Origin of the sequence: Streptomyces sp. NPDC048338, assembly GCF_043201055.1 — a bacterium.
In the GTDB taxonomy this organism is placed as follows: Bacteria; Actinomycetota; Actinomycetes; order Streptomycetales; family Streptomycetaceae; genus Streptomyces.
This window is the reverse complement of sequence record NZ_JBICYQ010000010.1, coordinates 168,701-224,859: the sequence shown is the minus strand read 5'-3', so window position 1 is coordinate 224,859 and position 56,159 is coordinate 168,701. Positions and strand designations below refer to the sequence as shown.

The window sequence follows — 56,159 nt, the reverse complement described above, 5'->3', positions numbered from 1 at the left end:
TCCCGGGCGCCGGCCCACAGATCCACGACCTTGACGCCGTCGCGGTAGACGGCGAGGGCCGCGCCCCGCTCGCCGCGCTGTTCGAAGTTGCGCCGGAACGCGTCCCCCACCGGTTCGAATCCGGCCGCCACCGTGCCCCGGACGTCCACGTGCCACGCTCCTCGTCGTTCGTCGTCACCCCATGGTGCAACGTCCGCCTCGAAGCGCGGATTCCGGGTCGCTCGGGGCTGTCCCGTCCCTCAGCTCAGCACGACGGAGACGTCGATGTTGTCGCGGGTGGCGTTGGAGTACGGGCAGACCTCGTGCGCCGCGTCCACGAGCGAGGCGGCCAGCTCCTGGTCGACCAGCGGCAGCGAGACGTTGAGGGCGACGGCCAGTCCGTAGCCGCGGGCCTTGTTGGGGCCGATGCCCACCTTGGCGGCGACGGTGGATCCGGAGAGGTCGTAGCCGGCCCGGCGGCCGACGAGCACGAGCGCGTTGTGGAAGCAGGCGCTGTATCCGGCGGCGAAGAGCTGCTCGGGGTTGGTGCCCCGGCCGTCCCCGCCGAGCGCGGGCGGCATCGCGAGGCGGAGGTCGATCAGACCGTCCTGGCTCGTCACGAAGCCGTCGCGACCGCCGTGCGCGGTGGCCTCGGCCACGTACATGATCTTCGTCGGACGGCTGTCCGCGCGTTCGCTCATGGTCCGCCCCCGTAAGTAAGGAGTGCACAAATGGATTGTGCACAAGATATCGGACGGAGCGACTCCACGTTACCCAGGGGTAGCGAGAGCCCACGGGCCTCGGGCGGCGACCCGGCGGGGGTCCCCCGCCGTCCGGACCCCGGAGGGGCCGAAGGCTCAGACCGACTGCGGGGAGAAGCCGAAGGGCAGCTCCAGCCGGTGGCGCCGCATCAGCTCGGCGTCGCTCAGCACGTCCCTGGTCGGCCCGTCGCCCGCGATCACCCCGTCGCTGAGGATCACCGAGCGCGGGCAGAGCTCCAGGGCGTAGGGCAGGTCGTGCGTGACCATCAGGACGGTGACGTCCAGCGAACGCAGGATGTCGGCGAGCTCGCGGCGCGAGGCCGGGTCGAGGTTGGAGGACGGCTCGTCCAGGACGAGGATCTCCGGCTCCATCGCGAGCACGGTCGCCACCGCCACCCTCCGCCGCTGCCCGAAGGACAGGTGGTGCGGCGGCCGGTCGGCGAACTCCGCCATGCCGACCCGTTCGAGCGCCGTGCGGACGACGGAGTCCAGCTCCGCGCCGCGGATCCCCGCCGCGGCGGGACCGAAGGCGACGTCCTCGCGCACGGTCGGCATGAAGAGCTGGTCGTCCGGGTCCTGGAAGACGATGCCGACCCGGCGACGGATCTCCGCGAGGTTCCGCTTCTCGACCGGCAGCCCGGCGACGGCGACCGTGCCGGCGCCGCCGGTGAGGATGCCGTTGAGATGGAGCACGAGGGTGGTCTTGCCGGCGCCGTTCGGGCCGAGCAGGGCGACCCGCTCGCCCCGTCCGACGGTCAGGTCCACGCCGAAGAGCGCCTGGTGGCCGTCCGGGTAGGCGTACGCGAGGCCGCGCACCTCCAGCGAGGGGGAGCCGGGGGCGGGGGGTGTCGACGGGAAGGTCATAGGGTCCATCCGAGAAGGCAGATCACGAGAGCGGCGAGCGGGAGGGCGGCGGCCCGCGCCCACTGCGCCCGGGAGGCGGTCACCTCGTCGATGACCGGCATGGACCCCGCGTATCCGCGGCTGACCATGGCGAGGTGGACGCGTTCGCCCCGCTCGTAGGAACGGATGAAGAGCGCGCCGGCGGACTTGGCGAGGACGCCCCAGTGGCGGACGCCTTTCGCCTCGAAGCCGCGCGAGCGCCGGGCGATCGACATCCGGCGCATCTCGTCCGAGATCACGTCGCCGTAGCGGAGCATGAAGGACGCGATCTGGACCAGCAGCGGCGGGAGCCTGAGCCGCTGGAGGCCGAGCAGCAGGGAGCGCAGCTCGGTCGTGGCGGCGAGCAGGACGGAGGCGGCGACGCCCAGGGTCCCCTTGGCCAGGACGTTCCAGGCGCCCCAGAGGCCCTGGACGGACAGGGAGAGACCGAGGAACTCGACCCGCTCACCGGGGACCACGAAGGGCATCAGGAACGCGAACGCCACGAACGGGATCTCGATCACCAACCGGCGCAGCACGAAACCGGCCGGCACCCGGGCCCACGCCGCCACCCCGGCGAGGAGCAGGGCGTAGAGGCCGAAGGCCCAGACCGCCTCGCGGGACGTGCAGACCACGACCACCACGAAGGCGAAGACCGCCGCCAGCTTGACGTGCGGCGGCAGGGCGTGGACCGGCGAGTCTCCCCGCCGGTACAGCTTGTGCGCGTGCCCTGCCCCCATCTCAGACCTGCGCCCCGGTCGGCGCGTGGGAGGCGCGACGGCGCTTGACGGCCCAGAACGCGCCGGAGCCGACGGCGAGGGTGCCGCCCACGCCGATCACGCCCGCGAGGCCGCCGGAGAGCCGGGGGGCCTCGATGCCCTTGATCCCGTAGTCGGCGAGCGGGGAGTCGGCGGCGGCGTGCTCCTCGACCTTCTTGTCGATGCCCTTGTCGGCGGCGACCTTCTCCAGGCCGTCCGGGCTGGCGGAGGCGTAGAAGGAGACGAAACCGGCCAGCAGGAGGGCGGTGACCAGGCCGCCGAGCCACAGCTTGCGCGGCGCGGGGCCGCCGGCGGGCGCGGTCTCGCGGACCGGTGCGGCGTCGACGAGCTCACCGCCGACGCGCAGCTTGAGCGGGGCGCTCAGGCCGCGGGCGCCGTGGACCAGGTCGGGGCGGACGGCGATGACCGCGCCGACGGTCAGCATGGTGATCACGGCCTCGCCGATGCCGATGAGGACGTGCACGCCGATCATGGCGGTCAGTACCTGCGGGATCGGGACGTCGGTGGTGCCGCCGATCGCGTAGACGAGGGTGAAGGCGGCGGCCGCGGCCGGCACGGAGACGAGCGCGGCGACGAAGGAGGCGACCGCCGCCGAGCGGCGGGTGCGCGGCAGGACGAGGACGAGACCGCGGAAGAGCGCGTACGCGACCACGACCGTGACGACGCCCATGACGGTGATGTTCACGCCGAGCGCGGTCAGGCCGCCGTCCGCGAAGAGGATGCCCTGCATCAGCAGCACGACGGCTATGCAGAGCACGCCTGTGTACGGGCCGACGAGGATCGCGGCGAGCGCGCCGCCGAGCAGGTGTCCGCTGGTCCCGGCGGCGACCGGGAAGTTCAGCATCTGGACCGCGAAGATGAAGGCCGCGACCAGGCCGGCGAGCGGAGCCGTGCGCTCGTCCAGCTCGCGGCGGGCTCCGCGCAGGCTGACGGCGACGGCGCCCGCGGCGACGACTCCGGCGGCGACCGAGACAGGGGCGTTGATGAATCCGTCAGGTACATGCACGGCACTGATGATAGGCGCTACCTGCAAAGAGCTTGCAAGAGCGCACGCTCGACAGAAGTGCGCCGCGCGAAAGCTGGAGAATATGGGACATTAGGTAATGAAAGCGCCAAGCGCGAGGAGTCGGCCGATGCACCCTGCGGATGACCACGCCGTCGAAGATCACGCCAAAGGCCGGATCATCACCGACGCCCCCCTCTCGCGGCCCGTCCCGGTCGCCCTGCGCTACGACCCCGACGCCGAGCCCGCCACCGTGCGCTTCGCCTTTCCCGGCAACATCGAGTGGTCCTTCCCCCGCGCCCTCCTCGAATCGGGGATGCGCGCGCCCGCCCGCCGCGGGGACATCGGCGTCTGGCCCTGCGGCCGGGTGCAGACGGTCGTCGAGTTCCACACGGCGCACGGCGTCGCCGTCGTCCAGTTCGACACGACCGCCCTGCTGCGCTTCCTGCGGCACACCTACGCCGTCACCGCGTCGACCACGACACGATGACGGCGTAAGGCCGCGTCGGTACCCCGTCCCCACGGGTCCCGGCGCGATCCGGGGCGCGACCGCTCGTTCGCGGCCCCGGAGCCGGGGCGGGATCAGACCTTCACGAGCCTGCGTCCCGCGTCGGGGTCCGCGTCCTGCGGGGAGTCGGCGGGGGCGGCCAGGGCCTCACCCTCCACGTCCACGTTCGGCAGGATCCGGTCGAGCCACTTCGGCAGCCACCACGCCTTGTGGGACAGCAGGGCGAGCACCGCGGGCACGATCGCCATACGGACCACGAACGCGTCGAAGAGGACGGCGACGGCGAGACCGAAGCCGATCATCTTGATCATCTGGTCGGTCATGCCGATGAAGCCGGAGAAGACCGCGATCATGATCACGGCGGCGGCCGTGACCACCCGGGCGCTGTGCCGGAAGCCGGTCACGATCGTCTCGCCGGGGCGCTCCCCGTGGACGTACGCCTCTCGCATCCGGGTGACGAGGAAGACCTCGTAGTCCATGGCGAGACCGAAGACCACGCCGACCATGAAGATCGGCATCATCGACATGATCGGGCCGGTCTGCTCGACCCCGAACAGCGAGCCGAGCCAGCCCCACTGGAAGACCGCGACGACCGCGCCGAGGGCCGCGACCACCGAGAGCAGGAAGCCGAGGGCCGCCTTCAGCGGGACCAGGATCGAGCGGAACACCAGCATCAGGAGCAGGAAGGCGAGGCCGACGACCAGTGCCAGGTAGGGCACGAGCGCGTCGTTCATCTTCTGCGAGAAGTCGATGTTCATCGCGGTCGCGCCGGTGACCAGGACGTCGTCGCCGGTCGAGGCCCGGATCTCGTGGACCAGGTTCTCGGTCTCCACCGAGGAGGGGCGGTCCTTCGGGATCACGGTGATCATCGCGGTGTCGCCGGACTTGTTCGGCGTCGGCGGGGTGACGGCGACGACGCCGTCCAGGCCCTTGATCGTCGAGACGGTGGAGTCGGCCGCGGCCTTGTCACCGTCGACGACGACCATCAGCGGGCCGTTGAACCCGGGACCGAACCCGTCCGACAGCAGGTCGTACGCCCGGCGCTCGGTGGCGGAGGCGGGCTTGGCGCCGTCGTCCGGCAGGCCCATCTCCAACGAGGCGGCGGGCAGGGCGATCGCGCCGAGGCCGAGGACGCCGACGAGCAGGACCATGACCGGGCGGCGGATGACGAACCGCGCCCAGCGGGTGCCCATGTTGGGCTTGTCGTCGGCCTTCTTCAGCCCCTTGCGCTCCTTGCGGCCCACGACCTTGGAGCCGGCGAAGCCGAGCAGGGCCGGGATCAGGGTGAGCGCGATCAAGACGGCGATCACGACCGTGCCGGCAGCGGCGAAGCCCATCTTCGTCAGCATCGGGATGTTGACGACGGCGAGGCCGACGAGAGCGATGACCACGGTCAGCCCGGCGAAGACGACGGCCGAGCCGGCCGTGCCGACCGCGCGGCCCGCGGCGTCCTCGCGTTCCCGGCCGTCGGCGAGCTCCGCGCGGTAGCGGGAGACGATGAAGAGGGCGTAGTCGATGCCGACGGCGAGGCCGATCATCATCGCGAGGGTGGAGGTGGTGGAGCCGAGGTCGAGGACACTGGCGAGCGCAGTGATCGAGGAGACGCCGATGCCGACGCCGATGATCGCGGTCAGCAGCGGCAGTCCGGCGGCGACCAGCGAACCGAAGGTGATGACGAGCACGATGCCGGCGATCACCACGCCGACGATCTCGCCGGCGCCGGTCTCGGGCATGGTCTGGAGCGCGTCACCGCCGATCTCGACGGTCAGCCCCTGGCCCTGCGCGTCGTGCCCGGTCTTCTGCAGGGCCTCGCGCGTCGCGTCGCTCAGCTCCATGCCGGAGAGCTTGTAGCTGACGGAGACGTAGGCGGTCGAGCCGTCCCGGGAGACCGCCTGGGCGGTGTACGGGTCGGTGACCGAGGCGACCTGGTCGGAGCCGGACTTCAGCTCGCCGACCACGTCCTGGACCTTGGCCTTGTTGGCCGGGTCGGTCATCTTCTGGCCTTCGGGGGCCTTGAAGACGACACGGGCGGTGGCCCCGTCGGCGTTGCCGCCGGGGAAGCGCTGCTCCAGGAGGTCGAAGGCCTTCTGGGCCTCGGTGCCGGGTATCGAGAAGGAGCTGGAGGTCGCGGCGGGCGCGGACGCGGCGCCGGCTCCGGCGAGCGCGAGCAGCGCCACCCAGAGCAGGGCGACGAGCCGTCGGCGCCGGTAGGCGGAGCGACCCAGCTTGTAGAGGAACGTGGCCACGGGGGCGTACTCCCATTTGGTGAGTGGGACAGGGGCATGGGGAGCCGGCCCGACGGCGTGAGCGGTGCGACGTCAGGTACTGCGGGCTTCAGGGGTGCCGGACGCCGGGTGAGGGGGGCACCTCGGCGTCGGGACGGTGCCGGTCCGGGGGGATCCCCGGTCAGACGCCCAGTGCGGGGAGCACGACGGCGTCGAGGTAACCACTGAGGAAGGCGTGGTCGACCGGCTGGTCCTCGATCAGCGGGCGGGCGATGAACGCCCCGATCAGCATGTGGGGCACGAGTCGCAGGGCCGGGTTGTCGGCACTGATCTCGCCCCGGTCCACCGCTCGCCTCAGCACCTCGTCGAGGCCGGTCATCTCGGGTTCGATGAGCAGCTCGCGCAGCGCCTGGAGCAGTTCGGGGTTGTTGTGGACGGCATGGGCCAGGCCCCGCATCAGCGCGGAGTCCTTCTCCATCTGGCAGTCGTCGGTCAGTTCCAGCATCGCGTGGAAGTCGCCGCGCAGGCTGCCGCTGTCGATCTCGGCGAGACTGACGGGCTTGTTGTGGCGCAGGGCCCTGGCGACGAGCTCGGCCTTGCTCCCCCACTGGCGGTAGAGGGTGGCCTTGCTGGAGCGGGTACGGGTGGCGACGGCGTCCATGGTGAGGGCGTCGTAGCCGACCTCGCGCAGAAGGTCGAGCACGGCTTCGTACAGCTCGGCCTCACGCTCAGGGGTGAGCCTGCTGCGGGCCATGTCCGGCCCTCCTTCCGAACGAAACGGTTTCGTACAGTACGAAGATACCCGCGCCCCCAACGAAACGAAACCGTTTCGTACGTGTCGCAGCCCACACCGTCCGGGCGCGGAAGCCGGAACTCCGCCCGAAAGATTCGCGTTCCCGAGTTGCCGCACCCCCTCCCCGCGGAAAGCATTGGGGAGTGAGTGACGACGTCGCGTATCTCCGCTTCCCGCACCTCCACGACGACCTGTTGTGCTTCGCGGCCGAGGACGATCTCTGGGTCGCGCCCCTCGCCCCCGAGGGGCGGAGTCCGGGCCGGGCTTGGCGCATCACGGTCGACCGCACCCGGGTCGGCCATCCGCGCTTCTCGGCCGACGGACGTCAGATCGCCTACACGAGCTGGCGCAGCCTCGACCCCGAGATCCATCTCGCCCCGGTCGAGGGCGGCCCCTCCCGCCGGCTCGGCTACTGGGGCTCGACGGACACCCGGGTCTGCGGCTGGTCGCCCGACGGCGACATCCTCGCCGTCTCGTCGCACGGCCAGCCGTTCTCGTACTACTCCTGGGCCTACACCGTCCCGACCGACGGCTCCCCCGGCGGCCGGATGCCCTGGGGGCCGGTGTCCGACATCGCCGTCGCCGACCTCGACGGCGAGCGGCGCACCCTGCTGCTCACCGGCAAGCCGCCGCACGAGCCGGCCGCCTGGAAGCGCTACCGGGGCGGGGCGACCGGCCGCCTCTGGCTGCACGGCGAGCGGCTGCTGCCGGACCTCGGAGGCCACCTCGACGCGCCGATGTTCGTGGCCGGCAGGATCGCCTTCCTCTCCGATCACGAGGGCATCGGCAACCTCTACTCCTGCCTGCCCGACGGCACGGACCTGCGCCGCCACACCGACCACGACGCCTTCTACGCCCGGCACGCCTCCAGCGACGGCCGCCGGGTGGTCTACCAGTGCGCGGGCGACCTGTGGATGGTCGAGGACCTGACCCTCCCCGACGCCGCACCGCGCAAGCTGGACGTCCGGCTCGGCGGCCCGCGCGCCGGCCGCCGCCCCTACCAGGTCCCGGCCGCCCATCACGTGGACGCGCTCTCGGTCGACGAGACGGGACGGGCCAGCGCGGTCTCCGTACGCGGCAGCCTGTACTGGCTCACGCACCGCGACGGACCCGCCCGGACCATCGCCGACACCCCGGGCGTCCGGGTGCGCCTGCCCGAGATGCTGGGCAGCGGCGGCCAGATCGCGTACGTCACCGACGCCGACGGCGAGGACGCCGTCGAGGTCGCCTACCTCCCGCGCGCCAGCGGCGACCGGCCGCCGCGCCGGCTCGCCTCCGGTGAGCTGGGCCGGGTCGAGGAGCTGGTCTCCGACCCGGACGGCGAGCGCCTCGCCATCGCCTCCAACGACGGCCGGCTGCTGCTCATCGACGCCACCGAGGAGTCCGGCGGCGAGGTCACCGAGCTGATCCGCTCGATCAACGGCCCCGTCCGCGACCTCGCCTTCTCCCCCGACGGGTGCTGGCTGACCTGGTCCCATCCGTTCATCGGCCGCTCCCTGCGCCAGATCAAGATGGCCCGGATCACGGGGCCTGGGGCCCGGATCATCGTCGACGTCACCAACGGCCGGTTCGAGGACGAGAACCCGGTGTTCACCCGCGACGGCCGCTATCTCGCCTTCCTCTCCTGGCGGGGCTTCGACCCGGTCTACGACGTGCACACCGGCGACCTGTCCTTCCCGCTGGGCTGCCGCCCCTATCTCGTACCGCTGTCCTCGGCGACGCCCTCCCCCTTCGCGCTGCTGCCGGACGGCCGCCCGGCGGCGGGCGGGCTGGACCCGGTCGAGGACGCCGACGAGGGCGACGGCACGGTGACGGTGGAGGTCGAGGGGCTGGAGAGCCGGGTGACACCGTTCCCCGTGTCGGCCTCCAAGTACTCGGCGCTGCACCCGGTCGGCGGCGGCGGGCTGGTCTGGCTGCGCTGGCCGATCTCGGGCGCGCTCGGCGAGACCTTCGCCAACCCCTCCGACACCTCGGGCCGCCCCACCCTGGAGCACTTCACCATCACGAAGGCCCGCAAGACGGAGCTCGTCCAGCACCTCGACTGGTTCGCGGTCAGCGGCGACGGCTCACGGCTCGTGGTGGCCGACGAGGGCGAGCTGCGGGCCGTGCCGTCGACGGAGCCGGGCGACAGCGACTCGACCGTCTACATCGACCTGCGGCGGATCCTGCACGAGGTCCAGCCGGAGGCGGAGTGGCGCCAGGCCTTCGACGAGTCCGGCCGGATCGTCCGCGCCTACTTCTGGGAGCCCGACCTGGGCGGGGTCGACTGGCCCGCGGTGCTGGACCAGTACCGCCCGCTGGTCGAACGGGTCTCCTCACCCGACGAGTTCGCCGACCTCCTGCGCGAGGTCATGGGCGAACTGGGCACCTCGCACGCGTACGTCACGCCCGCCCGCCGCAACGAGGGGCCGCCGCACTACCAGCGGCCGATGGGGCTGCTGGGCGCGAACCTGGTGCACCGCGACGACGGCTGGACGGTCAAGCGGATCCTGCCCGGCGACTCCTCCGACTCCAAGGCCCGCTCGCCGCTGGCCGGTACCGGCATCCGGGAGGGCGCGGTCCTCACGCACGTCGACGGCCGTCCGGTGGACCCGGTGTGCGGCCCGTACCCGCTGCTGGCATCCTCCGGCGGCACGACGGTCGAGCTGACCTTCCGGCCGGCGGAGGGCGAGGGCCCGGCGCGCCGGGTCGCCGTCGTGCCGCTGGTCGACGACCGGCCGCTGCGCTACCAGGACTGGGTGGCCAAGCGGCGCGCGGTGGTCCGGGAGGTCAGCGGCGGCAAGTGCGGCTACCTGCACATCCCGGACATGGGCGGCTCGGGCTGGGCGCAGTTCAACCGCGACCTCCGGATGGAGGTCTCCCGGCCGGCGCTGATCGTGGACGTGCGCGGCAACGCGGGCGGCCACATCAGCGAGCTGGTCGTCGAGAAGCTCACCCGAAGGATCCTGGGCTGGGACCTCACCCGCAACGCCCAGCCCGTCAGTTACGCCTCGAACGCCCCGCGCGGTCCGGTCGTCGCCCTCGCCGACGAGGCCACGTCCTCCGACGGCGACATGATCACGGTCGCGTTCAAGCTGCTCGGTCTCGGCCCGGTGGTGGGACAGCGCACCTGGGGCGGCGTCGTCGGCATGACGGGACGTCACCGGCTGGGTGACGGCACGCAGATCACGGTGCCGATGAACGCCGCCTGGTTCCCCGAGTACGGCTGGTCGGTCGAGAACCACGGCGTCGAGCCGGACCTGGCGATCCTGCGCACCCCGCTGGACTGGGCCGAGGGCCGCCACGCGCAGCTGGACGACGCCGTCGAACTGGCCCTGTCGCTGCTGGCGGAGACCCCCGCGGCCAGTCCACCGAACTACGACTCGGTGCCCGACCGTTCGCGCCCGAAGCTGCCGCCGAGGTCCAGCACGTAGGAGAGGCCGGGCCGCCCGTCGAACGTCTCCTCCCCGACGGGCACGAACCCCGTCCGGGCGAGCACCGCCCGCGAGCCCGCGTTGTCGAGGGTGGTCGCGGCCCGGATCGTCCGCAGCCCGTGGACCCGGGCGGCGAGCCGGCACACCTCCCGCACGCCCGCCGTGGCCACGCCCCGCCCGGCGGCCTTCCGGGCGACCCGGTAGCCGAGTTCGGCCGACCCGTCGGCCACGTCGACGAGGTTGAACCGCCCGAGGATCTCCCCGTCGTTGCCCACCAGCACGTGGAAGAGGATCGCGCCGGTCTCCTGCTCGTCGAGCAGCGCCCGGTGCCGCTCCTCGAACTCCTCGAAGTACGCGTCCCCGCGGTCGGGCACGGAAGCGGCGAACCAGGCCCGGTTCTCCCGCTCGAAGGCGAGCAGGGCGGGGGCGTGGTCGGGGCGCAGCGACTCCAGTCCGGGCATGCCGGCACCGTACGCGCCGCCCGGGACGGAGGGCACCCGGATTTCGTCAGGCGGCCGGGCGCGGACGGCGCGCGTCCGGCCCCGGACGCCGCGAAGGCGCACCCGGCGTCCCGGGTGCGCCTTCCTCAGCGGACAGACGTCAGGCGTCGTAGTCCTGGTCGAAGCGGTCCTGCGCCTCCATCTGGGCCCGGCGCTCCTCGTCGGAGCGGGCCTTGGCCTGGGAGGCACGCTCGGACGCCTCGTCCTTCGCGTTGCCCGTCTTCGCCCTCGCCCGGTCGGCGAGGTCCTGCGCCTTGTCCCTGAACTGGTCTGCCTTGCCCATGAAGGTTCACTCCTGTGTGAGGGGTACGGGGCGTGGCGCCCCTTGGGCCTCGACCAGCGTGGCACGGCAGAACATTCCACGCATTTCGATCAGGCACCCTCGGTAGTCGCGGAGCGCCGCCCCAGCGAGCGGGCGTCCTCGTCGGCCGCTCCGCCGGCGCCCACCAGGCCCTTGGACACACCGGAGAGCCGCGGTTCGAAGCGCTTCATCTCGCGCTGCCCGACGGTGGCGATGAGCCCCGGGAGGTAGCCGCGTACCGACTGCATCCCCCGCAGCCACCACTGCGCGTAGACGTGCGCCGAGCGCCGCTCGATGCCCGCAACGATCCGGTCCACGGCCGGGCCCAGCGGGTAGGTCCGGTTCGCCGGCCAGGGGAGCCGGGAGCGCAGCTCCTTCATGACGTCGTCCTGGTCCGCGCCGCGCACCATGTCGGTGTCGGTCCAGGACAGGTAGCCGACGCCGACCCGCACCCCCTTGTATCCGACCTCCGCGCGCAGGCTGTGGGCGAAGGCCTCGACTCCCGACTTCGAGGCGCAGTACGCCGTCATCATCGGTGCGGGCGTGATCGCCGCCAGGGAGGCGATCTGCAGGAAGTAGCCGCGGGACTCCATGAGGACCGGCAGGAAGGCGCGGCCGGTCACCGCCCCGCCGATCAGGTTGACCTCGATGACGCGTCGCCAGGCCACCGGGTCGGAGTCCACGAACGGGCCGCCGGCGGCGACGCCCGCGTTGGCGACGACGATGTCGACCTTGCCGAAGCGCTCCTTGACCTCCTCCGCGACCCGGGCCATCGCCACGTGGTCGGTGACGTCCGCGTGCCACCAGTCGGCCTCGGTGTGCAGCCGCGCGGCGACCTGCTTCAGCTCCTCGGGCTCCAGGCCCACGAGCGCGATCCGCGCGCCGCGCGCGGAGAGCTTGCGGGCGAGGAGCTCGCCGACACCGCGGGCCGCGCCCGTGACGACCGCGACCTGCCCCTCCAGGCTCACCCTGCTCATGCGTCCTCCTTCACACCCAGGTACGTGACGGTCAGTTCGCGGATCTGCCCGGTGACGGCCTCCGGGGCCTCCACCGGTGTCATGTGGCCCATGCCCGCCAGTTCGACGAGGCCCACGCAGCGGGGCAGTGCCGCCGCGATCGTGCGCGCGTGCACGGGCGGGGTCAGCCGGTCCGCCGCGCCGACGAGCACGGCCACCGGCTGTGTCAGGCCCGCCAGGCCCGCCTCCAGGTCGAGCTCCGCCAGGACGTGCGACCAGGCCACCCGGGCCGGGCGCGGGCAGGCGTGCACGATCCGGGCACAGGCGTCGACCCGTTCCGGTGCCGAACCCGGGCCCATCGTGGCGTACTTGAGGACCTTCCGGGAGATCGGCGTGACCGGTCCGAGCGGCGCCCTGGCTCCCAGGATCCCCCGGGTCAGCCGGCTTCGCAGGCCGCCCGGCCGGATGGGCACCACGAGGGACTCGGCCACCAGCCGGGCGGGGCCGGTGGAGCACAGCAGCACGGCGGCGGCGTGGTCCCGCAGGCCGGGGCGGTCCGCGGCGGCCATGATCGTCATGCCGCCCATGGAGTGCCCCGCCAGGACCGCCTTCTCGCCGGGCGCGAGGGTCGCGGCGAGTACGGCCTCGAGGTCGTCGGCGAGGGCCGTGGTCGAGTAGCCGGACCGGCCGACCTGGGGCGTACGGCCGTGGCCGCGCTGGTCGTAGGCGATGACCCGGTGGTCGGCGGACAGGTCGCGTATCTGCTCGGCCCAGAAGGCGATCGAGCAGGTCCAGCCGTGCGCGAGGACGACGGCCGGGGCGCCCTCCGGCCCGAACACCTCGACGTGGATCCGCGAGCCGTCGGCCGAGACGGCGGTCAGTTCGCGCACGGGCTGCGGTGCGACGGGTCCCCCGCCGGTCGGCCGGCTCACTTGACCGTCTCCTTCTTCTTGGCGGTGCGCGGCGCGGGCCCGGCCTTCTCCTCGGCGGCGGGGGCGCGCAGCACCTCGTACTCCGCGAGGTCGACCTGCCTGGTCTCGCGCCGGAACTCGCCCGTGGTGCCGGGCCACAGCGTGGTGTTCCGGCCGTTGGCGTCGAGGTACCAGCTGTCGCAGCCGCCGGCCTTCCAGACCGTGCGCTCCATCCGGGACTGCACCTTGCGGTTCCAGGCGCCGACGGCGGAGGGACGGGCGGCCAGGGCGGCGCGGCCGCCGAGGACGTCGAGCTGGCGCATGTAGTCCGCCAGGTAGTTCAGCTGGGACTCGATCATCAGGATCATGGAGGAGTTCCCGAGGCCCGTGTTGGGGCCGATGATCGTCATCCAGTTGGGGAAGCCGGCGGCGGTGGCGCCGCGCAGCGACTCCATGCCGTCCTTCCAGGTCTCCGCGAGCGTGCGCCCCTCGGCGCCGACGACCCGCTCGGCGATCGGCATGTCGGTGACGTGGAAGCCGGTGCCGAAGACGATCGCGTCGACCTCGGTCTCGGTACCGTCGGCGGCGACGAGCGTGCTGCCGCGGATCTCGCGCAGCCCGGAGGCGACGACGTCCACGTTGGGCCGGGCGACCGCCGGGTAGTACTCGCTGGACAGCAGGATCCGCTTGCAGCCGATGCGGTACGACGGGGTCAGTTTGGCCCGCAGCACCGGGTCCTTGATCGCCTTGGCCATGTTGGCCTTCGCGAGCGACTCGACCAGGCCGAGCTCGGTCGGGCGCTTGGTGAAGGCGCTCACCTGGAGCTCACGGATGCCCCAGAGCAGTCCGCGGCGCAGCGTGCCGGTCGCCGGCAGCTTGCGGTGCAGCCAGCGCTCGGGGCCGGTGATGGCGCGGTCCATGCGCGGCATGACCCACGGGGGCGTGCGCTGGAAGAGGGTGAGCGAGCCGACCCGGGGCTGGATCGCGGGCACGATCTGGATGGCGGAGGCGCCGGTGCCGACCATGGCGACGCGCTTGCCGGTGAGGTCGTAGTCGTGGTCCCAGCGGGCCGAGTGGAAGACCTTGCCCGGGAAGTCCGCGAGGCCGGGGATCTCCGGGATCTTCGGGTCGGAGAGCGGGCCGGTCGCGGAGACGACGACGTCGGCGGTGAAGTCGCCGCGGGAGGTCTCGATCTCCCAGCGCAGTTCGGCGGAGTCCCAGCGCATCATCAGCACCTCGTGGCCGAGCCGCAGGTGCGGACGGAGCCGGAAGGTGTCGGTGACGTGCTCCAGATAGGCGCGGATGTGCTTCTGTCCGGAGAAGGTCCGCGGCCAGTCGGCGTTCGGCGCGAAGGAGAAGGAGTAGAGGTGCGAGGGGACGTCGCAGGCGCAGCCGGGATAGCTGTTGTCCCGCCAGGTGCCGCCGACGGAGTCCGCCCGCTCCAGAACGACGAAGTCGGTGATCCCCTCGCGCCGCAGCCTGACCGCCGCGCCGAGGCCACCGAAGCCCGATCCGATCACCGCCACCCGCACATGCCCGTGGTTCGTCATGCCGCCTCCGCCGCACCCAGGACTCCGCCAGCAATCACTGGCACGATTGGGAGAGTAGAGCAGCTCCATACCGAGCGGTAGGGGTACGACGAGGGAAAGTTACCGGCGGTACAACATAGGCTGGCGGCGTGGCGGAAGGATCGGATCACGTGACGGATCAGGTGGCGGGACGAACGGCGGGGCAGCCCGGCCGGGCAGGCGGAACGGACCGCGCCGGCCGGTCGGGCCCGGCCGACCCGGCATCCGGCGTCCGTGAGTACCGCATGGAGGAACTGGCCTCCGAGGCCGGCATCACCGTGCGCACCCTGCGCTTCTACCGCGAACGCGGCCTCATCCCGCCGCCCCGCCGCGAGGGCCGGATCGCCTGGTACGACGAGCACCACCTGGCCCGGCTCCGCACGATCGCCGCCCTGCTGGAGCGCGGCCACACCCTCAACGGCATCGCCGACCTCACGGCCGCCTTCGAGAGCGGCCGGGACGTCGGCGAGGTGCTGAGCCTGGGCGAACCCACCGAGGAGGAGCCCGTCCGGCTCACCCCGGAGGAACTCGCCGACCACTTCGCCGGCGAGGTCACCCCCGAGAACCTCGCCGCCGCGCTCGACCTCGGCTACCTCGCGACCGACGGCGAGGAGATCATCCACATCAGCCGCCGGCTGCTGGACGTCTCGGCCGCGCTCGTCAGGGAGGGCGTCCCACTGGCCGCGGTCCTGGAGGCGGGCGGCCGGGTCCGCGAGCACGCGGACGCGCTGGCCGCGCTCTTCACGGACCTGCTGCGCGCCCACGCCGAGGAGAAGGACGTCGAGCGGCTGCGCCCGCTGGCGAAGAGCGTCGTGGAGGCCGAGCTCTCGATGGCGCTCGACCGGAGGCTGCGCGAGGCGCCCTGACGGCCGGACCGGCGGGACACCCCCGGGCGCTCTCGGAGCGCATGATCAGGTGACAGGTTCTTCAAAGGTTCTTCATCGCTCCCGGCCTACGTTCGATCCGCCCGCCGCACCCGCGGCCGGGCGAGGCGGGACGAGCGGGAGAACCGATGAGGACGAACCGGGTACTGCTGGCCGCGGCGGCCTCGGTCGTGGCGTTCGCGCTGACCGGCTGCGGCGGTGACGACGGCGCGGCGAAGGTGCCGACGGCCGACGGCGGCGGATCGTCCGCGTCGTCGGGGGCCACCGGCGGGAAGGACGGCGCGGGCGGCAAGGACGAGATCGCCGCCTACGTGGACGGCCAGCGCGCGTACGTGACGTGCATGCGGGAGAACGGCGTCGACCTGCCCGACCCGGACGCCCGGGGCCGGATCGACTACGGCACCGGCGGCAACGCGCTCACCCTGAAGAAGAACCCGAAGTTCATCACGGCCTCCCGGAAGTGCGCCTCGCTGGCGCCGGCCGTTCCCGAGAGCCTGGAGAAGGCCGACAATCCCAAGCTGACCCCCGAGCAGCTCAGGACCAGGCGGGACTACGCCGCCTGCATGCAGAAGAACGGCGCACCGGACTTCCCCGACCCCGGCCCGGACGGCGACTGGGGCGGCTCCTCGGGCGCCGAGTGGAACCAGACCTCGGCCGGCGCGCGACGCGCGACGCGGATCTGCGCGCCGATCAACGGCGACCCGACCGACCCGCCGCCGGCCAAGGGCTGACGATGACGGAGACGGTGACGCAGGCCGCCGACGCGGTCGGGGCGGCCGCTCCGCCGGCCCCGCCGCCGCGCGGCCGGTACCGCCGGCGGGCGGTGCTGATCGGGACGGCCGTGGTCGTCGTGGCGGCGGTCGCCGCCGCCGGAGCGCTCGGACTCGGCGGGGGCGGGGCCGAGGGCCCGGGCGCCCCGCCCCGGGCGGGCTCCCTGGTGCCGGTGACGAGGACCACCCTGACCGAACGCACCTCGGTGGACGGCCGGTTGGGCTTCGGCGCGGAACTGCCGCTGCCGATCAAGGCGCAGGGCACCGTGACCTGGCTGCCCGAGGCCGGCACGACGGCCGAGCGCGGCGACGAGCTGCTGCGGGTCGACGACCGGCCGGTGACCCTGCTGTACGGGGCCCTCCCGATGTACCGCGACCTCGGACTCGCCCCGCAGGAGGAGGACGGCGAGGCCCCGGCCGGCCGGCCGGCGGACGACGGCGGGCGGAACGAGGGGAAGGGCACGTCCCCGACCCCCTCGGGGTCACCGGCGCCGGGGGGCGCCGGTGACCGGGGGACGGCAGGCGGGACCGGCGCGGGAAGCACGGCGCCCCGCGTGACGAGAGGCATGGACGTCATGCAGTTCGAGACCAACCTGGCCGCCCTCGGCTACACCGGCTTCACCGTGGACGAGACGTTCACCCGCGGCACCGCCGAGGCCGTCAAGCGCTGGCAGAAGACGCTCGGGCTGCCCCGGACCGGCACGGTCGGCGTGGGCGACGTCGTGTACGCGGCCGGCCGGGTCCGGATCGGCCCGGCCGGCACCCGGCTCGGCCAGGCCGTCGGGGAGAACACCCTGACGTACACCGGTACGGCCCGGAAGGTGGTCGTCGACGCCTCCGCCACGGACGCCGCCTGGGCCCTGCGCGGGGCGGCCGTCACCGTCAAGCTGCCCGACGGCGCCGCGGTCAAGGGCGAGGTGGTGTCCGTCGGCAGGCAGGCGACCGCGCCCGAGGGGGGTGGCGGGGACGGCGGAGGCGCGGAACGGCCGGCCACGGTGCCGGTCACCGTAGGCATCAAGGACCAGAAGTCCGCGGGGCGTTGGGAGAGCGGCCCGGTGACCGTCGAGTACGTCGGGCGGGAGGTCGCGAAGGTGCTGAGCGTCCCGGTGTCCGCCCTGGTCGCCCTCGCCGAGGGCGGGCACGGCCTGGAGACCGCGGACGGCCGGTTCGTGACCGTCAGGACCGGTCTGTTCGCCGACGGCAGGGTCGAGGTCGCAGGTCCGGCCGTCCGCGAGGGCATGAAGGTGAGGATCCCCGAATGACCGCGGCCACGGGGTGCGACACGGTGGTGGAGTTCGACGCGGTCGGCAGGACCTACCCCGGCGGTGTGGCGGCCGTACGGGACGTGAGCCTGCGCATCGGGCGCGGTGAACTGGTGGCGATCGTCGGCCCCTCCGGCTCGGGCAAGTCCAGCATGCTGAACCTGATGGGCAGCCTCGACCGGCCGTCCACCGGGCGCGTCCTGGTCGACGGTCACGACGTGGCGGCCCTGTCCGACCGGGAGGTCTCCGCCCTGCGCGCCACCCGGATCGGCTTCGTCTTCCAGCAGTTCCACCTCGCGGTCGGGGTCCCGGTCCTCGACGCGGTGGCGGACGGCCTGCTGTACGCGGGCGTGCCGATGCGCCGCCGCCGCGCCAGGGCGTCGGCCGCGCTGGAACGGGTGGGCCTGCGCCACCGGATGCACCATCTGCCGCACCAGCTCTCCGGCGGCGAGCGCCAGCGCGTCGCGGTGGCCCGCGCCGTCGTCGGGGAACCGGCCGTCCTGCTCGCCGACGAACCCACCGGCAACCTCGACTCCGCCTCGGGGGCGGCCGTCCTCGCCCTGCTGCGGGAACTGCACGCCGCCGGCACCACGGTCGTCGTCATCACCCACGACCGCGAGATCGCCGCCGAGCTGCCCCGTCGCATCGAGATGCGCGACGGCCGGGTCGTCGCCGACACGGCGCACGGCGCGACGATCGGGGCACCACGGTGACGGGCGTCCCCGCCGAGGCGGCCGGACAGGGGCCGGCGACCCCGGCCGGCCCGCCGTCGCGGTCCCCGCTGCGCGCCGCGCGGCTCCGCCCCGCGGACGTCGTCCGGCTCGGCGGCACCGGTCTGCGGACCAGGCCGCTGCGGGTCTTCCTGTCCGCGCTCGGCATCGCCATCGGCGTGGCCGCCATGATCGCCGTGGTCGGCATCTCCGGCTCCGGACAGGCGGAGGTGGACCGGCGGCTGGACGCGCTCGGCACCAACCTGCTGCGGGTCGCGCCCGGCGAGACGCTCTCCGGGGACGCGGCCGAGCTGCCGCCGGAGTCCGTGGCCATGATCCGGCGCGTCCCGCCCGTGCGGCAGGTCGCCGCCACCGGCGCGACCGGCGCCCGGGTCTACCGCAACGACCGCATCTCCCTGGGCCGCACCGGCTCCCTCGACGTGCTCGCCGCGGGCTCCGGCCTCCTGCCCGCCGTCGGCGGGCACGTCCGCAGGGGCCGCTGGCTGGACGGCGCGACGGAGGACTACCCGGCCGTCGTGCTCGGGGCGACCGCGGCACAGCGCCTCGACGTGTACACCCCGGGGATCCGGCTCTGGATCGGGGGCCGCTGGTTCTCGCTGATCGGCGTGCTCGACCCCGTACCGCTCGCGCCGGAACTCGACAGCGCCGCGCTGGTCGGCTGGCCGGCCGCCGGGACGTACCTCCGCTTCGACGGGCATCCGTCGACCGTGTACGTCCGGGCGGAGGACAGCCAGGTCGCGGCGGTGCGGGCGGTGCTGGCGGCGACGGCCCACCCGGCGAAGCCCGGCGAGGTGCGGATCTCGCGCCCGTCGGACGCGCTGGCGGCCCGCGAGGCCACCGAGTCGGCCCTGACCGGCCTGCTCCTCGGCCTCGGCGGGGTGGCCCTGCTCGTCGGCGGCGTCGGTGTCGGCAACACCATGGTGATCTCGGTCCTGGAGCGGCGCCCGGAGATCGGCCTGCGCCGGGCCCTGGGAGCGACCAGGGGGCAGATCCGGACCCAGTTCGTCACGGAGTCCCTGCTGCTGACGCTGATCGGCGGCCTCGGCGGGACGGTCCTGGGGACGCTGATCACCGCCGGATACGCCGTCAGCCGCGACTGGCCGACGGTCGTCCCCGTCTGGGCGAGCGCGGCGGGCGTCGGCTCGACACTGGTCATCGGCGTGATCGCGGGGCTGTATCCCGCGGTCCGGGCGAGCCGGCTGTCGCCGACGGAGGCGCTGGCCGGCACCTGAGCGGGGCCGGGGGCGGTCCCGTTCGGGACCGCCCCCGGCGTGCTCCGTTCGTCAGGTCCCGGGCGCGCTCAGCGCGGCCGGGGCGGCGTCAGCACGGGACGTAGCTGCCGCCGTTGCTCAGCAGGTCGTCACGGATCCAGCCGTACACGTTGTCGGAGCGGTTGTGCAGATAGGTCCATGTGTAGCCGTCGTTGCCGACGGTGTAGCAGAAGTAGTTCAGCTGGTCGTTGTTGTAGGCGATGCCCTTGCTGACGCACCCGGTGCTGGACCCGCTGCGCTCGTTGGCGCCGTTGGCGTAGTTGCCCCACGCCGAGCCGTCCTTGTCCGAGGCACCGGTGCCACAGGCGGCGTGGGCCGCCGCCGGCGTGGACGCGACGACCGGAATGGCCAATGCCGCCATGGCGACGGCGGGAAGAATTGCTGCGATTCGACGCTTCACTTCGATTCCCCCAAGAATGTCGTTTCGTCAGCACCGCATCCAGGGCCGGGCGGAACCCGGCACGAATGCAGCGGCCCCTGCGCCGAACCTTCGGCGAGCGGCGTGAAAACCGTCGCCCACCGAGAAAGATGAAGAAATGCTTCCGGCGCGGACTGACCCATTTCGGGCACCTCGCGGTCCGGAATTCTTCCGGGCGAAATCCCGCCGCTCCCACGGGAAATCGGCCGTTCCGCCGCCCTTTCCGATCTCCGGCCGCCGCCCGTCCCGCGTCCCGTAGCGTGGGAGAACCCCGACCGAAGGAGTCCCCTTGAGCGCCCGCCTCCCGTCCTCCGGTCCGGGTGGGTCGCGATGAGCTTCCGGCTCCGTGCGCTCGGCCTGCTCATGCTGGTCGCCCTGACCGCCACCGCCGCCACCGCATGGCTGACCCTGCGCCAGGCGAACCGCCAGGTCAGGGAGGCCGTCGCGGCCGGCCAGGAGGAGGTCTCCCGGATCACCGGCGAGCTGCGCGGGTACGGCTTCGCCCACGGCACCTGGGACGGGCTGGCCCCCACGGTGAGCGCCCTCGCCCGGGACACCGGTCAGCGCATCCGGGTCGCCACCGAGACCGGCGTCGTCCTCGCCGACTCCGACGTCCTCCAGGGCCGCGAACCGCGCGCGCTCGGCAGCCAGCCGGCCGTCGTGGTCGACGCCCGGCCCGTCCTCGGCCTCCCCGAGGGGCTGGTGCCGGGAGCGGCCCGGAAGGTGACCGTCACCGCGATCGGCGACTACCGCGCGACCGCGGCGGACGCGGTCTGCCTGACCCGGGCCGGCGCCGCGGTGACGGCCCGCGCCGACGAGCTCGGCCTGCCCGCGCTCGCGACCCCCGTCCGGCCGGCGCAGTGCCGCGAGCCGTCCTCACCGGACGATCCGCAGCGCGCCGCCGACGACGCGGCGACCCGGCGCTGCGCCGGCGGGCCGCCGCTCGCGCCCTGCCTCCGGCAGGTCTTCCACGAGCGCACGGCCTCCGTCGCGCCGGCCCGCCTCGACGTGCGTCTGGGCTACCAGGACGAGTCGCCCCCGGCCCTCGCCGCCGCGCCCACGGTGGCCGTCGCCGTCGGCGTGGCCCTCGCCGCGATCCTGGGCGGCCTGCTCCTGAGCCGGGCCGTCCTGCGGCCCGTCCGGGCCATGACGGTCGCCGCCAAGGACCTCGGCGAGGGCGACCTGGGGCGGCGGGTGCCCGTCTCGGGACGGGACGAGATCGCCCGGCTCGGCGGGGCGTTCAACCGCATGGCCGACTCCATCCAGGCCGGCGAGGCCCGCCAGCGCAGGCTCACCGGCGACATCGCGCACGAGCTGCGCACGCCGCTGGCCAATCTGCGCGGCTACCTGGAGGCGCTGCGGGACGGGGTGATCGAGCCGACGCCCGAGCTGCTCGCCTCCCTCCACGAGGAGGCGCTGCTCCAGCAGCGGATCGTGGACGACCTCCAGGACCTCGCTCTGGCGGAGGCCGGCGCCCTCACGTACCACCGCTGCGAGGTCGACCTGCGCGAACTGCTGGAGGCCAGCCGCACCGCGCATCGCGCCCAGGCCGAGACCGCGGGCGTCGCGCTGGAACTGGACGCCCCGCGGCCGGTGTACGTGACCGCGGACCCGGACCGGCTGCGCCAGGTCGTCGGGAACCTGGTCGGCAACGCGCTGCGCGCCACGCCGCCGGGCGGCGGCGTGACCCTGGCGCTGGTGCCGCACCCCGAACTGGCGGTCGTCGAGGTGCGGGACACCGGCCACGGGATCCCCGCCGATGACCTGCCCCGCCTGTTCGACCGGTTCTGGCGCGCGGACGCCTCACGCGGGCGGGCGACGGGCGGCAGCGGTCTCGGCCTGTCGATCGCCCGCCAGATCGTGACCGACCACCGGGGGACCATCGACGTGCGCAGCACGGTGGGGGCCGGGACGACGTTCCGGATCGTCCTGGGCGCGCGGCCGGGACCGGACGGGCCCGGGCCGGCGCCGGAACGTCCCTGAGGGCGGTCCCGGCTCAGACGGTGTCCGCCGCCCCCGCGCCGTCGGCGAGCCGGTACCCGCGCCCGTAGACGGTCTCCAGGTGGCGGGGGCGCCCCGGGTCGGCCTCCAGCTTCCGCCGCAGGTTCATCACGTGCGCGTCGACCGTCCGCTCCAGGACGTCCCGGTCGAAGCCGAAGACCCGCTCGATGATCTGCGCCCGGGTGAAGACGCGGCCCGGCTCGCGGGCCAGCGCCTCCAGGACGGCGAACTCCTTCGAGGTCAGCGTCACCGGCCGGCCGGCCACCCGGACCTCGAAGCGCGCCGTGTCCAGCTCCACCTCGCCGACCCGGAGCAGCGCGGTCTCCGTCGCCGCGCCGCCCTTGCGGGAGCGGCGCAGCAGGGCCCGTACCCGGGCGGTCAGTTCCCGGGGGCTGTAGGGCTTGGTGAGGTAGTCGTCCGCGCCGAGGTCGAGGCCGAGGAGCATGTCCTCCTCGGTGCTGCGGGCGGTCAGCAGCAGAATCGGCACCTCGGACCCCTCGGCACGCAGAATGCGGCACACGTCGAGACCGTCGACGAACGGAAGCATCACGTCGAGAACGATGAGATCCGGCCGACCGGATCGCGCCTTTTCGAGTGCGGCGCGGCCGTCGGCCACGACCTGGACGGCGTTTCCCTCGCGTTCCAGATACACCCGGATCAGTCGTGACTGCTTTTCGTCGTCCTCGGCGACCAGAATGCGCGCGTTCAACGATTTCCCCCCACCCGGAACCGCTCTTTCCCGCACGGTATTACAGAGCGGCCCGGGAGGGTGTCCGGACCGGCCCCGTTCCCGTCCGGACAGAACCCCTCCGGGGCAGCCCTCAGAGCTCGTAGACCGCCGTGACGGGCGCGTGGTCGCTCCACCGCTCGCCGTGCGTGGCGGCGCGCTCGACGAAGGCCTTCACCGCCCGCCGGGCCAGACCGGGAGTGGCCACCTGGTAGTCGATGCGCCAGCCGCTGTCGTTGTCGAAGGCGCGCCCGCGGTACGACCACCAGGAGTACGGGCCCTCCTGGTCGGGGTGGAGCGCGCGGACGACGTCGACGTACTCGGCCTCGTCGAAGACGCGGGTGAGCCAGGCGCGCTCCTCGGGGAGGAAGCCGGAGTTCTTCTGGTTGGTCTTCCAGTTCTTGAGGTCGGCCTGCTGGTGGGCGATGTTCCAGTCGCCGCAGACCACGACCTCTCGGCCGTCGGCGGCGGCCCGCGCCTTGAGCTCCTTCAGGTACGGCAGGAACTCGTCCATGAAGCGGACCTTCTCGTCCTGCCGGTCGGTGCCGACCTCGCCGGACGGCAGGTAGAGGCTGGCGACGGTGACACCGGGCAGGTCGGCCTCGATGTACCGGCCGCTGCCGTCGAACTCGCTCGATCCGAAGCCGACCTGCACGCGGTCCGGCTCACGACGGGTGTAGAGGGAGACGCCGGCGCGCCCCTTGGCGGCGGCCGGGGCGTGCGCGGTGAACCAGCCCTCGGGCGCGCGGACCTCCTCCGGGAGCTGCGCCGCCTCGGCGCGCACCTCCTGCAGGCAGACAGCGTCGGCGGAGGTACCGGCCAGCCACTCCACGAAGCCCTTCTTGGCGGCGGCTCGGAGACCATTGACATTCACGGACGTCACAGTGAGCATCCCGGGAGAATACCGACAGGGGAGGCCCCGGGTCGGGTGGCGCATACATGTACGATGTTGCGCATGAATATCCGCCCCACCCCGTACGACCACCCCGACGCGGTCAAGCTCGAAGACGCCGTGCAGCTGGAGTACGCCGTCCGCTACGGCGACGAGGGCGACGCCACCCCCCTGGACGCGGGGATGTTCGTCCCGCCGCTCGGCCTCTACCTCCTCGTCTACGACGCCGAGGACCGCCCGGTCGCGACCGGCGGCTGGCGCACCCAGGACGAGAACGACGAGGGCTACGCGAACGGCGACGCCGAGCTGAAGCGCATGTACGTGGTCCCGGAGGCCCGCGGCCTCGGCCTGGCCCGCCGCGTCCTGGCGGCCCTGGAGGACGACGCCCGCGCCGCCGGACGGACCCGGATGGTCCTGGAGACGGGCACCATGCAGCCGGAGGCGATCGCCCTCTACACGTCCAGCGGTTACGAGCCGTGCAGCAAGTTCGGCCACTACCGCCTGTACGAGAACAGTCGTTGTTTCGCCAAGAGTCTGACGCGCCCCTGACATCTCCGTCCTTCTCTGGCACCCTTCTCACGCACGTCGATCCGCACCGCTCTCATCCCCACCTGCCTCGGCAGAAGGAGACATGCGTGAGACGCCATCGCACAGTCGCGGCCGTCCTGTCGGCCGCCGGCACCCTGCTCGCCGGCGCCCTGACCACGACACAGGCCCAGGCCGCCGACACCGCACCCGCCGCCGCTCCCGCCGCACGCTCCGTCACCGCGACGCAGCAGCAGCGGGCGGCGGCGTTCTGGACCCCGGCCCGTATGAGGTCGGCCACCCCGCTGGATCTCCGGCTCACCCCGGGCGCCCGCACGGAGGTCGCCCGCGCGGAGCGGCCGACGACGGTCCCGCCCACCGCGGCGGCCCCCGCGGCCTTCCCGCAGGCGGGCGGGGCCTGGACCGGCGGCGGCGCGGTCGTGAAGACCTCCGGCAGGGTCTTCTTCACCTTCCAGGGCCGTACGGCCTCCTGCTCCGGCAACGCCGTCACCAGCCAGAACGCGAGCACGGTCGTCACGGCCGGCCACTGCGTGAAGTACCAGGGCGCCTGGCACACGAACTGGGTCTTCGTCCCCGGCTACGCCAACGGCAGCGCGCCGTACGGCCAGTGGACGGCGACGAAGACGCTCACCACCCCGCAGTGGGAGGCGAGCGAGGACATCAACCACGACGTGGGCGCGGCGGTCGTCGCCCCGCTGGACGGCCGGACGCTCACCTCGGTCACCGGCGCCCAGGGCATCCAGTTCAACGGGGGCTACAACAAGCCGATGTACGCCTTCGGCTTCCCGGCCGCCTCCCCGTACGACGGCAGCAAGCTGGTGTACTGCTCGGGGAACTCCTCGAAGGACTTCCTCTTCTCCCAGGACCACGGCCTCGCCTGCAACATGACGGGCGGCTCCAGCGGCGGCCCCTGGTTCACCGGCTTCGACGAGTCCACGGGAACGGGCCTGCAGGTCTCGGTGAACAGCTTCGGCTACGCGTTCCTGCCGAACCGCATGTTCGGCCCGTACTTCGGCAACGACGCGAAGGCGCTGTACGACAAGGCCCAGACGTCCTGACGACCGCACCCACGTCCTGACGGCACGCAAAAGCGGAGATCCCGCCCGATCTTTCGATCGGGCGGGATCTCCGTTGTGCGCTGGTGGACCTGTGGGGATTTGAACCCCAGACCCCCTCGATGCGAACGAGGTGCGCTACCAGACTGCGCCACAGGCCCTTGCGACGTGTGAAACATTAGCATCCCGATCGGGGTACTCGGAAATCCGCTCCCCGCAGGTCAGCCGACGCGTCTCATTCGTTGGCCGCGCGCGGGCGGTCGTCGTCCGCGTACTGGTCGAAGAGCGGGGTGCGGCCGTGGTCGCGGTTGCGGCGCTGCGGGGCGCTGCGCTGGCGGGGAGCCGGGGACGGGGCGGACGGCGGGGCCGGGTCGGCCGCCGTGGAGGAGCGGGCCGCGCTCCAGGTCTCCGGGTCCGTGATGTCGATGCCGCTCGTGGCGCGCGGGGCGACCGGAGCGGTGACGTAGGTGGGCAGCGGCACCGGGACCGGCTCCCAGCTGTCGCCGCGGGCCGGTCCGCGCTCGCGCTGCTGGTCCACCCATTCGGCGTGGTCCGTCTGCTCCACGAGCGCGCGACGGCCGGCCTCCTGCGGGGAGACCTCGGGCGCCGGCTCCGCCTCGGGATGGCCGGCCTCCTCGTCGGCGGAGGCCGCCGGCGAGGGCGCCGACGCGGGCTGCCGGCGCTGCGGCCGGCTCTCCCGCAGGCGCGCCGCCGCCGCCTCGGCGCGGCGGCGGTCCATCACGTACACGAAGCGCCGCCGCTCCTGGACCCGCAGATGCAGGATGTACGCGCTCAGCAGGACCGCCGGGGCGGCCGGCGCCCACAGGAACGTCAGGCCGCCGACGGCGGCGACGACCGCGCCGAGCGTGAAGGCGAGGAAGAGGACGACGGTGGTGCGCCGGCGCCGGGCGAGGACCTTGCCCCGGCGGGCCCGCTCGGCCGCCGACTTCGAGGGCCGCCGCACGGGGGCGGGGGCCGGGAGTTCGAGCCGGGCTTCCGTTCTGGCCGCGGGCGCGGAGAAGGCCCGGACGTCGACCGAGCTCAGATGCTCGGTCTCGGCGTCCGGGTCCACGTCGGGTTCCGCGTGGTCCGCCGTACGGTCCCGGTCCTTCAGCTCCTTGGCATACCGGCGCTCCATACCCGCCCGTCCGGACAGCAGCCGGATGGCGGTGCTGAAGCGTTCCGTCGGACGGGCCTCGTTGAGCTCGTCCTGCCTGCGGAGCCACATCGGTACCAAGTAGGCGGCCCAGGCCCCGACAATGACTGCGTAGATGAGGCCGCTGCTGCTCACGCTTCACACCGTAGAGGGGTTCGCGTGAGGGCATCGGCCAATTGGCCCGGTGTGTCGCACGATCTGGCTGATATCACTGAACTTTTTTGTGATTGTTCAGATCGATTGCCGATCGACGAGTGGTCAACTGTCGATTAAATTCGAACACTTATGTCATTGTGCGGGATGTGGCGGACGTGCCTGGTGCCAGCGCCGCAGCAGTCCTTCCGGCACTTCCTCCGCCGTGAGGGCGAAGACGAGATGGTCCCGCCAGGCACCGTCGATGTGCAGATAGCGGGGGCGCAGGCCTTCCTCCCGGAATCCCAATTTCTCGACGACCCGCCGCGACGGCCCGTTCTCGGGCCGAATGCAGACCTCCATCCGGTGCAGCCCGACCACGCGGAAGCAGTGGTCGACGGCGAGCGCGACCGCCGTCGGCATGACGCCGCGTCCGGCGACCCGGCTGTCCACCCAGTAGCCCACGTGGCCCGAGCACATGGAGCCCCAGGTGATGCCGGCCACGGTGAGCTGACCGACCAGTTCGCCCCGGTACTCGATCACGAAGGGCAGCATCCGGCCCGCGTTCGCCTCGGAGCGCAGGTGGCGGACCATCTGGCGGTAGGTCGGGCGCTGCGCGACGGGCGCGCCGGGGGCGGCCGGCGGGACGGTCGCCTCCCAGGGGCGCAGCCAGTCCCGGTTGCGCCGGTTCACCTCGCGCCAGGCCCGCTGGTCGCGGAGCTTTATGGGGCGGAGCACCACGTCGCCGTCCACCAGGATCACCGGCCAGGACGGGATCATGACGCGCGCCCCGGACCGGGTCCGGGGTGGTCGCCGCCGCGGATCTGGTCGACGGCGTGGACGAGGAGCGCGTCGAGGACCGCCAGCCCGTCCCGGACGCCGCCCGTGGAACCGGGCAGGTTCACGATCAGGGTGCCGCCCGCGACGCCCGCGAGCCCGCGGGAGAGCGCGGCGGTGGGGACCTTCGTCCGGCCGTGGGCCCGGATCGCCTCGGGGATGCCGGGGATCTCGCGCTCCAGGAGCGGCCGGGTGACCTCGGGCGTGGCGTCGGTGGGCGAGATGCCCGTGCCGCCGGTGGTGAGGATGACGTCGTAGCCGGCGGCCACCCCGGCCCGCAGCGCCGCCGCGACGGGTTCCCCGTCCGGGACCACCCGGGGCCCGTCCACCGCGAAGCCCATGCCCGCGAGACCCTCGACGAGGAGCGGACCGCCCCTGTCCTCGTACACCCCGGCCGCGGCCCGGTTGGACGCGGTGACGACCAGCGCCCGGTACGGGGCTCCGGAGGCGCCGCCGGCGGCGCCCTCCGGCCCGGAGGAGGTGGCGCCGTGGGGTGCGTCCCCGGCCGCCGCGTCCCCGCCGGAGGCGCCGTGCGCGCCGTGGTGCGCCTCGGGCACCCGGCCCGCGCGGACCTGCGGGACGGCGGCCGTCACGAACCGGCCTCCGTCTCCGCGTCCGTCCGCGTCCAGGTGCCGGACTTGCCGCCGGTCTTCTCCTCCACCCGCACGTCGGAGATGACCGCGCCCTTGTCGACGGCCTTGATCATGTCGACGACGGTCAGGGCCGCCACCGAGACCGCGGTCAGGGCCTCCATCTCGACGCCCGTTCGGTCCGTGGTCCGCACCGTCGCCACGATCTCGACCGCGTCGTCCGCGACCGTCAGGTCGAGCGTGACGCCGGAGACGGCCAGCGGATGACAGAGCGGGATCAGGTCGGGAGTCTTCTTCGCGCCCATGATCCCGGCGATCCGGGCCGTGGCGAGAGCGTCCCCCTTGGGCACGCCCTCACCGCGCAGGAGCTCGATCACGCGCGGCGCCACGAGGACCCGCCCACTGGCCCGGGCGGTCCGCGCCGTGACGTCCTTCGCGGAGACGTCGACCATGCGGGCCGCACCCGCCTCGTCGATGTGGGTGAGTCCTTGCTGCGTGCTCATGGCCGTGACACTCCCGGTCGCTGTGTGGGACGACACGGTACCGCCACCAGGGCCTCCTCAGCCGAGGAGGACCACTTCCAGCGTGCTGCCGGGTTCCACCGAGGTCGTCTCCTCGTCCACCACGAGCAGCGCGTCCGCGTGCGCGAGCGCGGCGATCAGATGCGAGGCGGCGCCGCCCACGGGAGTGACCGTGCCGGCCTCGGCGTCGTACGTGCCGCGCAGGAACTGCCGGCGCCCGGCCGGGGACGACAGCGCCTTGTCCGCCACGAGCTCGGCCCGGACCCGCGGGCGGTGCAGGTCGGCGAGGCCCATCAGCGCCCGGATCGCGGGCCGCACGAAGAGCTCGAAGGAGACGTACGAGGAGACGGGGTTGCCGGGCAGGGCGAGCAGCGGGGTCTGCTCGGGTCCGATCGTCCCGAAGCCCTGCGGCTTCCCCGGCTGCATGGCCAGCTTGCGGAAGTCGACCTGCCCGTCGACGGTCAGCGCCTCCTTGACGACGTCGTACGCGCCGACGCTGACACCGCCGGTGGTGACCAGCAGGTCCGCGCGGATCAGCTGGTCCTCGATGGTGGCCCGGAGCGTCTCGGCGTCGTCGGTGACGGCGCCGACCCGGTAGGCGAGGGCGCCGGCATCACGTGCGGCGGCGGCGAGCGCGAAGCTGTTGGAGTCGTAGATCTTGCCCTCGCCCAACTCCTCGCCGGGCTGGACCAGTTCACTTCCGGTGGAGAGCACGACCACCCGCGGGCGGGGGCGCACCCGCACGGTGCCGCGGCCGATCGCGGCGAGCAGCCCGATCTGCGGCGGGCCGAGCACGGTGCCGGCCTTGAGCGCCAGGTCGCCGGCCCGGACGTCGCTGCCGCGGGCGCGCACGTGGGCGCGGGCCTCGGCGGGGCGGTGGACGCGGACCTCGCCGGCCGCGCCCTCGGGGGCGGTGCTCGCGGCGCGCATGCCGCTCGCCGCTCCGCCGCCGCTCCCGCCGTCGGTCCACTCGACCGGGACGACGGCCTCCGCGCCCGGCGGCAGCGGGGCGCCGGTCATGATCCGGGCGGCCTGCCCCGGTCCCACCCGGGGCAGGCCCCCGGCCCCGGCCGCCACGTCACCGATCACGGTGAGGACGGCCGGGTACTCCTCGGTGGCTCCGGCGACGTCGGCGACCCGCACCGCGTACCCGTCCATGGAGCTGTTGTCGAACGGGGGCAGCGCGACCGGCACCGTGACGTCCTCGACCAGGACGCAGCCCTGGGCGTCGGGCAGTTGCAGCTCGATGGGTTCGAGCGGTGCGACCGCCGCGAGGATGTCGTCCAGGTGGGCGTCCACGGACCACAGATCACGGGACGGACCCGCGCACGGGTCGCCGGACGACGGTGCCGTACTGCTGCTCACGGTGCTACAACTCCTCGCTGACGTAACTGCGCAGCCAGGTCCGGAAGTCCGGGCCCAGGTCCTCACGTTCGCACGCGAGTCTGACGATGGCACGCAGATAGTCCCCCCGGTCACCGGTGTCGTAGCGGCGGCCCTTGAAGACGACTCCGTGCACGGGGCCGCCGATCTTCTCGTCCATGGCGAGCTTCTGCAGGGCGTCGGTCAGCTGGATCTCGCCGCCGCGGCCCGGCTCGGTCTCCCGCAGTATGCCGAAGACGGCCGGGTCCAGGACATAGCGGCCGATGATCGCGTAGTTGCTGGGCGCGTCCGCCGGGTCCGGCTTCTCCACCAGGCCCGTCACCTTGACGACGTCGGAGTCGGCGGTGGGGTCCACGGCCGCGCAGCCGTAGAGCCCGATCTGCGAGGGCTCGACCTCCATCAGCGCGACGACGCTGCCGCCCTCCCGCTCCTGGATCTCCACCATCCGGGAGAGCAGCGGGTCGCGCGGGTCGATCAGGTCGTCGCCGAGGAGGACCGCGAAGGGCTGCTCGCCGACGTGCGGGGCGGCGCACAGGACGGCGTGGCCGAGACCGCGCGGGTCGCCCTGGCGGACGTAGTGCATGGTGGCGAGGTCGTTGGACTCCCGGACCTTGGAGAGGCGCTCGCTGTCCCCCTTGCGGGTCAGCGCCTCCTCCAGCTCGTAGTTCCGGTCGAAGTGGTCCTCCAGCGGACGCTTGTTGCGTCCGGTGATCATCAGGACGTCGGAGAGCCCGGCCTCGACGGCCTCTTCGACGACGTACTGGATCGCCGGCTTGTCGACGACCGGCAGCATCTCCTTCGGCGTCGCCTTGGTGGCCGGGAGGAACCGGGTGCCGAGGCCCGCGGCCGGGATGACAGCCTTGCTGATCCTGGGGAGCGACTGAGTCATGCGGAGACCATAGCCGCTGGGTATGAGAGGAAGATGGGGCTCCCGTTAACTTCCTTCACATAACGACAGGTACGAGAGGTTCGTGAATGCAGAGTGAGGCCACAGTGACCGTCGAACCGTCCGGCGACCCGTCGGAGAAGGCCGCGCTGCGCCGGGAACTCCTCGCCGCGCGGGCCGCGCTCACCGGCCGGGACGCCGCGGCCGAGGACCTGGCGCGGGCCGCGCTGGAGCTGGACGAGCTGGCCGGGGCGTCGACCGTCGCCGCCTACGTGTCGGTGGGGCGTGAGCCGGGCACGCGCGCGCTGCTCGACGCGCTGCGGGCGCGGGGCGTACGGGTCCTGCTGCCGGTCCTGCTGCCCGACAACGACCTCGACTGGGCGGTGTACGAGGGCGGGGAGGGGCTGGCCAGGGCCGGCCGCGGCCTGCTCGAACCGACGGGGCCGCTGCTGGGCCCGGACGCCGTGTGCGACGCCGACGCGGTGCTGCTGCCCGGCCTCGCGGTGGACGGCCGCGGGATGCGGCTCGGCCGCGGCGGCGGCTCGTACGACCGGGTGCTCGCGCGGCTCGGGCGGGCCGGCGCGCGTCCGGCGCTCGTGGTGCTCCTCTACGCGAACGAGGTGGTCGCGCGGGTCCCGGAGGAACCGCACGACCACCCCGTGCACGCGGTGGTGACCCCGGACGGGGTCACCCGCTTCGGACCCGCGTGAGCGGTCCGCCGCCTACGGCCGCAGGACCAGCGTGTCCTTCGTCGAGGCGTCGACCGCCGCCTTGCCGAAGGACCAGTCGAGCAGTTCGCCCTTGGTCCACTTGTCGGTCTGGTCCGTGTAGTGGCTGTGGAACGCGTGCCCGGAGGCTCCGCTGAGGTTGATCCAGCGGGACTTGTCCCAGTCGCCGACGTTGACGACCATCCGCATCGACGGCACCCAGACGACCTCGTAGCCGCCGGCCGCGTTCCAGCCGGTCGCGTCGACCGCGGCCTCGCCACCGCCCAGGTTCCACGGGCCGCGGTTGAGCAGCGACTGGACGAAGCCCGGACCGGCGGTGCCGAGGGTCTGGTTCGTCAGGGTCAGCTGGTGCAGCCGGCCCCAGCTCCAGGTCGAGACGTCCTTGCCGAGCTCGGCGGTCAGCTCCCAGCGGGCGTCCTCCATGGCCCGGGCGAGCAGCTGGTCACGGGTCTCGGTGGCCTGGTCGGTCCGGTTGGCCTCGGTCTTCCACCAGGCGCTGTTCTCCTGCTTCAGCAGCGGGCGGACCACCTCGTACCAGCGGTCGCCGCCGTCGGGCTGCGCCGAGTCCGAATCGCGCTGGCCGCACTCCCGGACGAGCTTGTTCTGCTCGTCGGCCGGGCCGGTGAAGTCGGCCGGGCGGACGTTGATGCAGTCGCCCTCGGCCCGCAGCTCCTTGGGCAGCTTGTCGCCGAAGGCGAGCTTGAGGACGTTGCGCCAGACCGCGTTGAAGTACGCGGCGGCGGCCGAGTCCGGCTCCTGGGTGTAGTCCCAGCCCTCCAGCAGCTTCTGCGCCTCACGGACGTAGGGGTCCGAGATGTCGATCTTCAGCAGCAGCGGGTTGAGCAGGGTCGCGATCTCGCTGCGGTTGTCCATCTGCATGGTCCGCATGTCGTCGGGCGAGATCCGGCCGCCGTCCTTGGTCTTCGACTCGATGAGGTCGTTGATCCGCTGGCTGCGCGAGCCGTAGCCCCAGTCCTTCGTCAGGAGGTGGGGGTACCTGGCGGGGTCGACGACGGCCTGGTTGGCGGTGACGATGTAGCCGCGCTCCGGGTTCTCCTCGTACGGCAGCTCGTCGTACGGGATGAAGCCCTCCCACTTGTAGGAGGAGTCCCAGCCCGGGGCCGGGACGGTGCCGTCGCCCTTGGAGCGCTGCGGGATCTTGCCGGGCGCCTGGTAGCCGATGTTCTCGGCGTCGGCGTAGACCAGGTTCTGGGAGGGGACCTCGAAGTTCTTGGCCGCGGCGCGGAACTCCTTGAAGTTCTTGGCCCGGTTGAGCTCGAAGACGGCGTCCATGGACTTGCCCGGCTGGAGGGCGGTCCACTTCAGGGAGACGCCGTAGCCGGCGCCCCGGTCCGGGGCGGCGTTGCTGACGCCGGCCTTCTGGCCGACCTTCTCCAGCTCCGAGGAGCGGTCGGAGACCAGCGGGCCGTGCTCGGTCGAGCGGACGGTGATCCTGCGGGTGCCGCCGCCCGCGATCTTGATCGTCTCCTCGCGGATGACGAACGGCTTGGTCTTGTTGTCCACCAGGTAGCCGGTGTCGCCGATCTTCTCCAGGTAGAGGTCGCTGACGTCGGCGCCGAGGTTGGTGAAGCCCCAGGCGATCGTGTCGTTGTGGCCGATGATCACGCCCGGCATGCCGGAGAAGGTGTACCCGGCGACGTCGTAGCGGCAGGTCGCCGAGACGGAGCGGCAGTGCAGACCCATCTGGTACCAGAGGGACGGCAGCATCGGCGCCAGGTGCGGGTCGTTGGCCAGCAGCGGCTTGCCGGAGGTCGTGTACTTCCCGGAGACGACCCAGGAGTTCGATCCGATGCCGTTGCCGTTGGGGCCCAGCAGCGCCGGGATCTCGTCGAGGGAGTCGGCGAGCGAGCCGAGCTGGGACTGCATGCCCCGCAGCGCGCCGTTCGAGTCGCCGGTGGTGGAGCCGCCGGCGTCGGACGCCTCGCCCTTCGGGTCGAAGGCGCCCTTCTCCTCGTCCAGCGCACCGCCCTGGACGATCGGCTGGTGCAGCTCGTACGGGTAGCCCGGGTACAGGTCCTTGATCTGCTGCGCGCTCAGCCGGCTCGTCATCAGCGAGCGGTCGATCTCGTCCTGCATGTTGCCGCGCAGGTCCCAGGCCATCGCCTTGAGCCAGGCCACCGAGTCGACCGGCGTCCAGGGCTCGATCGCGTAGTCGTTGGTGAAGGCCAGCGCCGCGTACTCGACCGAGATGTCCGAAGGGTCCCGGTCCTTGAGGTAGGCGTTGACGCCCTCCGCGTAGGCCTGGAGGTTCTTCTTCGTCTCCGGCGACAGGACCTTGTCGTACTCCTCCTGCGCCACGTGCCGCCAGCCCAGCGTGCGCAGGAAGGCGTCGGTGTTCACCTGGCTCTTGCCGAACATCTCGGACAGGCGGCCCGAGGTCATGTGACGGCGGACGTCCATCTCGTAGAAGCGGTCCTGGGCCTGGACGAAGCCCTGGGCGCGGAAGAGGTCGGCCTCGGTGTCCGCGTAGATCTGCGGGACCCCGTAGGCGTCCCGCTTGACCTCGACCTGACCGGAGAGCTTGTCCAGCCGGATCGTGCCGGTCGTCTGCGGGAACGAGGCCCGGACGGTGGAGACGCCCCAGTAACCGCCGTAACCGAAGCCCGCGACCAGCGCAAGGACCAGGACGAAGACGATCAGGCGGGCGCGGCGCCCCCTCTTCTTGGCGGGTGGCGCGGTCGTGTTGGAGGGCATCGCTGTCCTTCGAGGGGCAGGGTGGTCCTGGAGTACGGGAGCAACCTTAGGCGCAGCGCCTCACCCACCTGGACGCGGTGCCCGTATGAAGCCCGCACTGGTGAGCGAGCGAAGAGCGGAGGGCGTCAAGAAAACGTTAAAGATTAGGTAAGGTAACGAAGTGTCGGCTGCTGGAGGAACGATCCGGCTGCATGCGAGGGGAAGGATCGGCCACTGACTGTCCACCAGCTCAACGAACTCCTGCTCATCTGCTCGCTCGTACTGCTCATCGCTGTCGCGGCGGTGCGGATCTCGTCCCGGAGCGGGCTCCCCAGCCTGCTGCTGTACCTGGGGATCGGGGTCGCCATCGGGCAGGACGGGATCGGCAACGTCGCCTTCGACAACGCCGAACTGACCCAGGTGATCGGCTATGCCGCGCTTGTGGTGATCCTGGCCGAGGGTGGCCTGGGTACCAAGTGGAAGGAGATCAAACCCGCGTTGCCCGCGGCGGTCGTGCTGTCGACCGTCGGCGTCGCGGTGAGCGTGGGGGTCACGGCCGCGGCCGCGCACTACCTGGTCGGCCTGGACTGGCGCCAGGCCCTGATCGTCGGCGCGGTCGTCTCCTCGACGGACGCCGCCGCCGTCTTCTCCGTCCTGCGCAAGGTGCCGCTGCCCTCGCGGGTGACCGGCGTCCTGGAGGCCGAGTCCGGCTTCAACGACGCACCCGTCGTCATCCTCGTCGTCGCCTTCTCGGCCGTCGGCCCCATCGACGACTGGTACGTCCTGGTCGGCAAGATCGCCCTGGAGCTGGCCATCGGCGCGAGCGTCGGCCTGGCGGTGGGCTTCCTCGGCGCCTACGGTCTGCGCCACATCGCGCTGCCCGCCTCCGGCCTCTACCCGATCGCCGTCATGGCCATCGCGGTGGTGGCGTACGCGGCCGGCGCCATGGCGCACGGCTCCGGCTTCCTCGCCGTCTACCTGGCCTCGATGATCCTCGGCAACGCCAAGCTGCCGCACGCCCCGGCCAACCGGGGCTTCGCCGAGGGCCTCGGCTGGATCGCCCAGATCGGCATGTTCGTCCTGCTCGGCCTGCTGGTGACGCCGACCAAGCTCGTCGACGACTTCTGGCCGGCGGTGATCATCGGCCTGGTCCTGACGATGGTGGCCCGGCCGCTGGAGGTCTTCGTCAGCCTGCTGCCCTTCCGCATCCCCTGGCAGGAGCAGGCGCTGATGTCCTGGGCCGGCCTGCGCGGAGCCGTCCCCATCATCCTCGCCACCATCCCGATGGTGTCCGGCATCCAGGGCAGCGAGCGGATCTTCAACATCGTCTTCGTGCTCGTCGTCGTCTACACCCTGGTGCAGGGGCCGACGCTGCCCTGGCTCGCCAGGGCCCTCGAACTCGGGGACTCCTCGGAGGCGGCCGACCTCGGGGTCGAGTCGGCGCCGCTGGAGCGGCTGCGCGGGCACCTGCTCTCGGTCGCGATCCCCGAGGGCTCCCGGATGCACGGCGTGGAGGTCGCGGAGCTGCGGCTGCCGGCCGGGGCCGCCGTCACCCTCGTCGTACGGGACGACAAGAGCTTCGTGCCGGGGCCGACGACCGTGCTGCGGCGCGGGGACGAGCTGCTCGTCGTCGCCACCGATCCGGTGCGGGACGCCGCCGAGCGGCGGCTGCGGGCCGTCGGACAGGGCGGCAAGCTGGCCGGCTGGCTGGGCGCCGGCGGCTCGACCGCGATCACCGGGCACCGGGGGTCCATTCCGCGGCTTTCCGGACACCGCGACCACAAAGGCAAGCGGACATCCGGTTAATCACAGGCATTATTTGGAAGGGGTGGGCGTTTTCCCAGGCAAGGAGACGCCTCTCCCTGTATCGTGAAGGCACACTTGATCGAACCAACTCTGCCTGACGCAGAGCTGGCGCCGACCGTATGGCGGCCGTGGGTCCCTCCGCAGTGGGGCACGGCATCTACCGCAGTTCCGCGCATGAGGACAGCTCTCGGCGACACCCGCACCACCGTGCTCGGGGCGCGCTACCAGGCGGCGGAAAGGCAAGGACCGTGGCATCCACGGTCACTTCTGACACGCCTGAGTCGCTCACCGAGGCGACCGGCGTCACCGGCGGGAAGGCCGGGTACGGGCAGCTTCTCCGAACCCCCGGAGCACTCTCCTTCCTGCTGCCCGGATTCGCGGCGCGGCAGCCCTTCGCGATGCTGACCATCGGCATCGTCCTGCTCGTCCAGCACACCACCGGCTCGTACGGCAGCGCCGGCGCCGTCGCGGCCGTCACCGGCGTCTCGATGGCGCTGTTCGCCCCGCAGAGCGGCAAGCTGGCGGACCGCTTCGGCCAGCGCGCCGTGCTGGTGCCGGGCGTCCTCGTCCACACCGTCGCGGTCTCCCTGCTCGTCGTCCTGGCCATGACCGGCGCCCCGCTGTGGGCGCTGTTCCTGGCGGCCGTCCCGGCCGGCGCCTCCGTCCCGCAGGTCGGGCCCATGGTCCGGGCACGCTGGGCGGCCACGCTCGGGGGCGACTCCTCGACCCCGTCGCCGCTGCTGCCGACGGCCGCGGCGTTCGAGTCGGTCACGGACGAGTTCACCTTCGTCGTCGGACCGGTCCTGGCCACCGCGCTGTGCACCGGGGTCCACCCGGCGGCCGGCCTGATCACCGAGGCCGCGCTGACCCTCTTCGGCGGCCTGTTCTTCGCCGCCCAGCGGCGCACCCAGCCCGCCCACGGGCTGCTCTCGGCGGCCGCCGCCGAGCCGCGCGTCTCCGCCCTGTCCATCCCTGGCGTCCGGGTCCTGGCCATCGCCTTCCTGGGCATCGGCTCGGTCTTCGGCGGCATGCAGGTCTCGCTGACCGCGTTCTCCGAGGAGATCGGCAACCCCGGCGCCAACGGACTGCTCTACGGGATCTTCGCCGCGGGCAACATGCTCGCCGGCATCGCCATGGGCGCCGTGGCCTGGAACATCGGTCCGCGCAAGCGCCTGATCCTGGGCTACACCGGCCTGACCGTGGCGGCCTCGCTGCTCTGGTCCGCGCACTCCGTGCTGCTGCTCGGCGCGCTCGGCCTGGTCGTCGGACTGTGCATCGCCCCGGCCCTGATCACCGGCTACACCATCGTCGAGACGCTGGTCCCGGCCGGCGCCCGCACCGAGGCGTTCACCTGGCTCACGGGCGCCGTGGCGCTGGGCCAGGCCGCGGCCGTCACCGTCGCCGGCCGGCTCGCCGACGCCCACGGCGCGAGCACCGGGTTCCTGGTGCCGCTCGTGGGCACCGCGCTCGCGCTGGCCACGCTGGTGACCCTGCGCGCGCACCTCAGGCCCCGGGTGGCCGGACGGGTGACCGCACGTGGTATCGGTCACCGAGTGCCGGTGACGGTGGACTGATCCCGCGGAATAGGTCACTATGGATCGTCGTTAGCACTCGATGAGTGTGAGTGCCAGGAGGAAGACAAGTGCCGACCTACCAGTACCAGTGCACCGAGTGCGGCGAGGGCCTCGAGGCGGTGCAGAAGTTCACCGATGACGCGCTGACCGTGTGCCCCAGCTGCCAGGGACGCCTGAAGAAGGTGTTCTCCGCGGTCGGCATCGTCTTCAAGGGCTCCGGTTTCTACCGGAACGACAGCCGCGGCTCGTCGTCCAGCAGCTCGCCCGCGTCGTCGAAGCCGTCCGGCACCTCGTCGTCGACCACGCCGTCCTCGTCGTCGTCCGACGCGAAGCCCGCCGCTTCGTCCGGCACGGCCTCGGGCTCGTCCGCCTCGTCGAGCTCGTCGAGCTCCACCTCGGCCGCCTGACCCCAGGCGCACGTCGCGGTCCGGGCTCCCGCCCGATCCACGGATTCACGAAAGCCCTGCCGCCTCGCGCGGCAGGGCTTTTCGCGTGGCAGGACTCTGTTCGCCGCGACCGGACCTGTCGGGTCCCGGACAGGGTCTGCGGATGGCCGAGAGCGCGGCAGGACCGGGAGGGCAGCCCCCAGGGGGTGTCTTGTCGAACCTGCCCATCCGGCCTGATCGACACCCCTAGGGTGACGCGCATGACGACCAAGGCGTTTGCGGACATCGGCGTGATCGGCGGCTCGGGCTTCTACTCCTTCCTGGAGGACGTGACGGAGGTGTCCGTGGACACCCCGTACGGCAGCCCCAGCGACTCCCTCTTCCTCGGCGAGGTCGCCGGCCGGCAGGTCGCGTTCCTGCCGCGGCACGGCCGCGGCCACACGCTGCCGCCGCACCGGATCAACTACCGCGCCAACCTGTGGGCGCTGCGTTCCGTGGGCGTGCGGCAGGTGCTCGGCCCGTGCGCGGTGGGCGGACTGCGCGAGGAGTACGGGCCCGGCACCCTGCTCGTGCCGGACCAGCTGGTCGACCGCACGAAGACCCGGGTGCAGACCTACTTCGACGGCGAGCCGCTGCCGGCAGCGTGGGGCGGCGCCACCCCGAACGTCGTCCACACCACCTTCGCCGACCCGTACTGCCCCGACGGCAGGCGCGTGGCCCTGAAGGCGGCCCGCGGGCGGGGCTGGGACCCGGTGGACGGCGGCACGATGGTGGTGGTCGAGGGGCCTCGCTTCTCGACGCGGGCCGAGTCGCGCTGGCATGCGGCGGCCGGCTGGTCCGTCGTCGGGATGACCGGGCACCCGGAGGCCGTGCTCGCGCGGGAACTCGGGCTCTGCTACACCTCGATGGCGCTGGTCACGGACCTGGACGCGGGCGCGGAGACCGGCGAGGGCGTCTCGCACACCGAGGTGTTGCGGGTGTTCGGCGCGAACGTCGGCCGGCTGCGGGAGGTGCTCTTCGACGCGGTGGGGGCGCTGCCGGACACGGCGGACCGGGACTGCCTGTGCACGCACGCGCACGACGGCTGGGATCTCGGCATCGAACTCCCCTGAGGCCGGCTCCCCTGCCTCCTCCCCTGAGCCGACCCCCCTGCCTCACCTGGAAGGGTGATGGGGTTGTCCACAGGCGGCGGGCTGTCCACAGGCCGGAGCGGGATTCCGGCGGACGCGGGACGGTGGGTGCGGTTCTCCGGACGGTCCGGGGAAGCACCCGACGCCTGACAGGTGGTGGCCGCCATGACGACCTCGTTCTCCGTTCCTTCCCCTCCCCCGGCGCCCTGTTCGCTCTCCGCCGTGCCCGAGACCCGCGCGGTCCCGCGGTTCGAGCCGCTGCGGGTCCGGGGGCGCGGGCGGCTGCGGCCCGGGAGGGCGCTGCGGCGCGGGCGCCGGGCGCCGGCCGCGGTGCTGGCGCTGGCCTCGGCGGCCCTCGCGGTGAGTTCGGCGACCGGGGCGGGCGCGGGAGAGGTGTCCGCCGGGGCGCCGGGGCCGCACGCACCGCCCGCGCGGCAGAGGCCGACCGCCGTGCGGCTGGTGTCCGCCCCGGTGCGGATCGCCGACGCCGCGACGGTGCGGCTGCTGCGGCCCGGTGACCGGGTCGACGTGATCGCCGCGCCGGGCCGGACCTCCCTGGGCGGGGGCGGGGACGGCGAGGCGCGCGTCGTCGCGACCGGCGCCCGGGTGACCGGTGTCCCCCGCCCCGCCCGCACGGGCCCGGACGCCGGCGTCGGCGCGGACGGCGGGAGCGGTGGTGAACACGGGGCGCTGATCGTCCTGTCCGTCCCCCGGTCCGTGGCGACCGCCCTGGCCGGGGCGGGCATGACGTCCCGACTGGCGGTGGTCCTGTGCTGATTCGCACGGACAGCCTGCTCGGTAACCGGTACGTGTGTACGGATTGGACGCCCTCGTACCGGGCACGGCGTAATGGCAGCACCAACTGCACTTACGTCGAAAGGCATGCGGGTGACCCCGAAGAAGGAGAGCGTGCTGGCGGGCTTCAAGGCCTTCCTGATGCGCGGCAACGTGATCGACCTGGCGGTGGCGGTCGTCATCGGCGCGGCGTTCACGAACATCGTGAACGCGGTGGTCAGGGGCGTCATCAATCCGCTGGTCGGCGCCTTCGGGACCAAGGACCTGGAGAGCTACCGGTCCTGCATCAAGGGCCCGTGTGTGGTGGACAAGGCCGGGAACGTGGTCACCGGCATCCCGATCATGTGGGGCCTGGTGCTGAGCGCCATCCTCAGCTTCCTGATCACCGCGGCCGTCGTCTACTTCCTGATGGTCCTTCCCATGGCCAAGGTCCTGGCCAAGCGGGCGGCTCACGACAAGGCGAAGGAAGGCGTCCAGGAGACCCTGGAGATCAGCGAGCTGGAGGTGCTCAAGGAGATCCGCGACCTGCTGGTGGCGCAGCGCGGACCGGGCACGGGCGGCGGCACGGGTACCGGTACGAGTGGTGGCACGGGTCCGGGAGCGGGGACCGGCGGGACGGACGTGCCCGGCCGGCCGTAGGCGGCGTCTCCGTCGTCGACCTGCCGTCCGTCCCGCGCGAGGCTTCCTCCCACGGGGGCGACGTCTCCCGGCGGGCGGCCGGTGCGGGACGTCAGATGTGGTGCGGCGGCTTCTCGTCGAGGAAGCGCGCGAGGTCGGCGGCGCTGCCGCCGCCCGGAGACCGCTCACCCCACCCGCGGTCCGTATCGTCCGCGGACTGCTGGTCCAGCGGATCGTCGAAGATCAGTGCCGGCCTGGGTCGGGGATTCGGTTCGTCGTCGGACTGCTTCGCGTCTCGCGGGCCGTGGGCGGGGGCGGTGCTCATGCCTTCAGGGTACGCCCGGGGCACCGCCCCCGACCCGGACGATCAGCGGTCCTTCGGGTCGATGAGCCACAGGCCGAGCACGACCAGGAACGACAGGACGAGGAAGCCGGCGCCCCACCAGGCGGTGCCGGTGTCGCCGGCCATCCATTCGTCGACGACGACCGTGAGCCCCCACAGCTGGCCGATGACCACGGTCAGGGCGAGGGTCAGGCGGGCGGAGAGCTTCGAGGAGCGCTCCGGTTCCTGCTCGGTGCCGGCGCCCGGTCCCGGGCCGGTGTGGCGGACCCGGGGGTCGCCGTATCCGCTGGTGGCTCTGATCTGCGGATACCGCTCGTGCAGAGGACGGTTCAGACGGGGCTGGCCGCTGCCGGGGGTGTAGACGGGCCGCGGCGGAAGGCCCGTTCCGGTGGTCGCCGGGGCGGGGCCCGCCGGGGGCTGCGGGCCGGTGCCCCCAGGGGCGCCGGAGGGCCGGGACTGCTCGGGGTGCCGGGGGTCCTCGGGCCGCTCGGGGTCCCCGGGGAAGGGGCCGTCGGTCATGTCCGTTCCTTCCTCTCGCCCGTGCCGCCGGGCGAGGCCACCGGGCAGCCCAGTTGCTCGGCCAGGGCGGACCGGGTGCCCTCGAGCTGCCGGCACAGCCCGTCCTGCAGGCTCTCGCCGGAGCGGGTGGTGCCGATGGCCCAGACGCTGCCGTCGGTCTCCTCCACGAGGATCACCTTGGGCAGCGGCCGGGGCGGCGGGCCCGCGGTGACCTCGCCGGTGCGGGCGTCGAAGACGCCCTCGTGGCAGGGGCAGTACAGCTCGCCCTCGCTGCCCCGGTCCTTGCGCCAGAGCACCGCGCACGCGAGATGGGTGCAGACGGCCGAGTAGCCGGCCAGGGTGCCGTCCTCCAGCCGGACGGCGACCGCCCGGTCCTCCTCCTCCGGGTAGCGGAAGGCGAGGGACTCACCGGGCGCGAGGGAGTCGGCGATCTTCTTCGGCTCCAGCGGGCCGTCGCTGTCGCCGTGGCGGTGCAGGATGCCGGCGGCCACGCCGATGCCGCCGACGGCCAGTCCGCCGGAGACGGTGGCGACGATCCGCAGGTAGTCGCGACGGGTGGTCAGGGAGTCCGCGGCGATGCGGTCGTGGAGTGCCTCCCGGGCGGCGTCGGTCGGCCCGGGGCCGTCGGCGGGCGGCGGCGGCTGTTCCGTGACGCTCATCGGCCGTCCTCCTGCCGGCCGGCGGCCGGGGCGGGCGCCTGGGTGTCGCGCACGTCCACTCCGTTGATCTCGACGACGGGGAGGCCGCCGGGGACGGGCCACTGGACCTTGTCGGCGGGGACGACCATCGCCACTCCGGTGGTGACGGTGGTGGAGCCGAAGGTGAAGGAGTCGGCGACCTGGACGCCGGGGCGCTCGGCCTGGAGCTCCTCGAGCGTCCCGTAGAAGAGGGCGCCGGTGGGGCAGACGGTGGCGCACATCGGGGCGAGTCCGTAGGCGGTGCGGTCGTAGCAGAGGTTGCACTTCATCTGCAGCTTCGCCTGGAGGTCGATCTTCGGGACGCCGAAGGGGCAGGCGTTGACGCAGTTGGCGCAGCCGATGCAGCGGGTGGTGTCGGCCTGCTGCACCACGCCGTCGGCGGTGACCAGGATCGCGTCCGCCGGGCAGACCTCGGCGCACGGGGCGACGGGGTCCTCGCAGTGCATGCAGACCGTGGGAAGGGAGGCGACGGAGTGTCCCTCGTCGGGGTAGTCCAGATGGATCATCGACTTGCCGCGGTGCGAGTCGCACTCGCGGCAGGCGGAGACGCACGCCTGGCAGCCGATGCAACGCCCCGGGTCGATGAAGATCGTGCGGCCCATCATGAGCGCGTCAGCTCCTCTCCGCGGTGCCACGGCCCTGCGGGGCCGTGGGGGGAAGGGGGTCGGTGCGGGAGACCTGGGTCTCCGGGTAGGCCCGGTGCCCCGGGGCGGTGGGCGGCGCGGGGACCTCGTCGATCCGTTCGGCGGCCTCGATCCGGGCGGCGCACACCTTGTACTCGGGGATCTTGGACCGGGGGTCGAGTGCGTCGATGGTCAGGGCGTTGGCCGCCGTCGGGACGGGCCAGTGGTACGGCACGAAGACCGTGTCGGGACGGATGGCCTCGGTCACCAGAGCGGGGAAGACCTCGCTGCCGCGGCGGGTGACGACGCGGACGGGGTCGCCGTTGGTGAAGCCGTGCGAGGGGTGGACCTCGACCCAGGGGCGCGGGGTCTGTTCGACGAGGGCGCCGAGGCGGCGGGTCTGGTTGCCGGAGAGGAAGTGGGCGACGGTGCGGCCGGTGGTGAGCGAGAGGGGGTACTCCTCGCTGTACGGGTCCATGGGCGGGTGCCATTCGACGACCTGCATGTGGATCCTGCCGTCCGGGTGGTAGGTCCTTCCGTCCTCGAAGAGGCGGGGGGTGCCCGGATGGTCGGTGGAGGGGCAGGGCCAGGCGATGCCGCCGGTCTCCTCCAGGCGTTCGTAGGTGATGCCGTAGTAGTCGTTCACCGTTCCGGCGGAGGCGACGCGGAGCTCCTCGAACACGGAGCGGGAGTCGGGGAAGTCGAACTTGTCTCCGGCGCCGAGCCGCTTGGCCAGCTGGCAGATCACCCAGGTGTCCGTACGGACCCCGGCGGGCGGTTCCTGGGCCTTGTTGTGCTTGACCACGCGGGCCTCGGCGTTGGCCATGACGCCTTCGTCCTCGGCCCAGACGGTGACGGGGAAGACGACGTGCGCGTTCGCCGCGGTCTCGGAGAGGAAGAAGTCGAACTGTGCGTGGAACTCGGTGGCGTCGTACCCCTCCTTCACCGTGGCGTAGTTGGGGAGGGAGACGAAGGGGTTGTTGCAGATGCCGATGAGCCCGCGGATCTCGCGGCGCTGCATCTGCCAGACCATCTCCATCATGGAGGTGCCTGCGGGCGGGAGTTCAGCCTCGTCGATGCCCCAGATCTCGCAGATCTGGCGGCGGTGCTCGGGGTTCGTGATCGAGCGTCCGCCGGGCAGCAGGTCGGACTTCTGGCCGTGCTCGCGGCCTCCCTGGCCGTTGCCCTGGCCGGTGATGGTGCCGTAGCCGGCGCCCGGGCGGCCGATGTGCCCGGTCGCGGTGCAGAGGTTGATGATCGACAGGCAGTTCTCGACGCCCTGGGAGTGGTGCTCCACGCCCCGGGCGTGCCAGGCCATGGCCTTGTCCGCGCCGGCGAACATGCGGGCGACCTGCCGGATCTGCTCCTCGGGCACGCCGCAGATCTGCGCGGAGCGGGCGGGCGGATAGGCCTCGACGGTCTCCTTGACCGCGTCCCAGCCGGTGGCGTGGGCGGCGAGGTACGCCTCGTCGGCGAGGCCCTCGGCGACGACGACGTTCAGGACGGCGTTGAAGAAGGCGGAGTCGGTACCGGGCTTGAGCGCGACGTGGAGGTCGGCGGTGCGGGCGATCGCGGTCTCGCGCGGGTCGACGACGATCAGCGTGGCGCCCCGGTCCCGGGCCCCCCAGAGGTACTGCGTCATCACGGGGAAGCATTCGCCGACGTTGGATCCCGCGATCAGGAGGCAGTCGGTGAGGAGGATGTCGGAGAAGGGGTTGCCGGCCCGGTCGATGCCGAAGGCGAGCTTGTTGGCGCCGGCGGCCGAGACCATGCACAGCCGCCCGTTGTAGTCGACGTGCCGGGTCTTCAGCGCGACGCGGGCGAACTTGCCGACGAGGTACGTCTTCTCCGAATAGAGGCTGGCGCCGCCGAGCAGGCCGAAAGCGTCGGGGCCGTACTCGGTCTGGATGCGGCGGATCTCGGCGACGGTGAAGTCGAGGGCCTCCTCCCAGCTCGCCTCCCGGAAGGGCTCGTCGCGGTTGCGGCGCATGAGCGGGGCGGTGAGCCGGTCGGGGTGGTTGACCTGCTGGTAGGCGTTGATGCCCTTGGGGCAGAGCCGCATCCGGTTGATGTCGTGGTTGCGGGGTTCGACGCCGAAGACCTTGCCGGCGCGGTCGACGCGGAGGTACATCCCGCACTGGACCCCGCAGAAGCAGCAGTGGGTGGGGACGAGCGTCTCGCCGTTCTGGTCGGCGTGCCAGCGGTCGGCGGGGATGCCTCCGGCGTCGCGGAAGTTGCGGGTGCCGGGCGGGGCGAGCGAGGGGTCGAGCGGAGGCCGGCGTCCCGGCTCCCGCCCCAGGTGCTGCTGCGTCACTTGAAGCCCTTCTTGACGTGGGTGAGGTAGGCGTTGCCGCGCAGGACGCGTTTGCAGCGGGGGCAGTACTCGGCCCACTCGTCGAAGCCGAGGTCGAGGTCGCGCATGGTGCCCTGGAGGTTCTCGACGTAGGGGGCGGTGTCGATCGGTTCGTGGCAGCGGCGGCAGGCGAGGACCTGTTCGTCCTGGCGCCGGGAGGTGTACTTGAACAGCTGCATGCCGACGGCGGCGGGCCGCTGGACGATGTGGAAGAACTTCCCGAACGGGATGTAGATCAGGGTGAAGACCACCGAGACCATGTGCAGGATCGCCAGGAACTCGTAGCCGCCGCCGTGCAGGAAGATCGAGGAGAAGGTGAGGAGCAGCCCCGTCACCGCGATGACGATCAGGGCGATCAGCGGGACCAGGTCGTATGCGAACCGCTGGCCGGTGATGGCCCCGCGGTCCTTCATCCGGCGCCACAGGAAGTAGGAGGCGCCGGGGATGACGAGGACGGCGGCGATGTCGAGCCCGTGGAACATCAGCCAGCCCACGAAGTTCAGCGAGTCGAAGCCGAGGACCTTGATGCCCCAGATCCGCATCTCGTAGCCGGGCCCGGAGCCGGTGCCCGAGGTGAAGGTGAACCAGCCCCAGGTGAGCGGGAAGGTGATGAGCGCGGCCAGGATGCAGCCCCAGAAGATCAGCTGGTGGGCGGCCCAGCGGGCGTGCGAGCGGGCGCCGAGGAACTTCTGGAAGCCGAGGTAGGTGGCGATCATCTTCGGCAGCGCCGTGGGGGCGCTGCGGAAGTTCTCGGCCGAGAAGAAGGACCGCCAGCCCTGCTTGAAGAGCCGCCGGGCGCCGGGGGCGGAGATCCAGACCGTGTACCGGTACGCGATGCCGAAGGCGAGGAAGACGGTGGCGACGGCGTACGGGAGGAGCGCCGAGTCGAAGTCCCGGAGCAGCCGGCTGCCGAGGACGATCGCGAGGATCAGCAGCACGGAGACGGCGGTGCCGGTGAGGGCGGCCCGTCGGCGCACGGCGGCGAGGGTCTGGGCGTCGGGCACCGGGCCGGCCGCCGGAACGGTCTCGGACGCGGTCAGGGTCGCGGTCCCCGTGGTGGACGGCGCCGCGTCCGAGGAAGGCGGCACGTCCGGTGTGGAGGCCGCGTGCGGGGACGCGGTCGGGGGCGTGTTCGGGTCGGGCCGGCCCGGGGGCGGATCGGCGGGGCCCTGCGGTGGCTCGGTCACCCGGTCACCGTAGGGCGGTATGGGCCATTTCGCCCCGTTCGGCGGGGCGGGTGGGTGAGGCCGTCCCTCAGATGGCGTTCAGACCATGACCCCGGAAGACGGGCTCCCGGCGGCGCGGGACCTCGGCAGGCCCCTGACCGGCGGCGGGGACGGCCGCCGACGGCCGCGCCTCCGCGTGCCGTGGCCGCCGCGCCCCGCCGCGCTCTGGTGTTCTGGGGCGCATGACACAACCGTTCCTGCCCCTCACCGCGCGTTCCCGCGAAGAGTCGCACCGCGCCGCCACACCGCTCGAGCTCTTCTTCGACCTCTGCTTCGTCGTCGCCGTCGCCCAGGCGGGCGCCGAGCTCGTGCACGCCGTGGCCGAGGGCCATGCCGGCCAGGGGATCGCCGACTACGCGATGGTGTTCTTCGCGATCTGGTGGGCCTGGATGAACTTCACCTGGTTCGCCTCCGCCTACGACAACGACGACGTCCTCTACCGCGTCGTCACCCTCGTCCAGATCTCCGGTGTCCTCATCCTCGCCGCCGGCGTCTCGCGCGCCTTCGAGGAGCACGACTTCTTCGTCGTCTGGCTCGGCTACCTCGTGATGCGCCTCGCCCTCGCCTCCCAGTGGCTGCGCGCGGGCCACCACGCCGCCGGCCCCGCCGAGCGCGCCCTGTGTCACCGGTACGCGGGCGGGGTCGCCCTCTGCCAGATCGGCTGGACGGCCCTCCTGTTCGTGCCCGAGGCGGCCCGGCCCTGGGTCTTCCTCGTCATGGCGATCGCCGAGATGGCGGTGCCGGTGTACGCGGAGAAGGACGCCAACACCCACTGGCACCCGCACCACATCGCCGAGCGCTACGGCCTGTTCACCATCATCGTGCTGGGCGAGTCGATCGCCGCCTCGACCGTCGCCGTGAAGTCCGGTGTCAGCGAGAACGACGCCCTCGGCGAGCTTCTCCCGATCGCGGCCGGCGGCCTGCTCATCGTGTTCGCGGCGTGGTGGATCTACTTCGTCGTCCCCGCCCACGAGCGCCTCGCCTCCAACCGGCAGGGTTTCCTGTGGGGTTACGGCCACTACCTGATCTTCGCCTCGGCCGCGGCGATCGGCGCCGGCATCGAGATCGCCGTCGAGCAGGCCGTCGGCAAGGCCCACATCTCCACGCTCGCCGCCTCCGCGGCGGTGACGATCCCGACGGCGCTGTTCCTGCTCTGCGTGTGGATCCTGCACGCCCGCTACTACAAGGTCGGCATCGCCCAGCAGCTCGTCCTTCCGCTGTCGGCGCTGGCGATCCTGATGTGCTCGTTCGCGGGCCACTGGGCGGTGTTCGCGGCCGGTCTGGTCGCGGCGGCGACGGTGGCCGTCGGGGTGACGCTGAGCGCGAGCAACCCCGCCACGCGGGCGTAGGGGAGCACCTATGCCCCACGCCGGGGGAAGCCGGCACCCGCCCGGCCCGGGGCGCGGGGCCAACGGGCGTGGTACGCAGGGACCATGACGAAGCCATCCGCTCTGCACGACGCCCTCACCGACGTGTCCGGCCTGCGGGTCGGCCACGCGCGCGTGGAGGGGCCGAACGCCCTCAGCGGCACCACCGTCGTCCTGGCCCCGCGCGGCGGGGCGGTCGCGGCGGTGGACGTACGCGGCGGCGGCCCCGGCACCCGGGAGACCGACGCGCTCGACCCCCGCAACGTCGTCCAGCGCGTCGAGGCCGTGGTCCTGACCGGCGGCAGCGCGTACGGGCTGGAGTCCGCCGCCGGCGTGATGGCCTGGCTGGAGGAGCAGCACCGGGGCGTCCGGGTCGGGCCCGACCCCGCGCACGTCGTCCCGGTCGTGCCCGCCGCCTGTGTCTTCGACCTCGGCCGGGGCGGGGACTTCGGGGCCCGTCCGGACGCCGGGACGGGACGGGCCGCGGTGGAGGCGGCGGCCGCGAGCGAGGCGCACGCACCGGTGGGGACGGGTGCGGTCGGCGCGGGCACCGGAGCCGTCGTCGGGGGCCTCAAGGGCGGGGTCGGCACGGCGAGCACGGTCCTGGAGTCGGGCATCACCGTGGGCGCCCTCGTCGTCGTGAACGCGGTCGGCTCGGCGGTCGACCCGGAGACGGGCGTCCTCTACGGGGAGTACTTCCTCGGCGGGCCGCCGCACCGGCCGGAGGCCGCCGTGCACGAGGAGGCGCGGCGCCGGCTCGCCGAGGCCCGGGCCGCGAGCACCCCGCCGCCGCTGAACACCACCCTCGCGGTCGTCGCCACCGATGCCGCCCTCACCCGCGCCCAGGCCCAGAAGTTCGCGGGCACGGCGCACGACGGGATCGCCCGCGCCATCCGCCCCGTGCATCTGCTCAACGACGGGGACACCGTCTTCGCCCTCGCGACCGGGGAGCGGGAACTGCCGCCGGAGCAGGGACCGCTTGCGCTGAACGACGTCCTGGCGGCGGGCGCGGACCTGGTGACCCGGGCGATCGTGCGGGCGGTGCGCGCACCGGCGGAAGGGGTGGCGGGGCCGGGCGGGACCTTCCCCGCGTACCGCGAGCTGTACGGCGACGGCGCCTGAGGGGCCTCGCGTCACGGCGCCGCACCCGGCGATCGGGCCGCTCGACTCCCTTGCAGGTCAAGGGAGTTGAAAGATCCACGACCGATCCGGCCGTTACCGGCGGGAACTTCCCGCACGCGCCCTTCGTTTTGCCGAACCCCGGACACGGTGTCAGACCCAGGGGCTACGTTAAGCAAGCACCGAGTGACATGCGGCGACGGCCTGGAGACCCTCTTGAACGATCCGCAGGATCCTCACGATCCGTACGAGACGACCGAGACGCACCTTGAGCGGCTCCTCGGCAGGGCGCTCAACTCCTTCGATCTGCCCGACACCACGGTCGAGCGCCTGGAGTCGGCGCTCGCCCACTCCAGTGCGCTGTACTCCTCGCACCACAGCGCGTCGCTGCACCGCACGACCCACCGCCACACCTACCTCCTCGCCGACGGCACCGCGCTCAGCCTGTGGGAGCTGGTGCACAACTCGGGCCGGGACGGAGCCGAGCAGCACGAGCTGTACGCGGACGAGGGCGAGGCCCGTCTGGCCGCGTCCCGGCTGCCCGCCGGTCTCGATCCGGGCTGGGGCACGGACCGCTCGGAGGACCGGGACTCCGGCGAGGACGGAGACCTGGAACTGCTCGGCACGTTGCTGTCCCGGTCGATACCGGCGCAGCCCCGGCCGTACGTCCCGGACAACTCCGCGGACCACGCGCGGCGGGTGCTGCGGCGCGCGGAGAACGCCGACCGGCCGGGCGAGGAGACCGCGCGCCGGCTGAGGGTGGCGTTCGCCCACCACATCACGCAGGCCTTCGGGCGGCAGTGCCCGGTGCGCAGCGGCCGGGACGCCGGATTCACCCTGTACGAGCACGCTTTCCTGCTCCTCGACGGGAGCGAGCTGAGCCTGTGGGAGGTCGAGCACACGGCGACCCCGGACGGCCGTCACATGTGCGAGGTGTACACCGACGAGCACGCGGCGCGGGAGGCGATGGAGCACCGGGCGCGGGTGCGCTGAGGGACCCGCCGGGTGCACGGGCGAGGGCCCCGGGAGGTCTCTTCCCGGGGCCCTCGCCCGTCAGGCCTTGCGTACCAGGAGCGCCACGGTCACGCCGGTCAGGCGCTCGGTGCCGGTCGCGGTGTAGCGCGCCCGCAGTGCCCGGGCCTGCGGTGCCGGGAGCGCGTCCAGCGGGTCCGGCTGGTTGCCGGCCACCACCAGCCAGATCCTGGCCTCGTTCCGCAGGCACACGGCCGGATCGGGGCACTCCGCAGACCACAGCTCGGCGCGGTCGGCGGCCGACGCGGCCAGGAACACGTCGCGGGGCCTGAGGTCGTCCGGCAGGTAGAAGCGGACGCCGACGTCGAGCAGGCGCCAGTAGTCCTCGCCCCGGTCGTAGACGACCGCGTCCCCGGGGCGGTGGTACTTCCGGACGGTCGACGCGGCGCCCTCGTAGTCGACGCCGTGCCAGAAGTGCGCGTAGGGGCGGCGCAGTGCCTGCTGCTCGGGGAGGGTGAGCAGGGCGAGGGCCACCAGACCCGCCGCGACGACCCCGCGGGCCCGGGCGGCGCACAGCCCCGCCCCGGCCAGGACGGCGCAGGCGGGCAGGGTGAACAGCAGGTACCGGTGGAAGAAGTACGAGACGTCGCCGTGCGAGACCGCCCACAGCAGCAGCGGCGGCAGCACGGCCAGGGCCGAGGCGGTGAGGAGCGGGCCCCGGGTCGCCGGACGGCGCTCGCCCCAGGCCAGTACGGCGGCCGTGGTCACCGCGCCGGCGGCCAGCGCCGAGCCGTACAGCTGCGGCCAGAGTCCGAGCAGGCTCCACAGGTCGGGGCGGGGGATCCAGGAGATCTGGCGGCCGGCCTGCGCCCGGCCGAGGAGGGCGACGGGGGCCGCGGCGGCCACCCCGGCGGCGACCGCGAGGACGAAGCGCCCGAGGACCGGCCGCTCCTCCCGCGCCTTGAGGGCCACGGCGACCAGATGCCCGGCCAGGGCGGTGAGCGCCACCAGGTGGAGCAGACCGACCGCCGCCACGCACAGGGCGTAGACGGCCCAGCGTCCGGCGGCGCGCGGCCGTTCCAGTGCGCGCAGCAGCGTCAGCGTGGCGAGGGCGACGGCCAGGACGACGAGGGCGTACGGCCGGGCCTCGTGGCCGTAGCGGGTCACGGCGGGGACGAGCGCGAGGAGCAGGCCGGCGGCCAGTCCGGCGCGGCGGCCGAACAGCCGCTGCCCGATCAGCGCCGTGCAGGCTGCGGCGCCGGTCAGGGCGAACGCGGACGGCAGCCGCAGGGCGGTGGCGGAGTCGCCGAAGACACCCATCCAGCCGTGGAGCAGCAGGTAGTAGGCGCCGAGGACGGCGTCCACGTGCCGGAGGGCGTCCAGGAGCTGCCCGGTGGAGCGCCCGGCCATGTCCCAGGTGTTGAGCTCGTCCTCCCACAGCTGGGGGCTGCCGATCCCGTACAGGGTCAGCGCGAGCGCGAGCAGCGTCGGCCACAGCCAGACGCCGGGCCCGGCCCGGCCGTCGCGTGCGCCGCCCGGGCGGCCGGCGGACGGCCGCGGCTCCCGGACCGGCGTCGCGACGGCCACGGAGGCCGGGGACGGAGAGGAGGGGGTCGACGGTGAGGGGGTTCCCATGACGGGCGCTCAGTCCCTCGCCGGCACGGCCGCGGCGCCGGCCGCGTGCGGGATCGAGGCCAGGCGCCGGACGGCGAACTCCCGGTTGGAGCGGGTCTGCTCGCGGTACGACTCCGGCAGGTCCGGCATCGCCAGCAGGCGGTCGCAGGCGGCGAGCGAACCCGCGTGGTCCCCGACCCAGTAGGCCGTGATCGAGAACTCGAACAGCAGCCCCCAGCGGTACACCCAGGGCTGCATGAAGAGCAGGTCGTCCGGCTGCTCCCGGTCCAGGACGGTGGCGACCAGGGCGTGGGCGGTGTGGTGGCGGCTCATCGTGCGCAGCCGCGCGGCCAGCTCGTAGCAGGCCTCGAGGCGCTGCGGGCGGGACTCCCAGGCGCGGGTGAAGGCGTCCATCGCGCCGGGCCAGTCGTCGGAGTCGGACTTGAGGATGCCGCACTGGAGCAGGGCGTAGTAGACCTCCTCTCCCCAGCCCCCCATGCGGGCGCGGCGCTCGTAGAGGTCGATCGCCTCGGCGGTGCGGCCCATGTCCCGCATGGTCTGGGCGAGGTAGAAGACGGTGCGGGTGTTCGCGGGGTCGCGGTCGAGTTCGGCGCTCAGCAGCCGGGCGTCGCGTTCGAACTTGTCGTGGCGCGAGCCGCCGTCGGCGAAGTGCTCGATGACGAGCGCGTCGAGGTTCTCCTGGGCGTGGTGCCGGTCCGCGGTGAGGTACTCGTGGGTGACACCCTCGTACCGCCAGGGGATGTCGCCCTTGACCAGGCGTTTGATGCGGTACTCCATGGTGCCCGCGTGCCGCAGCATGTAGGAGTCCGCGGTCAGCTCGGGCAGCGGCCCGGCCCGCCGGATCACGTGGTCGGCGTCGAGGAGCAGCAGGTAGTCGGCCTTGCCGCGGGCGTGGGCGATGTTCAGGCTCCGGTTGTGCCCGAAGTTCACCCAGGGCTCCTCGTGCAGCTCTCCGGGGATGCCGTCGAGTGCCTTGCGGATGAGTTCCTGGGTGCCGTCGGTGGAACCCGTGTCGGAGATGACCCAGGTGTCCACCAGGTCACGTACGGAGGTGAGGCAGCGTTCGATGACGGCCGCCTCGTTCTTGACGATCATGCACAAGCAGAAGGATGGCTTCACGGCAACACCACTTCCGGTGGGGAGGTCGGGGGCGACCTTATGCAGGGGATGCGGAACCCCGGTGACGGCACGCCGTGAGCCGGAACAGAATTCGCTGATGCGCAGGCACCCATTGGTATTTCCCTCCTAGGCCAAGGTGTTGAGAGTGCGCTGGAACCTTCAAGGCTTTGCATCCGCGATCCGATGATCCGATTAGGAAGCTCGAAACCCGCTTCCGGGACATCATTCGAATCGGTTGAAGAAGGAGCAGTGCATGAGTCCTGATATCAGGACGAGGTCCTCGCTGGGCCCCCTCCCCAAACGCCGCGCCTGGCTCAACGGCGGCGCGCTCGCCTCGATCGCGCTCGTCATCACGGGATTCGCGAGCCCGGCGGCCGTCGCCACCGGAACGGCCGGCCCTGCCGGCCCGGCGCAGAGCATGGGGGCACGGCCCTCCGGCACGGACACGTCGGGCCCGCCGCACGGCGGCGAGTGCGACGACCACGGCCGCCCGCACCACGAGGACCATGGCCGACCGCCGCACGAGGAGCACGGTCAGCACCACAACGGATACCCCGGTGCACGCGACTCCGGCGGGGCGCCCCAGGAGGACGCCCTCCAGAGCTTCCTGGACCAGCAGATGCAGCAGTTCGCCGGGGACTCGGGCCGCTATGTGCGGTCGGTGTCCGGCGGGCACGACGAGTGCAAGGTGGGTCCGACGGGTCCGACGGGTCCCACCGGCCCGACGGGCCCGACCGGCCCGACCGGCGACACCGGTGACACCGGTGACACCGGCCCGACCGGCGACACGGGTGACACGGGTCCGACCGGCGACACGGGTGACACCGGAGCCACCGGCGACACGGGTCCGACCGGCGACACCGGCCCGACCGGTCCGACCGGCGACACCGGCCCCACCGGCGACACGGGACCGACCGGCGACACCGGTTACACGGGCGCGACGGGTGACACCGGCCCGACCGGCGACACCGGCGACACGGGACCGACCGGCGACACCGGCCCGACCGGTCCGACCGGCGACACCGGCCCCACCGGTGACACGGGACCGACCGGCGACACCGGTTACACGGGCGCGACGGGTGACACCGGCCCGACCGGTGACACCGGCGACACGGGACCGACCGGCGACACCGGCCCGACCGGTCCGACCGGCGACACCGGCCCCACCGGTGACACGGGACCGACCGGCCCCACGGGTGACACCGGCCCGACCGGCGACACAGGTCCTACCGGCGACACGGGTGCGACGGGTGCGACCGGAGCCACGGGTGCGACCGGCCCCTGCTCCGACATCGACACCTTCAGCAATTCGGCCAGCGAGGACTTCCAGGCCGCACTCACCGGCGGGAAGGCCTTCGTCGGCAAGGCCGCCACGCTGGGCGGAGCGATCACCTGGCAGGACCTCACCAACACCGTCGCGACCATGACGGACCCGGCCAACCCGGACTACCCGGCGAACGCCTGTGGCATCGCCATCGAGGCGCGGGGCAATGCCGCCTACGTCAAGGTGGTCACCACGACCGGCACGGTCTGGCAGACGGTGGGCAACCTCGCCAGCGGGGGCTTCGTCTGGAACCAGGGCTGGGTCCAGCAGGCCACGCCGACTCCGGCCGCCCTCCGCGCCTTCAAGCGCAGCATGGACTCGGTGGCGGCCCCGCATCACGCGCCGAAGGGCCTGAAGGGGATCAAGCGCCCCTGACGGAGCACTAGTCGGTGAACACGGCGGAACGGTGCGCTCCGTCAGGAACGCACCACCCCCGTCCGGCCGTTCTGCCTCGATCGCGACGAGGCAGAACGGGGAAGGGCCCTGGGGCATGCCCCAGGGCCCTTCCGTCATGCCACGAGCGCCGTCGCCGCCTCAGGCCTTCACCGCGTCAGTGGGTCAGCACCGGCTCGTCCTGCTTCCCCTCGGTCTCGTCGGCCGGCTTGCCGCCCGCCTCGGCTCCGCGGGTCGGGTCGGGTGCGTCAGCGATGCCGGCGTCGCCGGCCTCGTCCACCGCGCCCTCCACGTGCTGCTTCGGCTTCGCCGGCAGCGCGAACATCACCAGGAAGATCACGGCGAGTACCGCCGCCACCCACCACAGCGAGCTGCGGAAGGCGTCCGTGAACGCCGTCCCCACCTCCTGCGGGGCCTTGGCCAGCCGCTCGTCGTCGATCACGCCGAAGAAGACCACCGACACGAGCCCGAGCCCGAGCGCGTTGCCCATCTGGCCGGTCGTGTTGATCAGTCCGGAGGCCGAGCCGGCGTGCTCGCGCGGCACCTCCGAAAGCACGGCGTCGGTCAGCGGGGCCACGATCAGGCCCATGCCCAGACCCATGACGACCAGCGGCGGGATCATCTGCCAGGAGTGGATTCCGGTCCCGTACCGTCCGGCCTCCCAGAGGTAGAGCAGCACACCGGCGACCATCGTCAGGGCGCCGGCCTGCAGCACCTTGCGCCCGAAGCGCGGGACCAGCTTCTGCACCGACATGCCGGCCGCCACCGAGACGGCGATCGAGAACGGCACACCGGTCAGACCGGCCTTGAGCGGGGTCCAGCCGAGCCCGATCTGCATGTACAGCGTCCAGACCAGGAAGAAGATGCCCAGCACGACACCGAAGGTCAGCTGCACCGCGATACCGGCGGCGAAGCTCTTCACCTTGAACAGCGACAGCTCGACCAGCGGCGAACCGTCCTTCTTCGTCTTGTACTTCTCGTACGCGACGAGGGCGGCGAAGACGAGGAGGCTGCCCGCCATGCAGAGGTGACCCCACAGCGGCCAGTCCAGCTCACGGCCGCGCGTCAGCGGGTAGACCAGCATCAGCAGCGCCAGCGTCACGAGCAGGACGCCGACCAGGTCGAGCCGGAGCGCCTTGGGCGCCTTGGACTCGGTGATGAACTTGCTGCCCAGGATCAGGCCCGCGATGCCGACCGGCAGGTTGATCAGGAAGATCGGGCGCCACTCCATGCCGAAGAGGTTCCACTGCGTGAGCAGCGCGCCGAGCAGCGGTCCGGAGACCGCGCCGAGCCCGATGATCGCGCCGAACATGCCGAAGACCTTGCCGCGCTCGTGCGCGGGGAAGGTGACGTGGATGATCGACAGGACCTGCGGGACCATCATCGCGGCGGCCGCGCCCTGGAGGAGGCGGGAGGCGACGAGCATCTCCGGGTCGGCGGCGAAGCCGCAGAGCGCCGAGGCGAGGGTGAAGCCGGCGGTGCCGAGCAGGAAGAGGCGCTTGCGGCCGTAGATGTCACCGAGCCGGCCGCCCGTGATCAGACCGGCGGCGAACGCGAGGGCGTAGCCGGCGGTGATCCACTGAATGGCTCCGAACGAGGCGCCGAGGTCGCGCTCGATGCTGGGGATCGCGATGTTGACGATCGTGGCGTCGACCAGATCCATGAAGGCGGCGGTCATGACGATGGCGAGGGCGATCCAGCGCCTTCGATCGGTGGCTTCGTGTGCACTCATACGATGAAGATAGAGGCCATATAGGTCAGCTGATGTCCTAGATGGACCGCACCCTGGAGGGCATGACGGACACTCCGGCACGACTTCTGAATCTGCTGTCCCTGCTGCAGACACCGCGGGAATGGCCGGGCAGTGAGCTGGCGGCGCGGCTCTCGGTCTCGGCCCGGACGATCCGGCGCGACGTGGACCGGCTGCGGGAGCTCGGCTACCCGGTCGAGGCGACGAAGGGCGCGGTCGGCGGGTACCGCCTGGTCGCGGGCACGGCGATGCCGCCGCTGGTCCTCGACGACGAGGAGGCGGTCGCGATCGCGGTGGGGCTGCGGGCGGGCGCCGGGCACGCGATCGAGGGCGTGGAGGAGGCGTC

Annotated in this window: 53 protein-coding genes and 1 tRNA gene (2 of these 54 running past the window's edge); 22 read left to right on the top strand and 32 right to left on the bottom strand. The window is 72.7% G+C overall.

The window, feature by feature from the left end:
- The 5 genes from ACGFZF_RS23925 to ACGFZF_RS23905 all read right to left on the bottom strand — a co-directional run.
- Nucleotides 1-149: the 5' portion of a serine hydrolase domain-containing protein gene (locus ACGFZF_RS23925; protein WP_393557112.1), read on the bottom strand. The gene continues 1,024 nt to the left of window position 1, outside the view; only the first 149 of its 1,173 coding nucleotides appear in the window; it begins with the start codon at nt 147-149; the stop codon falls past the left edge of the window.
- Between the two features lie 90 nt (nt 150-239).
- Nucleotides 240-680, bottom strand: a complete 441-nt coding sequence (locus ACGFZF_RS23920) for an organic hydroperoxide resistance protein (protein WP_393557110.1) — start codon at nt 678-680, stop codon at nt 240-242.
- Between the two features lie 156 nt (nt 681-836).
- Nucleotides 837-1,604, bottom strand: coding sequence for an energy-coupling factor ABC transporter ATP-binding protein (locus ACGFZF_RS23915; protein ID WP_393557108.1), 768 nt, complete (start codon nt 1,602-1,604; stop codon nt 837-839).
- Complete coding sequence (gene cbiQ / locus ACGFZF_RS23910; RefSeq protein WP_356602954.1) at nt 1,601-2,362, bottom strand: cobalt ECF transporter T component CbiQ; 762 nt, start codon at nt 2,360-2,362, stop codon at nt 1,601-1,603. The genes ACGFZF_RS23915 and cbiQ overlap by 4 nt, the downstream gene beginning before the upstream one ends.
- A gap of 1 nt (nt 2,363) precedes the next feature.
- Entirely contained in the window at nt 2,364-3,407 is a 1,044-nt protein-coding gene (locus ACGFZF_RS23905) for an energy-coupling factor ABC transporter permease (protein ID WP_393557106.1), read from the bottom strand.
- 127 nt (nt 3,408-3,534) lie between these two features.
- Between ACGFZF_RS23905 and ACGFZF_RS23900 the strand changes: the two genes are divergently transcribed.
- A complete protein-coding gene (locus ACGFZF_RS23900) occupies nt 3,535-3,894 on the top strand; it encodes an SsgA family sporulation/cell division regulator (protein WP_356602950.1) in 360 nt (119 codons plus the stop codon).
- 92 nt (nt 3,895-3,986) lie between these two features.
- Here the strand turns inward: ACGFZF_RS23900 and ACGFZF_RS23895 are convergent, their stop codons facing one another.
- Nucleotides 3,987-6,158: an MMPL family transporter gene (locus tag ACGFZF_RS23895; protein WP_393557103.1), complete on the bottom strand. Its 2,172-nt coding sequence runs from the start codon at nt 6,156-6,158 to the stop codon at nt 3,987-3,989.
- A gap of 160 nt (nt 6,159-6,318) precedes the next feature.
- A complete protein-coding gene (locus ACGFZF_RS23890; protein ID WP_393557102.1) occupies nt 6,319-6,891 on the bottom strand; it encodes a TetR/AcrR family transcriptional regulator in 573 nt (190 codons plus the stop codon).
- 182 nt (nt 6,892-7,073) lie between these two features.
- Between ACGFZF_RS23890 and ACGFZF_RS23885 the strand changes: the two genes are divergently transcribed.
- On the top strand, nt 7,074-10,343 hold the full coding sequence (locus ACGFZF_RS23885; RefSeq protein ID WP_393557101.1) for a S41 family peptidase: 3,270 nt from the start codon (nt 7,074-7,076) through the stop codon (nt 10,341-10,343).
- Here ACGFZF_RS23885 and ACGFZF_RS23880 read toward each other — a convergent pair.
- The 5 genes from ACGFZF_RS23880 to ACGFZF_RS23860 all read right to left on the bottom strand — a co-directional run bounded on the left by ACGFZF_RS23880 (nt 10,286) and on the right by ACGFZF_RS23860 (nt 14,561).
- Nucleotides 10,286-10,804 carry a GNAT family N-acetyltransferase gene (locus tag ACGFZF_RS23880; RefSeq protein WP_393557099.1) on the bottom strand — a complete coding sequence of 173 codons (519 nt, stop codon included), beginning with the start codon at nt 10,802-10,804 and terminating at the stop codon, nt 10,286-10,288. The genes ACGFZF_RS23885 and ACGFZF_RS23880 overlap by 58 nt on opposite strands.
- Before the next feature lie 139 nt (nt 10,805-10,943).
- Nucleotides 10,944-11,126 (bottom strand): hypothetical protein, encoded by a 183-nt coding sequence (locus ACGFZF_RS23875; protein ID WP_393557097.1) that lies wholly within the window; start codon nt 11,124-11,126, stop codon nt 10,944-10,946.
- Between the two features lie 89 nt (nt 11,127-11,215).
- Complete coding sequence (locus ACGFZF_RS23870) at nt 11,216-12,121, bottom strand: SDR family oxidoreductase (RefSeq protein WP_393557095.1); 906 nt, start codon at nt 12,119-12,121, stop codon at nt 11,216-11,218.
- The gene (locus tag ACGFZF_RS23865; protein ID WP_393557093.1) at nt 12,118-13,032 is read right to left on the bottom strand and encodes an alpha/beta fold hydrolase; all 915 of its coding nucleotides are present in this window, start codon (nt 13,030-13,032) and stop codon (nt 12,118-12,120) included. The genes ACGFZF_RS23870 and ACGFZF_RS23865 overlap by 4 nt, the downstream gene beginning before the upstream one ends.
- A complete protein-coding gene (locus ACGFZF_RS23860; RefSeq protein ID WP_393557091.1) occupies nt 13,029-14,561 on the bottom strand; it encodes a flavin-containing monooxygenase in 1,533 nt (510 codons plus the stop codon). Before ACGFZF_RS23860 ends, ACGFZF_RS23865 begins: the two co-directional genes overlap by 4 nt.
- 263 nt (nt 14,562-14,824) lie before the next feature.
- On the opposite strand from ACGFZF_RS23860, the gene ACGFZF_RS23855 reads away from it, so the two are divergent.
- From ACGFZF_RS23855 to ACGFZF_RS23835, 5 genes are all read left to right on the top strand, one after another.
- Nucleotides 14,825-15,445, top strand: a complete 621-nt coding sequence (locus ACGFZF_RS23855) for a MerR family transcriptional regulator (protein ID WP_147979331.1) — start codon at nt 14,825-14,827, stop codon at nt 15,443-15,445.
- 146 nt (nt 15,446-15,591) lie between these two features.
- Nucleotides 15,592-16,194 carry a hypothetical protein gene (locus tag ACGFZF_RS23850; protein ID WP_393557089.1) on the top strand — a complete coding sequence of 201 codons (603 nt, stop codon included), beginning with the start codon at nt 15,592-15,594 and terminating at the stop codon, nt 16,192-16,194.
- A gap of 2 nt (nt 16,195-16,196) precedes the next feature.
- Nucleotides 16,197-17,495: a peptidoglycan-binding protein gene (locus tag ACGFZF_RS23845; protein WP_393557087.1), complete on the top strand. Its 1,299-nt coding sequence runs from the start codon at nt 16,197-16,199 to the stop codon at nt 17,493-17,495.
- A complete protein-coding gene (locus ACGFZF_RS23840) occupies nt 17,492-18,208 on the top strand; it encodes an ABC transporter ATP-binding protein (RefSeq protein ID WP_393557085.1) in 717 nt (238 codons plus the stop codon). Before ACGFZF_RS23845 ends, ACGFZF_RS23840 begins: the two co-directional genes overlap by 4 nt.
- Before the next feature lie 68 nt (nt 18,209-18,276).
- Nucleotides 18,277-19,458, top strand: coding sequence for an ABC transporter permease (locus ACGFZF_RS23835; protein ID WP_393557306.1), 1,182 nt, complete (start codon nt 18,277-18,279; stop codon nt 19,456-19,458).
- An 88-nt stretch (nt 19,459-19,546) separates the two neighbouring features.
- On the opposite strand, the gene ACGFZF_RS23830 is transcribed toward ACGFZF_RS23835, so the two are convergent.
- Nucleotides 19,547-19,897 carry an SH3 domain-containing protein gene (locus ACGFZF_RS23830; RefSeq protein ID WP_393557083.1) on the bottom strand — a complete coding sequence of 117 codons (351 nt, stop codon included), beginning with the start codon at nt 19,895-19,897 and terminating at the stop codon, nt 19,547-19,549.
- 348 nt (nt 19,898-20,245) lie between these two features.
- On the opposite strand from ACGFZF_RS23830, the gene ACGFZF_RS23825 reads away from it, so the two are divergent.
- On the top strand, nt 20,246-21,898 hold the full coding sequence (locus ACGFZF_RS23825; protein WP_393557081.1) for a sensor histidine kinase: 1,653 nt from the start codon (nt 20,246-20,248) through the stop codon (nt 21,896-21,898).
- 13 nt (nt 21,899-21,911) lie between these two features.
- On the opposite strand, the gene ACGFZF_RS23820 is transcribed toward ACGFZF_RS23825, so the two are convergent.
- Together ACGFZF_RS23820 and ACGFZF_RS23815 are read right to left on the bottom strand one after the other, a co-directional pair.
- Nucleotides 21,912-22,625, bottom strand: a complete 714-nt coding sequence (locus tag ACGFZF_RS23820; RefSeq protein ID WP_393557079.1) for a response regulator transcription factor — start codon at nt 22,623-22,625, stop codon at nt 21,912-21,914.
- Nucleotides 22,626-22,737: 112 nt separating this feature from the next.
- Entirely contained in the window at nt 22,738-23,535 is a 798-nt protein-coding gene (locus tag ACGFZF_RS23815) for an exodeoxyribonuclease III (protein ID WP_393557077.1), read from the bottom strand.
- A 63-nt stretch (nt 23,536-23,598) separates the two neighbouring features.
- Between ACGFZF_RS23815 and ACGFZF_RS23810 the strand changes: the two genes are divergently transcribed.
- Both ACGFZF_RS23810 and ACGFZF_RS23805 read left to right on the top strand, forming a co-directional pair.
- Nucleotides 23,599-24,084 carry a GNAT family N-acetyltransferase gene (locus ACGFZF_RS23810; RefSeq protein WP_393557075.1) on the top strand — a complete coding sequence of 162 codons (486 nt, stop codon included), beginning with the start codon at nt 23,599-23,601 and terminating at the stop codon, nt 24,082-24,084.
- Between the two features lie 86 nt (nt 24,085-24,170).
- Entirely contained in the window at nt 24,171-25,139 is a 969-nt protein-coding gene (locus ACGFZF_RS23805; RefSeq protein WP_393557073.1) for a trypsin-like serine peptidase, read from the top strand.
- Between the two features lie 81 nt (nt 25,140-25,220).
- Here ACGFZF_RS23805 and ACGFZF_RS23800 read toward each other — a convergent pair.
- The 7 genes from ACGFZF_RS23800 to galU form a co-directional block, all read right to left on the bottom strand.
- A tRNA-Ala gene (locus ACGFZF_RS23800) sits at nt 25,221-25,297 on the bottom strand.
- Between the two features lie 74 nt (nt 25,298-25,371).
- Nucleotides 25,372-26,427, bottom strand: a complete 1,056-nt coding sequence (locus ACGFZF_RS23795; RefSeq protein ID WP_393557072.1) for a hypothetical protein — start codon at nt 26,425-26,427, stop codon at nt 25,372-25,374.
- Between the two features lie 153 nt (nt 26,428-26,580).
- Nucleotides 26,581-27,204 (bottom strand): GNAT family N-acetyltransferase, encoded by a 624-nt coding sequence (locus ACGFZF_RS23790; RefSeq protein ID WP_147978374.1) that lies wholly within the window; start codon nt 27,202-27,204, stop codon nt 26,581-26,583.
- Nucleotides 27,201-27,686, bottom strand: a complete 486-nt coding sequence (locus tag ACGFZF_RS23785) for a molybdenum cofactor biosynthesis protein B (RefSeq protein WP_393557304.1) — start codon at nt 27,684-27,686, stop codon at nt 27,201-27,203. Before ACGFZF_RS23785 ends, ACGFZF_RS23790 begins: the two co-directional genes overlap by 4 nt.
- A 164-nt stretch (nt 27,687-27,850) precedes the next feature.
- A complete protein-coding gene (moaC, locus tag ACGFZF_RS23780) occupies nt 27,851-28,354 on the bottom strand; it encodes a cyclic pyranopterin monophosphate synthase MoaC (protein WP_393557069.1) in 504 nt (167 codons plus the stop codon).
- A gap of 57 nt (nt 28,355-28,411) precedes the next feature.
- The gene (gene glp, locus ACGFZF_RS23775) at nt 28,412-29,737 is read right to left on the bottom strand and encodes a gephyrin-like molybdotransferase Glp (RefSeq protein ID WP_393557067.1); all 1,326 of its coding nucleotides are present in this window, start codon (nt 29,735-29,737) and stop codon (nt 28,412-28,414) included.
- A gap of 4 nt (nt 29,738-29,741) precedes the next feature.
- Nucleotides 29,742-30,644: a UTP--glucose-1-phosphate uridylyltransferase GalU gene (gene galU, locus ACGFZF_RS23770; RefSeq protein WP_393557065.1), complete on the bottom strand. Its 903-nt coding sequence runs from the start codon at nt 30,642-30,644 to the stop codon at nt 29,742-29,744.
- Between the two features lie 104 nt (nt 30,645-30,748).
- Between galU and ACGFZF_RS23765 the strand changes: the two genes are divergently transcribed.
- On the top strand, nt 30,749-31,351 hold the full coding sequence (locus ACGFZF_RS23765; RefSeq protein WP_393557063.1) for a 5-formyltetrahydrofolate cyclo-ligase: 603 nt from the start codon (nt 30,749-30,751) through the stop codon (nt 31,349-31,351).
- Nucleotides 31,352-31,363: 12 nt separating this feature from the next.
- Here the strand turns inward: ACGFZF_RS23765 and ACGFZF_RS23760 are convergent, their stop codons facing one another.
- The gene (locus tag ACGFZF_RS23760) at nt 31,364-34,084 is read right to left on the bottom strand and encodes a penicillin acylase family protein (RefSeq protein WP_393557061.1); all 2,721 of its coding nucleotides are present in this window, start codon (nt 34,082-34,084) and stop codon (nt 31,364-31,366) included.
- 240 nt (nt 34,085-34,324) lie between these two features.
- Here ACGFZF_RS23760 and ACGFZF_RS23755 point away from each other — a divergent pair, with 240 nt between their 5' ends.
- The 6 genes from ACGFZF_RS23755 (at nt 34,325) to mscL (ending at nt 40,393) form a co-directional block, all read left to right on the top strand.
- Nucleotides 34,325-35,869 carry a potassium/proton antiporter gene (locus ACGFZF_RS23755; protein ID WP_393557302.1) on the top strand — a complete coding sequence of 515 codons (1,545 nt, stop codon included), beginning with the start codon at nt 34,325-34,327 and terminating at the stop codon, nt 35,867-35,869.
- A 248-nt stretch (nt 35,870-36,117) separates the two neighbouring features.
- Nucleotides 36,118-37,443, top strand: a complete 1,326-nt coding sequence (locus tag ACGFZF_RS23750) for an MFS transporter (RefSeq protein WP_393557059.1) — start codon at nt 36,118-36,120, stop codon at nt 37,441-37,443.
- A gap of 68 nt (nt 37,444-37,511) precedes the next feature.
- A complete protein-coding gene (locus ACGFZF_RS23745) occupies nt 37,512-37,850 on the top strand; it encodes an FmdB family zinc ribbon protein (RefSeq protein WP_393557057.1) in 339 nt (112 codons plus the stop codon).
- Between the two features lie 239 nt (nt 37,851-38,089).
- Complete coding sequence (locus ACGFZF_RS23740) at nt 38,090-38,941, top strand: S-methyl-5'-thioadenosine phosphorylase (RefSeq protein WP_356602910.1); 852 nt, start codon at nt 38,090-38,092, stop codon at nt 38,939-38,941.
- 183 nt (nt 38,942-39,124) lie between these two features.
- The gene (locus ACGFZF_RS23735) at nt 39,125-39,736 is read left to right on the top strand and encodes an RcpC/CpaB family pilus assembly protein (RefSeq protein ID WP_393557055.1); all 612 of its coding nucleotides are present in this window, start codon (nt 39,125-39,127) and stop codon (nt 39,734-39,736) included.
- A 111-nt stretch (nt 39,737-39,847) separates the two neighbouring features.
- Nucleotides 39,848-40,393, top strand: coding sequence for a large conductance mechanosensitive channel protein MscL (mscL, locus tag ACGFZF_RS23730; RefSeq protein ID WP_393557300.1), 546 nt, complete (start codon nt 39,848-39,850; stop codon nt 40,391-40,393).
- A gap of 91 nt (nt 40,394-40,484) precedes the next feature.
- Here mscL and ACGFZF_RS23725 read toward each other — a convergent pair whose 3' ends face one another.
- The 6 genes from ACGFZF_RS23725 to ACGFZF_RS23700 are packed head-to-tail and all read right to left on the bottom strand — an operon-like array spanning nt 40,485 to nt 45,912.
- Nucleotides 40,485-40,697: a hypothetical protein gene (locus ACGFZF_RS23725; protein ID WP_393557053.1), complete on the bottom strand. Its 213-nt coding sequence runs from the start codon at nt 40,695-40,697 to the stop codon at nt 40,485-40,487.
- Between the two features lie 42 nt (nt 40,698-40,739).
- Nucleotides 40,740-41,234: a hypothetical protein gene (locus ACGFZF_RS23720; protein WP_393557051.1), complete on the bottom strand. Its 495-nt coding sequence runs from the start codon at nt 41,232-41,234 to the stop codon at nt 40,740-40,742.
- Nucleotides 41,231-41,893: a ubiquinol-cytochrome c reductase iron-sulfur subunit gene (locus ACGFZF_RS23715; RefSeq protein WP_393557049.1), complete on the bottom strand. Its 663-nt coding sequence runs from the start codon at nt 41,891-41,893 to the stop codon at nt 41,231-41,233. Before ACGFZF_RS23715 ends, ACGFZF_RS23720 begins: the two co-directional genes overlap by 4 nt.
- On the bottom strand, nt 41,890-42,537 hold the full coding sequence (locus ACGFZF_RS23710; protein WP_393557047.1) for a 4Fe-4S dicluster domain-containing protein: 648 nt from the start codon (nt 42,535-42,537) through the stop codon (nt 41,890-41,892). Before ACGFZF_RS23710 ends, ACGFZF_RS23715 begins: the two co-directional genes overlap by 4 nt.
- 7 nt (nt 42,538-42,544) lie before the next feature.
- Entirely contained in the window at nt 42,545-44,869 is a 2,325-nt protein-coding gene (locus ACGFZF_RS23705; RefSeq protein WP_393557045.1) for a molybdopterin oxidoreductase family protein, read from the bottom strand.
- Nucleotides 44,866-45,912, bottom strand: coding sequence for an MFS transporter (locus ACGFZF_RS23700; protein ID WP_393557298.1), 1,047 nt, complete (start codon nt 45,910-45,912; stop codon nt 44,866-44,868). Before ACGFZF_RS23700 ends, ACGFZF_RS23705 begins: the two co-directional genes overlap by 4 nt.
- A gap of 404 nt (nt 45,913-46,316) precedes the next feature.
- Here ACGFZF_RS23700 and ACGFZF_RS23695 point away from each other — a divergent pair, with 404 nt between their 5' ends.
- The 3 genes from ACGFZF_RS23695 (at nt 46,317) to ACGFZF_RS23685 (ending at nt 49,613) form a co-directional block, all read left to right on the top strand.
- Nucleotides 46,317-47,483 (top strand): low temperature requirement protein A, encoded by a 1,167-nt coding sequence (locus ACGFZF_RS23695; RefSeq protein ID WP_393557043.1) that lies wholly within the window; start codon nt 46,317-46,319, stop codon nt 47,481-47,483.
- A gap of 84 nt (nt 47,484-47,567) precedes the next feature.
- Nucleotides 47,568-48,623, top strand: coding sequence for a P1 family peptidase (locus tag ACGFZF_RS23690; protein ID WP_393557041.1), 1,056 nt, complete (start codon nt 47,568-47,570; stop codon nt 48,621-48,623).
- A gap of 213 nt (nt 48,624-48,836) precedes the next feature.
- Complete coding sequence (locus ACGFZF_RS23685) at nt 48,837-49,613, top strand: DUF6227 family protein (protein WP_393557039.1); 777 nt, start codon at nt 48,837-48,839, stop codon at nt 49,611-49,613.
- 60 nt (nt 49,614-49,673) lie between these two features.
- Here the strand turns inward: ACGFZF_RS23685 and ACGFZF_RS23680 are convergent, their stop codons facing one another.
- A complete protein-coding gene (locus ACGFZF_RS23680) occupies nt 49,674-51,227 on the bottom strand; it encodes a glycosyltransferase family 39 protein (RefSeq protein WP_393557037.1) in 1,554 nt (517 codons plus the stop codon).
- 9 nt (nt 51,228-51,236) lie between these two features.
- On the bottom strand, nt 51,237-52,322 hold the full coding sequence (locus ACGFZF_RS23675; RefSeq protein ID WP_393557035.1) for a glycosyltransferase: 1,086 nt from the start codon (nt 52,320-52,322) through the stop codon (nt 51,237-51,239).
- Between the two features lie 277 nt (nt 52,323-52,599).
- On the opposite strand from ACGFZF_RS23675, the gene ACGFZF_RS23670 reads away from it, so the two are divergent.
- Complete coding sequence (locus ACGFZF_RS23670) at nt 52,600-54,045, top strand: hypothetical protein (RefSeq protein ID WP_393557033.1); 1,446 nt, start codon at nt 52,600-52,602, stop codon at nt 54,043-54,045.
- A gap of 175 nt (nt 54,046-54,220) precedes the next feature.
- Here ACGFZF_RS23670 and ACGFZF_RS23665 read toward each other — a convergent pair whose 3' ends face one another.
- Nucleotides 54,221-55,795 (bottom strand): MFS transporter, encoded by a 1,575-nt coding sequence (locus ACGFZF_RS23665; RefSeq protein WP_393557031.1) that lies wholly within the window; start codon nt 55,793-55,795, stop codon nt 54,221-54,223.
- Between the two features lie 62 nt (nt 55,796-55,857).
- Between ACGFZF_RS23665 and ACGFZF_RS23660 the strand changes: the two genes are divergently transcribed.
- Nucleotides 55,858-56,159, top strand: the 5' end (the start) of a protein-coding gene (locus tag ACGFZF_RS23660; RefSeq protein ID WP_393557029.1) for a helix-turn-helix transcriptional regulator. The gene runs 658 nt beyond the window's last position; only the first 302 of its 960 coding nucleotides appear in the window; the start codon lies at nt 55,858-55,860; its stop codon lies off the right edge, out of view.

Bases quoted from the DNA above. Each gene is read 5' to 3' on its own strand.
- ACGFZF_RS23920 (WP_393557110.1), bottom strand. From the start codon at position 680: ATGAGCGAACGCGCGGACAGCCGTCCGACGAAGATCATGTACGTGGCC.
- ACGFZF_RS23915 (WP_393557108.1), bottom strand. From the start codon at position 1,604: ATGACCTTCCCGTCGACACCCCCCGCCCCCGGCTCCCCCTCGCTGGAG.
- cbiQ (WP_356602954.1), bottom strand. From the start codon at position 2,362: ATGGGGGCAGGGCACGCGCACAAGCTGTACCGGCGGGGAGACTCGCCG.
- ACGFZF_RS23900 (WP_356602950.1), top strand. From the start codon at position 3,535: ATGCACCCTGCGGATGACCACGCCGTCGAAGATCACGCCAAAGGCCGG.
- ACGFZF_RS23890 (WP_393557102.1), bottom strand. From the start codon at position 6,891: ATGGCCCGCAGCAGGCTCACCCCTGAGCGTGAGGCCGAGCTGTACGAA.
- ACGFZF_RS23880 (WP_393557099.1), bottom strand. From the start codon at position 10,804: ATGCCCGGACTGGAGTCGCTGCGCCCCGACCACGCCCCCGCCCTGCTC.
- ACGFZF_RS23875 (WP_393557097.1), bottom strand. From the start codon at position 11,126: ATGGGCAAGGCAGACCAGTTCAGGGACAAGGCGCAGGACCTCGCCGAC.
- ACGFZF_RS23870 (WP_393557095.1), bottom strand. From the start codon at position 12,121: ATGAGCAGGGTGAGCCTGGAGGGGCAGGTCGCGGTCGTCACGGGCGCG.
- ACGFZF_RS23860 (WP_393557091.1), bottom strand. From the start codon at position 14,561: ATGACGAACCACGGGCATGTGCGGGTGGCGGTGATCGGATCGGGCTTC.
- ACGFZF_RS23855 (WP_147979331.1), top strand. From the start codon at position 14,825: ATGGAGGAACTGGCCTCCGAGGCCGGCATCACCGTGCGCACCCTGCGC.
- ACGFZF_RS23850 (WP_393557089.1), top strand. From the start codon at position 15,592: ATGAGGACGAACCGGGTACTGCTGGCCGCGGCGGCCTCGGTCGTGGCG.
- ACGFZF_RS23845 (WP_393557087.1), top strand. From the start codon at position 16,197: ATGACGGAGACGGTGACGCAGGCCGCCGACGCGGTCGGGGCGGCCGCT.
- ACGFZF_RS23840 (WP_393557085.1), top strand. From the start codon at position 17,492: ATGACCGCGGCCACGGGGTGCGACACGGTGGTGGAGTTCGACGCGGTC.
- ACGFZF_RS23825 (WP_393557081.1), top strand. From the start codon at position 20,246: ATGAGCTTCCGGCTCCGTGCGCTCGGCCTGCTCATGCTGGTCGCCCTG.
- ACGFZF_RS23815 (WP_393557077.1), bottom strand. From the start codon at position 23,535: ATGCTCACTGTGACGTCCGTGAATGTCAATGGTCTCCGAGCCGCCGCC.
- ACGFZF_RS23810 (WP_393557075.1), top strand. From the start codon at position 23,599: ATGAATATCCGCCCCACCCCGTACGACCACCCCGACGCGGTCAAGCTC.
- ACGFZF_RS23790 (WP_147978374.1), bottom strand. From the start codon at position 27,204: ATGATCCCGTCCTGGCCGGTGATCCTGGTGGACGGCGACGTGGTGCTC.
- moaC (WP_393557069.1), bottom strand. From the start codon at position 28,354: ATGAGCACGCAGCAAGGACTCACCCACATCGACGAGGCGGGTGCGGCC.
- galU (WP_393557065.1), bottom strand. From the start codon at position 30,644: ATGACTCAGTCGCTCCCCAGGATCAGCAAGGCTGTCATCCCGGCCGCG.
- ACGFZF_RS23760 (WP_393557061.1), bottom strand. From the start codon at position 34,084: ATGCCCTCCAACACGACCGCGCCACCCGCCAAGAAGAGGGGGCGCCGC.
- ACGFZF_RS23740 (WP_356602910.1), top strand. From the start codon at position 38,090: ATGACGACCAAGGCGTTTGCGGACATCGGCGTGATCGGCGGCTCGGGC.
- ACGFZF_RS23735 (WP_393557055.1), top strand. From the start codon at position 39,125: ATGACGACCTCGTTCTCCGTTCCTTCCCCTCCCCCGGCGCCCTGTTCG.
- ACGFZF_RS23725 (WP_393557053.1), bottom strand. From the start codon at position 40,697: ATGAGCACCGCCCCCGCCCACGGCCCGCGAGACGCGAAGCAGTCCGAC.
- ACGFZF_RS23720 (WP_393557051.1), bottom strand. From the start codon at position 41,234: ATGACCGACGGCCCCTTCCCCGGGGACCCCGAGCGGCCCGAGGACCCC.
- ACGFZF_RS23715 (WP_393557049.1), bottom strand. From the start codon at position 41,893: ATGAGCGTCACGGAACAGCCGCCGCCGCCCGCCGACGGCCCCGGGCCG.
- ACGFZF_RS23710 (WP_393557047.1), bottom strand. From the start codon at position 42,537: ATGATGGGCCGCACGATCTTCATCGACCCGGGGCGTTGCATCGGCTGC.
- ACGFZF_RS23695 (WP_393557043.1), top strand. From the start codon at position 46,317: ATGACACAACCGTTCCTGCCCCTCACCGCGCGTTCCCGCGAAGAGTCG.
- ACGFZF_RS23690 (WP_393557041.1), top strand. From the start codon at position 47,568: ATGACGAAGCCATCCGCTCTGCACGACGCCCTCACCGACGTGTCCGGC.
- ACGFZF_RS23680 (WP_393557037.1), bottom strand. From the start codon at position 51,227: ATGGGAACCCCCTCACCGTCGACCCCCTCCTCTCCGTCCCCGGCCTCC.
- ACGFZF_RS23675 (WP_393557035.1), bottom strand. From the start codon at position 52,322: ATGATCGTCAAGAACGAGGCGGCCGTCATCGAACGCTGCCTCACCTCC.
- ACGFZF_RS23670 (WP_393557033.1), top strand. From the start codon at position 52,600: ATGAGTCCTGATATCAGGACGAGGTCCTCGCTGGGCCCCCTCCCCAAA.
- ACGFZF_RS23665 (WP_393557031.1), bottom strand. From the start codon at position 55,795: ATGAGTGCACACGAAGCCACCGATCGAAGGCGCTGGATCGCCCTCGCC.